Below are 57671 nucleotides of genomic sequence, written 5' to 3' on the forward strand. Positions count from 1 at the left end.
CAGAAGGATCCCAAGACCCGTCTGCAAGAGATCCTGCAGGGCAGCCGCAAATCCCTGCCGACCTACACGGTGACCAACGTCAAGGGCGAGGCCCACAACCAGGAGTTCACCGTCCAGTGCGAAGTGGATGGCCTGGATGGCCCCCTGGTCGGGATCGGCTCCAGCCGCCGCAAGGCCGAACAGGCCGCGGCGCAGCAAGCACTGGAACGGCTGTCATGAGCACCATGACGGATCCGGCACTGTGCGCTCTTTTCACTCCATCAGCATTGGGAACGCGGTCATGACAGATACCACCTATTGCGGCTTTGTCGCCATCGTGGGCCGCCCCAACGTGGGCAAGTCCACCCTGCTCAACAAGTTGCTCGGCCAGAAGGTCAGCATCACCTCGAAGAAGCCCCAGACTACCCGTCACCGGATCCTGGGGATCGACACCGAGGAGAACCATCAGACCATCTATGTGGATACCCCGGGTCTGCACATCGAGGAGAAGCGGGCCATCAACCGCCTGATGAACCGCGCCGCCACCAGTTCCCTGGGGGACGTGGCCATGGTGGTGTTCGTGGTGGACGGCACCCACTGGACCAAGGATGACGAGATGGTGCTGGGCAAGCTGCGCCACCTCAAGTGCCCCGTGGTGCTGGCGGTCAACAAGATCGACAACGTCAAGGAAAAAGAGGATCTGCTGCCGCACCTCGAGTGGCTAGGTCAGCAGATGAACTTTGCCCACATCCTGCCCATCAGCGCCGAGAAGGGCACCAACGTGGAGAAGATCCGCGAGTGGGCCAAGGATCTGCTGCCGGAGAACGTCCACTTCTTCCCGGAAGATTACGTGACCGACCGCTCTTCCCGCTTCATGGCCTCCGAGATCATCCGCGAGAAGCTGATGCGCTTCACCGGTGAGGAGCTGCCCTATTCGGTGACGGTGGAGATCGAGCGCTTCAAGGTGGAGGAGACAGGTCTTTACCACATCCACGGGCTCATCCTGGTGGAGCGCGAAGGCCAGAAGAAGATGGTCATCGGCAACAAGGGCGAGAAGATCAAGACCATCGGCACAGAGGCGCGCATCGACATGGAACGGCTGTTCCAGAACAAGGTGCATCTGGAGCTGTGGGTCAAGGTCAAGTCCGGCTGGGCCGACGACGAGCGGGCCCTGCGCAGCCTCGGGTATGGCGACGACTGATTGCTGACCCCGGCTTTCGTCATCCACAGTCGGCCCTATCGGGAGACCAGCCAGCTGGTCGAGGTCTTCACCCAGGATAGCGGTCGATTCACCCTGGTGGCTCGCGGTTCCCGCGGGCCACGCTCCTCTCTGAAGGGGCTGCTTCAGCCCTTCACCCTGCTCACCATTGCCTGGCGCGGCAAGGGGGATCTCAAGAACCTCACCCAGGTGGAGTGCCCGGATCACTCGTTGCGCCTCGGCGGGGATCGTCTCTTCTACGGCCTCTATCTCAACGAGCTGGTCTACTACCTGCTGGAAGCGCACACCCCCTTCCCCGAGGTGTTCGACGCCTATGCCCGTGCCATCATGGCCCTGGCGGACGGAGAGACCCCGGAGCTGCCCCTGCGCCGCTTCGAGTTCCTGCTGCTGCAGGCCCTGGGCTACGCGGTGGACTTCGAATATGCCGCGGACGACGACTCCCCCATCGACCCCACCCTGCTTTATGGCTTCGAGCGGGAGCTCGGCTTTGTCGCTTGCGAGCGGGCGCCGGATCCCCGTACCCTGTTCCTCGGCGCCCACCTGCTGGCCTTCGCCGAGGGGCGTTTCGACACGCCTCCCTTGCTGCAGGCGGCCAAGCGTTTCAGCCGGCTGGCGCTGCAGCCCTATCTCGGCAAGCGTCAACTGAAGAGCAGGGAGCTCTTTTTGAAGCGAAAAGACAGTGTTTCAAGCTGATTTTTATTATCTAGTGATGTTTTGTGTTTATGACATCGCTTTTGATGAACAATAATGCTGTCGCCGCGACCAGAACCGGCCTGCGGCGGCACATGGACAGAGGGGCGGGCACCACCCGTCCCGGCATTCACAGATGACCTGTATCAAGGAGTAAGCAATGAGCGAGATCTACCTGGGTGTGAACATCGACCATATCGCCACCCTGCGCAACGCCCGCGGCACCCAGTATCCGGATCCGGTACAGGCTGCCTTCGTGGCCGAGCAGGCCGGTGCCGATGGCATCACGGTCCACCTGCGGGAAGATCGCCGCCACATCACCGACCGGGACGTGGAGATCCTGCGCCAGACGATCCAGACCAGGATGAACCTGGAGATGGCGGTGACCGAGGAGATGATCGGCATCGCCTGCCGCATCAAGCCCCACTTCGTCTGTCTGGTGCCGGAGAAGCGCACCGAGGTGACCACCGAGGGTGGTCTGGACGTGGCGGGCCAGCTGGACAAGGTGACCGATGCGGTGACCCGTCTTGCGGCCGTCGGTGCTCAGGTATCCCTCTTCATCGATGCGGATCCGTTGCAGATCGATGCGGCCGCCGCGAGCGGTGCTCCCTTCATCGAGATCCACACCGGCCGCTACGCCGATGCCACCACGGACGCCGAGCGCAACGCCGAGTTCAAGCGCATCGCCGCCGGTGCTTCCTACGCCGCTGGCAAGGGCTTGAAGGTCAATGCGGGCCACGGTCTGCACTACCACAACGTCAAGGCCATCGCCGCCATCCCCGAGCTCTATGAGCTCAACATCGGTCACGCCATCATCGGTCGCGCCGCCTTCGACGGTCTGGCCAAGGCGGTCAGCGACATGCGTGCGCTGATGCAGGAAGCCCGTCAGGGGATCTGATGCCGCTTCGCAGGTATGAAAACCACAAGGGACGCTTCGGCGTCCCTTGTGGTTTTCAGGAGTGGAAGGCGGGGTGAACCCCGTGTTCATCTGGCATGGGGCCGGGCATCCGTGTGCAGAGGGCGAAAGGGAAGGGGCGTCTCAGCCTGGTTCCGGGAAGTAGCGCTCCAGCAGGGCGGTGAGGATGGCCTGGCACTCGGCATCCGGCTCGCCGGTGACCAGGGCGGGGCGAAAGTGAAGCTGGAAGGCGCGCAGGACGGCGCGGCTCTGCTCATCCCAGGCGCCGTGCTGGGGTAGGCCGTAGCCGTAACGGGCAAGCTGCTGCTGCCATTGCAGCGCATCCCAGGGGATGAGCTGCGTCTGGCGCAGCTCGGCCACCCGGGCCTCGTCGGGCCAGGCGCCGACACCGTAGCGCAGGGCGAGCTCGCGCCAGGGGAACCGGGGGCCGGGATCCTGCTTGCGCTCGGGGGCGACATCGCTGTGGGCCAGCACCTGGGTGGGGGGGATCTGGTAGCGTTCGACCAGATCCCGGGCGAGGGCGCCGAGGGCGTCGATCTGAGCAGGGGGATAGGGTTGCCAGTGTCTCAGATGGGCGGGCAGGGCCGCGTCTTTCTCGTCATACCCGAGATTCACTATCTCGATGCCGAGCGAACTGGCGTTGAGCCCGGCGTAGTGATGCCAGCGACTGCGTCCGGCGTGCCAGGCCCGCTGGCTGTCGGGCACCAGCTGGTAGACCGGGAACGGTTGCTCGTCGGTGTCGCGGGGGATCAGGTAGTGGGCGCTCACCTTGTGCTCCGGCTCGGTCAGCAGGCGCAGGGAGCGGGCATCCTCTTCATCCGTGTAGTGCAGGATGAGAAAGGCGATGCGCTCGTTCTGGCTGGCGCTCTGATGATCCTGATTGAGCCGATAGGGTGCAGGCTGGCAGGCGCCGAGCAGCAGGATGAGGGGCAGTGACCAGCGCCAGCGCGCCGCGAACCGACACGCACCGCCGCTCGCCGACGGGCGTGGAGTCAGCAGGCGGCGCCAGCCCATGGTCTAGCCTCGCACCTGGCCGAAGGCGGTCATCAGGGCCCGGGCCTGTATTTGGCGGTGAGGCCAATCAGGAAGTTGCGCAGGATCTGATCCCCGCAATCCTGATAGTGCTTGTGATCCCTGGCGCGGAACAGGGCGCTCAGCTCGGACTTGGAGAGGTTGAAGTTCGCGAGCTTGAGGGTGCCCAGCATCTCCTCTTCCTTGTAGTTGAGGCCGATGCGCAGCTTGCGCAGGATCAGGTTGTTGTTGATCCGGTTCGGGATCACCTGGGGCGGGGCATCTTCCCGCACACCGCGGCGCAGGGCGATGAAGCCGTCGAGGAACTGGCTCAGTGCCGAGTCCGGGCAGGCGGCGAAGCCCGCTTCCTGTGCCTCGCCCTCTTCGGCCTCTTTCATCAGCCAGCCGTGCAACTGGGCATGGGTGATGGCCAGATTGCCCTTGGCAAAGATCTCGACCATCTGGTCGTTGCTGATGCTGAGGGCATAGCGCAGGCGGCGCAGAATATCGTTGTTGGTCATGTTGACTCCTGTGGAAACGGCGCAGATGTTACCACCTGCCGCCTGTCCAGTCAGAAAAAGCGCCTCAGTCGGTCAGGGCCAGGTAGCGGGGGGCCTCCTGCCTCACCTGCTCCAGGGCATCCTGCAGCTCCAGCAATTCGGGTTCCAGATCGCTCACGGCGACCCCGTCGCGCAGCTGCTGCTCGAGCTGGGAGAGCAGGCGTTGCAGACCCGGCACCCCGGAGTAGGCGCAGCCACCGTTGAGGCGGTGGAGCTGGGCCAGCACGTCTGCATCGTCGGCACTCCCTTCCAGCGCCGCCGCCAGGATGGGCTCCACCTCGTCGAAGCTGGCCAGCAGCATGGTCAGCATCTCCCGGGCGAGGGCCGGCTTGCCGGCGGCCTGACGCACGGCGAGGGGCCAGTCTATCTGCTGATCCCCGTGATTCTGGTGCCGCCGGTGGGCGAAGTCGGTGATGAGCTGCGCCAGCATCCCCTCGTCGATGGGTTTGGCCAGGTAGTCGTCCATGCCCTGGCGAATGAGGCGCTCCCGCTCACCGGGAATGGCATGGGCGGTGACCGCGACGATGGGGGTCTCGGTGTTGAGGGAGTGGTGGCGGATCGCCTGGGTGGCGCTGATGCCGTCCATGACGGGCATCTGGATATCCATGAAGATGATGTCGAACGGCTGGCTCTGGGCCAGGTTGACCGCTTCCTTGCCGTTCTTGCACACCACCACCTCGGTCACCATCTCCTTGAGCATGGCGGCGATGAGCTTGAGGTTGGCGGCGTTGTCATCCACCGCCAGCACCTTGACCGCCTGCACGCTGCGCGGCGTCGGCGCGGGCAGGGGGGCGCGGCGTACCGCCTCGGGGGAGAGCAGGGCGTGCAGCAATTTGCGATGGTTGATGGGCTTGGAGAGGCAGTGGACGGCGCCGTGGGCCAGCATGGCGTCGTAGAGGGCCGGCTCGTGGCTGCTGAGCAGCACTATGGTGTTCTGCTGGCCGTCCAGTCCGTCGAGACGGGCAATCACCTGCTGTGGGCTGTGCAGGGTGCTGCTGCCGATGAGCACCATGTCCTGGCTGCTCATCGGGGGCCACTCCTCGTCCACCGTCAGGGAGTGCACATCCAGGTGCCACTCTCCCAACAGGGCGAGCAGGGAGGCGTGAGTAAAGGGATCCGGCTCCAGCAGCCAGACCCGCTTGCCCTGGATGCGATCCAGCGGAAGCCGCTCGCTCTGGGGCAGGGGCGAGACATCCAGATCCAGGTGGAACGAGAAGACCGACCCCTTGCCGAGTTCGGATTCGAAGCGGATCTGGCCCCCCATCTGCTGCACCAGCTTCTGGGTGATGACGAGCCCGAGCCCGGTGCCCCCATAGCGGCGGGAGATGGAGGAGTCTGCCTGGTTGAAGGCCTGGAACAACTGGCGCTGCTGCTCTTCCGAGATGCCGATGCCGGTATCGCGAATCAGTACCCGCAGGCGCACCTTGTTGCCGTTCGATTCCCCGGTCTGCTCGACACGCACGTCCACGTTGCCTCGCTCGGTGAACTTGATGGCGTTGCCGGTGAGGTTGGTGAGCACCTGCTGCAGGCGCATGGGGTCGCCGGTGAGGTAGTCCGGCACGGCGGCATCCACCTGGAGGGAGAGTTCGAGCTGCTTGTCGTGGGCGCTCGGCCCCAGCAGGTGCATGGTCTCGTTGAGGGTGTCCCGCAGGCTGAAGGGGATGTGCTCGAGCTGTAGCTTGCCCGCCTCCAGCTTGGAGAAGTCGAGGATGTCGTTGATGATCCCAAGGAGGTTGCGCGCCGACTTCTCGATGGTCTGCATGTAGTCGGTCTGGCTCGGGGTCAGGCTGGTCTTGAGCAGCTGGCGGGTGAAGCCGATGACCCCGTTGAGAGGGGTGCGCAGCTCGTGGGACATGTTGGCGAGGAACTCGGACTTGACCCTGGCCGCCTCCTGGGCGCGCTTCTTCGCCATGTCGAGCTCGACGTTCTGGATCTCGATCTGCTCGAGGGTCTCCCGCAGATCCGACGTCGCCTGATCGATGTTCTGCTGCATCTCCTCGTGATATTCGGAGAGCGCCTTGGCCATGGCGTTGATGCCGTTCTTGAGCATGTCGAGCTCGCCGGTGAGCTGGCCGCTGACCCGGGTATCGAGTCGCCCCTCCCTGATCCGGTGCACCGCCTGCACCATGTCGGTGATGGGCTGGGTCACGCTCTTGACCAGACGGAAGCCGAACAGGGCGCTGATGGCCAGCCCGATGAGCACGATGATGACCGCGAAGAAGGCGTCGCGGTACTGCAGGACGATGGCCCTGTCCGTGGCGAGCTGCATGGAGATGTAGCCGATGACCGGCGGCTCCAGATCGCTTGGCAGCGGGAAGCCGTCCAGGCTGGTCTCTGCCTGGATGGGGGTGCGCAGTATGATGTCATCGCCGTTGAAGGAGACGCTGGTCAGGGCCGGGATGACGCTGCCGTCCGGCAGACGAAGCTGGCTGAAGTCCCTGTGGTAGTTGGACGTCACGAACAGCTGGTTCTCCTGGGTGAAGACGGCGATGGACTTGATGAAGGGCGAGTTCTTGCGATGGGTGAGCCCGATCAGCCGCTTGAGGGATTCGCGGCTGTGCTGTGTCATGCCGTATTCGCTGGCGATGGCCAGGGGCTCGATGATGTTGATGCCCTGATCGATGAGGTTGTTTTCCAACTGCTGATAGCGGTGGAAGGTGAAATAGCCGGCGATGAGGCCGCCAATGATGAGGGTCGGCAAGATGGTGAAGGCCAGCACCCGGGCCCTGAGACCGTACTTGGTCATGCCGCCGACCCGCCTTTCGCAAGAGAAGCCATGACCCGGGGCGCATGCAGGCACTGGGGTCGGGCAGGCAATACAGTCATTGTCGCTGTACGGGGTCTCAGGCCGTATCCGGTCATATCAATGGGCCACTTTTGGTCAGAATGGACGATGGGGCGGATGCCGCGGCTGGGGCCCTCAGGCCGTATTTGGTCATACGATTATTCTTGTGGGACAATGGTCTGCCGCAGATTCCACAATCATGACATAGCCACCTATAGGCACCAAGTTTTATGGCCCAGTTTTTCAAGCCCCAAAAGAAATCCACCCAGCCCCAACGTATTGAATTTACGGTAGACAGTCTGGATCACTACTGTGTCGGCGTCGGCCGTCATCAGGGCAAGGCCATCTTCGTCGAAGGGGCGCTGCCCGGCGAGGCCATCAAGGCCCGCATCATCGACGACAAGAAGCACTATGCCCACGCCGCCCTGCAACAGGTGGTGACCCCGGCGGCCAACCGGGTCGCCCCCTTCTGCGACCACTATCGCGAGTGTGGCGGTTGCAGTGCCCAGCACCTGGGAGAGGGAGATCAGCTGGCGGCCAAGGAGGAGGGACTGGTCAGCCTGTTCGAGCGCCTTGGCAACATCCAGGCGCCTACACTGGCACCTGCGCTGACGGGGGAGTCCCGCGCCTACCGCCGGGTCTGCCGTCTGGCCATCAAGTTTGACAAGAACGGTCGCTGCACCCGGGTGGGCTTTCGCCGTCGCCAGTCTAACGATCTGGTAGAGATTGCCGGCTGCCCTGTGCTGGCCGAGCCCCTCTCTGCCCTTATCGCCCCTCTGCGCGAATGCCTCAACCGGCTGAAGAGCCAGCGCGAACTGGGCCATGCGGAACTCATTCAGGGGGAGCAGGGCATTCTGATGCTGCTGCGCCACACCGGTCGCCCCACCGAGGCGGATCGGGCGCACTTGACTGAGTTTGCCACCGCCCAGGGGATAGACCTCTATCTGCAGGCGGCGGACGAGCAGATCGAACCTCTGCGTCAACAGTCTCAGCCAAGTTACACGCTGGATGGCCTGTCTCTTGCATTCGCTCCCGGCGACTTCATCCAGGTCAACGGCCCCGTCAACCAGCGCATGGTGGAGCAGGCATTGAGCTGGCTCGACGCAGGCAAGGATGACAAGGTGCTGGACCTCTTCTGCGGCATCGGCAACTTCACCCTGCCGCTGGCCCGTCAGGCCCGCGAAGTGGTGGGGGTGGAAGGGGAGCTCGCCATGGTGACGCGTGCACAGGAGAATGCCCGCCGCAACGGCATCGACAACGCCCGCTTCTACAAGGCGGACTTGAGCGGTGACATCGTGGGCATGTCCTGGGCCCGGGAAGGGTTCGATCTGGTACTGCTGGATCCGGCCAGACCCGGGGCGCTGGAGGTGATGAGCCACGTGGTAGCACTTTCCCCCAAACGGGTGGTCTATGTTTCCTGTAACCCGGTCACCCTGGCCCGTGACAGTCAGGTGCTGGTGCAGGGGGGCTACAAGCTGACCCGTCTGGGGATGCTGGACATGTTCCCCCACACTGGTCATCTGGAGTCCATGGCGCTGTTCGAACGGGGCTGAGTCGAGGCGACCGCATTATTCTGGATGAATCAAGATGCGGTCGTGATGATTTTTCGATGTGCATGATGCTGCCAGAGTGAGGTAAAACAGGTATTTCTCGCTGCCTTCAATGGGCAGGGCAGCATGCGGTTATCTTGGTTTTCCAGCGGCGGCAGCGCTGTTTGAGCGGGAGTGATTAGGGTAATCTAGGTCGTCGATAGTGGATCGGATGCGGGGAAGAGCCCTGTCACCTTGCGCGGTGACATGCCTTGAAAACTCTTTCATGCATCCCCATTTGAGGCAGTCATCAGTTGATGAGGGGATGAGGAGAGCATCGGCTTTCGACCCCACACTTTTAAGGATTGATACCATGGTTGCGGTGCGCGATATTCATTTGAAAGACAATTTCACTCTGGATGAGTGGGTCAGTTCCCTTACCCTGAGTGAAAGTGACAAGAATCAGCTGCGAACCGTCTACCAGTACTGCCTGACCCTGGGTGACGAAGCGCTCACCAACCGCCTGCTGGTGCGCGGGGTCGAGATGGTGGGCATCCTGCTGATGCTCAGCATGGATCTCGCCACCCTCAAGGCCGCCATTCTCTATCCCTTCGTCGAAGCCGGTCTCATCAGCCAGGAAAAGGTGAACGAGGACTTCGGCCCCAAGATCGCCAAGCTGGTGGAAGGGGTGCTGGAGATGGAGGCCATCCGCTCCCTGCAAACCCTTCACCGCAGCGAAACCTCGCCGGAGCAGGTGGACAACGTGCGCCGCATGCTGCTCGCCATGGTCGAGGACGTGCGCGCCGTGGTCATCAAGCTGGCGGAGCGCATCGCCTGCCTGCGTGAGGCGAAGAAGGCGGATGAGGAGACCCGGGTGCTGATGGCCCAGGAGATCACCAACATCTATGCCCCCCTTGCGAACCGCCTCGGTATCGGTCAGCTCAAGTGGGAGCTCGAGGATCTCGCCTTCCGCTACCTGCACCCGGACACCTACAAGCAGATCGCCAAGCAACTGGACGAGAAACGGCTCGACCGCGAGCGCTACATCCGTGAATTCGTGCAGTCCCTGCGCGATGCCCTGGCCGAGGCCGGCGTCGAGGCCGAGGTTTATGGCCGACCGAAACACATCTACAGCATCTGGCGCAAGATGCAGAAGAAGCACCTCGAATTCAACGAGCTGTTCGATGTGCGCGCGGTGCGGGTGATCACCAAGCGGCTGCAGGATTGCTACGCGGCGCTCGGTATCGTTCACACCCATTTCCACCATATTCCCCGCGAATTTGACGACTATGTCGCCAACCCCAAGCCCAATGGCTACCAGTCCATCCACACTGTGGTGGTGGGGGAGGAGGGCAAGACGGTGGAGATCCAGATCCGTACCGAGCAGATGCATCAGGATGCGGAGCTCGGTGTGGCTGCGCACTGGCGCTACAAGGAAGGGGCACAGGCCGCTGCCAAGACCAGCACCTTCGAAGACAAGATCGAATGGCTGCGCAAACTCCTCGCCTGGCAGGAGGATCTCTCGGAGAGCGGCTCCTTGCTGGACGATCTGCGCAATCAGGTGTTCGAGGACAGGGTTTATGTCTTCACTCCCAAGGGCGATGTCATCGACCTGCCGGCAGGGGCGACGCCGCTCGACTTCGCCTATCACGTGCACAGCATGATCGGTCACCGCTGCATCGGCACCAAGATCGACGGCCGTATCGTGCCCTTCACCTATACGCTGCAGACCGGCGACCAGGTGGAGGTGATCACCCAGAAGGAGCCGAACCCGAGCCGCGACTGGATGAACCCGAACGCCGGCTTCCTGCGCTCCAGCCGGGCGCGGGCCAAGGTGGCCACCTGGTTCAGAAAGCTGGACCGGGACAAGAACATCGCCGCCGGCAAGGAGCTGCTGGAGAAAGAGCTGGACAGACACAACCTCACCCTATCCAAGGTGGACAAGGTGGTGCTGGAGCGCTTCCATGCGGAGGAGCTGGAAGATTTGCTGGCCGGTATCGGCAGCGGCGACATCCGCATCAACCAGCTGCTCAATTATCTGGACACCCGCTACAACAAGCCGACGGCGGAAGAAGAAGATCGCCGTCTGCTGGAGAAGCTGGAGCAGAAGGCCAATGTGCCCTTCCGCCCCAAACCCAAGGATCACATCGTGGTGGAAGGGGTGGGCAACCTGATGACTCACATCGCCCGCTGCTGCCAGCCCATCCCGGGGGACGCCATCCAGGGCTTCATCACCATGGGACGGGGGGTTTCCATCCACCGGGAGGATTGCGAGCAGCTCAAGGAGCTGTCGCGTCGCAACCCGGAGCGCTTGATCGATGCGGTCTGGGGGGAGAACTACTCCGGCGGTTACGGTCTCACCATCCGCATTCTCTCCAACGACAGGTCCGGCCTGCTGCGCGACATCACCACCGTGCTCGCCAACGAGAAGATCAACGTGATGGGAGTGCGTTCGCGCTCCAACGTGCGCGAGCAGACCGCCGAAATAGACATGGAGCTGGAGATTTACAACATCAACGCCTTCAACCGGGCGTTGGCCAAGCTCAGTCAGCTCAACGACGTGATCAGCGCCAAGCGGCTGTAATGCTCAACCGACCGGCCCCAGTGGCCGGTCTGCATTTTCTCCCTCCTTGTAGAGCATTGAAGACGGATATCATGCGCCCCATCTCCGTCCGCCATGGCTCCATATCATCTGGAACAATGGCGTGAGCGGATATTCATGAACCCCATTTACCGAATCGAAAGTGAGTTGCCCATGTCCCAACGCTACGACCTTCCCCAACTGCTCGACATCATGGCCAGATTGCGTGACCCGAACGGGGGCTGCCCCTGGGATCTCAAGCAGAGCTTCCAGACCATAGTGCCGCACACCCTGGAGGAGGCCTACGAGGTGGCGGATGCCATCGAGAGCGAAGATTGGCAAGGGCTGAAGGGGGAACTCGGTGATCTGCTGTTCCAGGTCGTGTTCTATGCCCAGCTCGGCAAGGAGCAGGGGTTGTTCGACTTTGCCGACATCGTCGATACCGTGAGCGAGAAGCTCATTCGCCGCCACCCCCATGTTTTCTCCGATGCCGATCTCGGTGACGAGAAGGCGGTCAAAGCGAACTGGGAGGCGGAAAAGGCGAAAGAGCGTGCGGCGCTCGACAAGGAGAGCGTGCTGGACGATATCCCCCTCTCCCTGCCTGCCCTGACCCGGGCAGCCAAGATCCAGAAGCGCTGCGCCACCGTCGGTTTTGACTGGAAGACCCTGGGGCCCGTGGTGGACAAGATCCACGAGGAGATCGAGGAGGTGATGGAAGAGGCGCTGATGGTAGACGTGGACGAGACTCGGGTGAGCGACGAGCTCGGCGATCTGTTGTTTGCCACTGTCAACCTGGTGCGTCATCTGGGCAAGGATCCCGAGCAGGTGCTGCGGGCTGCCAACACCAAGTTTGAGCGTCGTTTTCGTCAGGTTGAACACTTTATTGCCGCAGAAGGTCTGAAAATGACGGATTGCTCCCTGGAGAAGCTGGACGAGGCCTGGAACAAGGCCAAGGAAACCGAGCAAAGTTGATTTGGCGCAAGACGGGGCGGCGGGGAGCCTGATAGATTTTTGTTCATTGTTTGGGAGTGGGGGTTTTGGTATACTGTTTCCCCGTCCTGCTTCATCCCCGAAGCACCCCTTAAAATTCCCTAAACTTCTTTCAGGTTCAGCATGACGACCAAATATATTTTTGTGACTGGTGGCGTTGTTTCATCCCTCGGCAAAGGCATTGCCGCAGCTTCTCTGGCAGCCATTCTGGAAGCCCGTGGTCTGGATGTAACCATCATGAAACTGGACCCGTACATCAACGTGGATCCGGGCACCATGAGCCCGACCCAGCATGGTGAAGTGTTCGTAACCGAGGACGGGGCCGAAACCGATCTGGATTTGGGCCACTACGAGCGTTTCATCCGTACCAAGATGACCCGCCGCAACAACTTCACCACCGGCCGCATTTATGCGGATGTGCTGCGCAAGGAGCGTCGTGGTGACTATCTGGGCGCCACCATCCAGGTGATCCCGCACATCACCAACGCCATCAAGGAGCGGGTGATTGCTGGTGCCGAAGGCCATCAGGTTGCCATCGTCGAAGTGGGCGGTACCGTGGGCGACATCGAGTCCCTGCCGTTCCTTGAAGCCATTCGTCAGCTGGCGGCCATCGTGGGTCGCAACAATGCCATGTTCATGCACCTGACCCTGGTTCCTTACCTGGCCGCCGCCGGCGAGGTGAAGACCAAGCCGACCCAGCACTCCGTGAAAGAGCTGCTCTCCATCGGTATCCAGCCGGATGTGCTGATCTGCCGCTCCGACCGCGCCATTCCGGCCAACGAGCGTGCCAAGATCGCCCTGTTCTGCAACGTGCCCGAGCGCGCCGTCATCTCCATGAAGGATGTCGACTCCATCTACAAGATCCCGGCGCTGCTGAAATCCCAGGGTCTGGACGGTTACATCACCGAGCGCTTCGGCATCGAGTGCAAAGAAGCCGACCTGGCCGAGTGGGAACAGGTCATCTATGAAGAGGCCAACCCGACTGCCGAAGTCACCATCGGCATGGTGGGCAAGTATGTTTCCCTGCCGGATGCCTACAAGTCCGTCAACGAAGCGCTCAAGCACGGTGGCCTGAAGACCCGTCTCTCCGTCAACATCAAGTACATCGACTCCCAGGACATCGAGACCCGTGGCGCCGAGCTGCTGGAAGGTCTGGATGCGATCCTGGTACCGGGCGGCTTCGGCGAACGCGGCGTGGAAGGCAAGATCCTGGCCGCCAAATATGCCCGCGAGAACAAGATCCCGTACCTCGGTATCTGCCTGGGCATGCAGGTCGCTTTGATCGAATACGCCCGCAACGTGGCGGGCATGGAAGGGGCCCACTCCTCCGAGTTCAAGAAAGACAGCCCGTACCCCGTGGTCGGTCTCATCACCGAGTGGGTGGATGACGAAGGCAACGTCGAGACCCGGACCGAGAAGTCCGATCTGGGCGGTACCATGCGTCTTGGCTCCCAGCTCTGCCACCTGGTGGAAGATTCCAAGGTGCGTCAGATGTACGGCAGCCCGACCATTTACGAGCGCCACCGTCACCGTTATGAAGTGAACAACAAGCTGCTGCCGCAGATTGAAGCGGCAGGTCTGAAGGTGACCGGTCTCTCCGCCGACAAGAAGCTGGTGGAAATCATCGAGATCCCGGATCACCCCTGGTTCGTGGCCGCGCAGTTCCACCCGGAGTTCACCTCGACTCCCCGTGATGGCCACGCCCTGTTCGCCGGTTTTGTGAAGGCGGCGGGCGAGTATCAGAAGCGTAATTTGAAGTAATTGAAAATAAATGCGGTTGGGGCTCTGTGCCACAGCCGCTTTTTTTGGCATATTTTTGTTGTTTTTTTACGAAACCTGAGGAAATACACATGTCCAAGATCGTTAAAGTGATCGGTCGTGAAATCATCGACTCCCGTGGTAACCCGACCGTTGAGGCCGAAGTTCACCTGGAAGGTGGTTTTGTTGGTATGGCAGCCGCTCCGTCTGGCGCGTCCACCGGTTCCCGCGAAGCGCTGGAACTGCGTGACGGCGACAAGAGCCGTTTCCTGGGTAAAGGCGTGCTGAAAGCCATCGAAGCCGTCAACGGCCCGATCGCTCAGGCTCTGCTGGGTAAAGATGCCAAGGACCAGGCCACTGTCGACCAGATCATGATCGACCTCGACGGTACCGAGAACAAATCCAAGTTCGGCGCCAACGCCATCCTGGCTGTTTCCCTGGCCAACGCCAAAGCTGCCGCTGCTGCCAAAGGCATGCCGCTGTACGCCCACATCGCCGAGCTGAATGGCACCCCGGGCGTCTACTCCATGCCGCTGCCTATGATGAACATCATCAACGGTGGTGAGCACGCCGACAACAACGTCGACATCCAGGAGTTCATGATCCAGCCGGTTGGCGCCAAGACCCTGAAAGAAGCCGTTCGCATGGGCGCAGAAGTGTTCCACAACCTGGCCAAAGTGCTGAAGTCCAAGGGCTACAACACTGCCGTCGGTGACGAAGGTGGTTTCGCTCCGAACCTGAAATCCAACGCCGAAGCGCTGGAAGTGATCGCTGAAGCCGTTGCCGCTGCCGGTTACAAACTGGGCACCGACATCACCCTGGCCATGGACTGCGCTGCGTCCGAGTTCTACGACGCAGAGAAGAAAGAGTACAACCTGAAGGGCGAAGGTCGTATCTTCACCTCCAACGGTTTCTCCGACTTCCTGGCTGACCTGACCACCAAGTTCCCGATCGTCTCCATCGAAGATGGCCTGGACGAGTCCGACTGGGAAGGCTTCGCCTACCAGACCGCCGAACTGGGCAAGAAAATCCAGATCGTGGGTGACGACCTGTTCGTAACCAACACCAAGATCCTGAAGCGCGGTATCGACAACGGCATCGCCAACTCCATCCTGATCAAGTTCAACCAGATCGGTTCCCTGACCGAAACTCTGGCTGCCATCAAGATGGCCAAAGACGCTGGCTACACTGCCGTCATCTCCCACCGCTCCGGTGAGACCGAAGACGCGACCATCGCCGACCTGGCTGTGGGTACCGCTGCTGGCCAGATCAAGACCGGTTCCATGAGCCGTTCTGACCGTGTTGCCAAGTACAACCAGCTGATCCGTATCGAAGAAGCCCTGGGTGCCAAGGCTCCGTTCCGTGGTCTGAAAGAAGTGAAGAACCAGGCTTAATTTTCGCCTGCGCTCATGCTTCACAAAGCCCCGCCATCTGGCGGGGCTTTTTCGTTCTGCGCTTATGGGCGTGTGCGAACTGCATTTTTTATTCCGACCAACCCATCCGGCACACAGGCTTTCTTTTGTCTTGCCTGCGAATATGGGAAACTAGGCCGCTTGAAGGAGACTCAGTGCATGCGGCTACTCACTCTTATCCTGCTCCTCCTGTTGGGAGGGCTGCAATATGACCTCTGGCTGGGGAAAAACGGCCTCTCCGACTATCGGGAACTCTCCACCGCCATCGAGCGGCAGCAACAGGACAACCTGGTACTCAAGGATCGCAACAGTCTGATTTACCGGGAAATCGACGATCTTACCTCTGGCCTTGAGGCCATCGAGGAGTTGTCGCGCAACGATCTTGGCTATATCAAGCAGGGCGAGACCTTCTACCGAATCATTCCCAAAGAAAAGGATCAGGTGACGGAGCCTGATGGTGCCCCCTACGATGACTGATAGCCTGAGCGGCCTGACCGCCATCGTCCCGGCTGCCGGTATTGGCAGTCGCATGGGGGCCAGTTGCCCCAAGCAGTACCTGTCCCTGGCAGGGAAATGCATTCTGGAGCACACCCTGGAGCGTCTGCTCTCCCATCCCGCCATCGCCCGTGTGATCGTGGCGCTGGCGCCCCACGACAGCTGGTTTGAGACCTTGACCGTGGCCACTGACCCGCGGGTGCTGCGAGTGGAAGGGGGAAGCGAGCGCGCCTTCTCCGTGCTCAATGCATTGCACGTGGCAGAAGGGGAGTGGGCACTGGTGCATGACGCCGCCCGGCCCTGTCTGACCCACGAGGATCTCGATGCGCTCATTGCTGCGGCCATTGCCTCTGGCGGTGCCATCCTCGGCAGCCGGGTGCGCGATACCATGAAGCGCACCGATGCGGCCGGCAATATCCTCTCCACCGTGGATCGCGAGCAGCTCTGGCATGCCCTGACGCCCCAGATGTTTTTGGTCCGCCCCCTTAAGCGGGCGCTGGAGGAGGGGTTGGCGCTCGGCGCCGCCATCACCGATGAAGCCTCCGCCATGGAACGCGCCGGTTTCCCCGTGCGCATGGTGGAAGGGCGGGCCGATAACATCAAGGTGACCCGGCCGGAAGATCTCTCCCTGGCCGGGCTCTATTTACAGCAACAACGTGCGTGCCGGTCGGCACGACCCGATTCATCCCCAGAGGAGCAGGCATGATCCGCACCGGACATGGTATTGATGAGACAGATTTCCGTGTATTGAGGAGGGCGCAGGCATGATGCGGATCGGACATGGTTTTGATGTTCACAAGTTTGGCGGGGTCGGTCCCTGCATGCTGGGCGGGGTGGCGGTGCCCTATGAACAGGGCCTGCTGGCCCACTCCGATGGTGACGTGGTGCTGCATGCGGTGAGCGATGCCCTGCTGGGGGCCATCGGCGCTGGCGACATCGGCCGCCACTTCCCCGATACCGCCGCCGAATTCAAGGGCATCGACAGCCGCATCCTGCTGCGGGATGTCTTTGCCCGCGTGCAGCTCGCAGGTTATGCCATCGGCAACCTGGATGTGACCATCATCGCCCAGGCCCCCAGGATGGCCCCCCATATCGACGCCATGTGCGCCGTGCTGGCCGCGGATCTGCAATGTGATTTGAACCGGGTGAACGTCAAGGCGACCACCACCGAACAACTCGGATTCACGGGGCGCAAGGAAGGGATCGCCACCGAAGCCGTCGTCTTGCTGGTGAAACAATGATGCTTGAACAACTTGCCTATCTGCACGGGACGCCCACTGCTCGCGGCATCCTCAAGGCCGAGGCCGCCGACTTCGTGGTCAATGAAGATCTCGGGTTCGAACCTTGCGGCGAGGGTGAACACATCTTCGTCCGGGTACGCAAAACCGGCGAGAATACTGCCTGGGTGGCTGGCCTGCTGGCCGATGCGGCCGGGGTTGCCCGCAATGCAGTGACCTGGGCTGGTCTGAAAGATCGCCATGCGGTGACCGAACAGTGGTTCGGCATCCATCTGCCGGGCAAGGGCGAGCCGGATCTCTCGGTCATCGAGAACGACAACATCCGGATCCTTGAGGTGAAGCGCCACAACAAGAAGCTGCGGGTCGGCTATCTCAAGGGCAACCACTTCACCCTGCGTCTCACCGGGCTGGAGCAGGCCGACGGGCTGGAATCCCGTTTGCAGGCGATAGCAACCCAGGGGGTGCCCAACTACTACGGCGAGCAGCGTTTCGGCCGAGGTGGCAACAACCTGGAGGCCGCCAAGGCGATGTTCGCCGGCAAACGGATCAAGGATCGCAACAAGCGCTCCCTCTATCTGTCCGCCGCCCGCAGCATGCTGTTCAATGCCATCGTTAGCGCCCGCATCGAGCAGAGGTTGGCCCATCAGCTGCTGGCCGGTGACTGCGTGATGCTCAAGGGCAGCCACTCCATCTTCAGCGAAGAGAGCGTGACGCCCGAGCTGGAGGCACGCCTTGCCTCCGGAGACGTGCAGCTGACCGCTCCCCAGTGGGGCCGTGGCCGTCTGGCGAGCCAGGGCGCGGCTGCCGAGTTCGAGCAAGAAGTGCTGGCTCCTTATGGTGACTGGTGCGAAGGACTGGAGAAAGCCGGGCTGGATCAGGACAGGCGCCCGCTGCTGCTCAAGCCGGAGCAGATGAGCTGGCAACGGGAGGACGAGGTGCTGACCCTGTCGTTCTTCCTGCCTGCCGGTGCCTTTGCCACCAGCGTGGTACGAGAGTTAATGCTGGCCGAAGAGGCCGATCACGGTTTCAGGAACTCAACCGATGCGAATTCTGGTCAGTAATGACGATGGGGTACACGCCGAGGGCATTCGCGCCCTCAGCGAGGCGTTGCGTGCCTGTGGCGAGGTCGTGGTGGTGGCACCGGATCGCAACCGCAGCGGTGCCAGCCACTCCCTGACGCTGGAAGTGCCGCTGCGGGTCACCCGCCTCGATGCGTCCAGTTTTCACGGCATCAAGAGTTATGCGGTCAAGGGGACGCCGACCGACTGCGTTCATCTGGCGGTCAACGAACTGCTGCGCCCTGAGCCCGACATGGTGGTGGCCGGTATCAATCACGGGGCCAACCTGGGGGATGACGTCATCTACTCGGGGACGGTGGCGGCCGCGACGGAAGGGCGTCATCTTGGTTTCCCCTCCATCGCCGTATCGCTGGTGGGCAAGACTCATTTCGCCAGTGCGGCCCACTACGCCGCCAAGCTGGTGCGGGGGCTGATGGTGCATCCGTTGCCTGCGGATCAGATCCTCAACGTGAATGTGCCGGACCTGCCGCTCGAGCAGATCAAGGGGATCAGGGTGACGCGTCTTGGCAATCGCCACCGGGCGGAGTCGGTGATCCGCACCGAGGATCCCCGTGGTCAGCCCGTCTACTGGATTGGCCCCCCCGGCAACCAGCAGGATGCGGGAGAGGGAACGGACTTTGCCGCCATCGAGCAGGGTTATGTCTCCATCACTCCCCTGACCATCGACATGACGGCCTACGGCAGTCTGTCGACCCTGGGCGCGTGGCTGGATCTGCAGGGATGACGTTGTGATAGTACAGCGCCTGTTGAATCAACTGATTGCCCAGGATGTCCGCGATTTCCGCGTATTGGCGGCGATTGCGAAGGTGCCGCGCCAGCTGTTCGTGGATGAGGCCATGGCCCACAAGGCCTGGGACAATACTGCCCTGCCCATCGGCCATGGGCAGACCATCTCCCAGCCTTACATCGTGGCGCGCATGACCGAGCTGCTGATCCAGAACGATCCGGCCCATGTGCTGGAGATCGGGACGGGATCGGGCTACCAGACGGCGGTACTGGCCCACCTGGTGGAGCATGTCTACACCATGGAGCGGATCAAGTCGCTGCAGTTTCAGGCCCGGCGCAGATTGCGCCAGCTCGATCTGCACAATGTGTCGGCCAAGCACGGCAATGGGTGGCTAGGTTGGCCCAACAAGGGCCCTTTCGACGCCATTCTGGTGACGGCGGCGGCCAGTGAGGTCCCCAAGGCCCTGACCGATCAGCTGGCTGACGGTGGTCGTCTGGTGTTGCCGGTGGGTGATGGCCAGCAGACCCTGCAGCTCATCGAGCGATCGGGCTCCCAGCTCACCAGCCGGATCCTGGAGCCGGTACGTTTCGTTCCCCTGATTGACGGAGATGTCGAGTGAAGTTGTTTTCCCGCCTTTATGTTCTGGTGATGCAGTGGGCACGCCACAAGTATGCCCCCTGGTATCTGGCCATCACCGCCTTTATTGAATCCATCTTCTGGCCCATTCCGGTGGATGTGATGCTGGCGCCCATGGCGCTCGGCAAACCTCATCGCGCCTGGCACTATGCCGCGCTGGCCACCCTCTTTTCGGTGCTGGGCGCCCTGTTTGGTTATCTGCTCGGCTATGCCCTGTGGGAGCCAGTGGTGCAGCCGCTGGTGACCTCGGTTGGCTATGAGGACAAGATTGCCCTGGCCGAGCAGTGGTTCGCGCAGTGGGGCATCTGGGTTATTTTTATTGCCAGCTTCACGCCGATCCCCTACAAGGTGTTTACCGTCACGGCTGGCTTGCTCCACATGGCACTGTTGCCTTTCATCCTGACCTCACTGATCGGTCGTGGCATGCGCTTCTTCCTGGTTGCAGGTCTGATGCGCTGGGGCGGCGAGAAGATGGAGCGCAAGCTGATGCACTATGTGGATGTGCTGGGCTGGCTCTGTATTGGTTTGGCCGTTGCGGCCTATTTCTGGTTTAGTCGTTAAGGATCCACTATGTGTTCGCGTGTTTGGCAAGGTAGCGGTGTCGTCGTGTTGTCATGGCTGCTGCTTGCCTGTTCCTCCAGCAAGACTGCGGCTCCGGTGCACAGCCTGGGCAATGATCAGGTCGCTTCGACCATCCCCGTGCGTCAAGGTATGACCAAGCCCGGCATTGCAGGCAACGGGTACACCGTGGTCAAAGGAGACACTCTCTACTCCATTGCATTTCGTTCTGGCATGGATGTGGCTTCGCTTATCAGCATCAATGGCATCACTCCCCCCTATAACATTTATCCCGGCCAGCAGCTCAGGCTCGATGGCGCTTCCGCCCCCATGGCGGTGGCAACCGTCGGCAGCCCTGTCAGTCGTGGCAGCGTGACGGGGTCTGGCAGTTACGAGGTGCGCCGTGGCGATACATTGAGCAGCATCGGTCGCCAGTTCGGTCTTTCCAACCAGGCCTTGGCCCAGCGCAACAACCTCCAGGCTCCTTATGCATTGCACGTGGGTCAGGTGCTCAATGTGGGGGGCGCGGGTTCCTCGGGTGGTCAGATGGTGGCAGCAACGACACCGGTGGTGACCAGCACGGGGCCCAAACCCCTGGCCACGGCTCCGGCAGGTACGACCACACCATTTATTGCTCAGAAAACGATTGCTCCTGCCTCGTCAACAGCATACGCTCAGGCGAAAGAACAAAAAACCGTCAGTTCCTCGTCAACACTCTCCTGGCATTGGCCGACCAAAGGGCGGATCGTTGAAGGCTTCTCCGTTGCGGAACAAGGCAACAAGGGCATCGACATTTCCGGCCAGAAGGGCCAACCCATTTACGCTGCGAGCAGCGGCAAAGTGGTCTATGCGGGCAGTGCACTGCGAGGGTATGGCAAGCTGATAATTCTCAAGCACAACGATGACTACCTCTCCGCCTACGCTCACAACGATGAGTTGAGGGTCAAGGAGGGAGACACCGTGAAGGGCGGAGCGGTTATCGCCAATATGGGTAGCACGGATGCGCCGGATGTGCGCTTGCACTTTGAAATCCGGTACAAAGGCAAGTCGATCAACCCGATGGGCTATTTGCCAAAGCGTTAACTCAGAGAGCTGAGTCTTACTCTGGTGTAGGTCAGGGAGAGATATCATGAGCCAAGAACAACTGGTAATGCAGGATGCAGAGTTAGAGTTCGACGAGGAGCTGGAGGTTCAGGAGGAAGAAGAGGTTCAGGAAGTGGCGGCCGAAGCCGAAGAGACCATTTCCGATGAACTGATGGCGCCCGAGCTGAACAAGGTAATGGACGCCACCCAGCTCTATCTGGGGGAGATTGGTTTCTCCCCCTTGCTCACGGCCGAAGAGGAAGTCTACTACGCCCGCCGTGCTCTGCGTGGCGACAAAGCGGCGCGCAAGCGCATGATTGAATCCAACCTGCGCCTGGTGGTCAAGATTGCCCGGCGCTACAACAACCGCGGCCTGGTGCTGCTGGATCTCATCGAAGAGGGCAACCTCGGCCTTATTCGCGCAGTTGAGAAGTTTGACCCCGAGCGAGGCTTCCGTTTCTCTACCTATGCCACCTGGTGGATCCGCCAGACCATAGAACGGGCCATCATGAACCAGACCCGTACCATTCGTCTGCCCATCCATGTGGTCAAGGAGCTGAACGTCTATCTGCGCACTGCGCGCGAGCTTTCTCATCGTCTCGACCATGAGCCGACCGCCGAGGATATCGCCTCTGCACTGGATCGCTCTGTGGACGATGTGAATCGCATGCTCAAGCTCAACGAGAAGATCACCTCGGTGGATACTCCCATTGGTGGCGATCGCGACAAGGCGCTGCTGGATGTACTTTCCGACGAACGCGGCATGGGGCCCGAGCTGGAGTCCCAGGAAGATGACATGCGCAGCAGCATAGTGCACTGGCTGGAGGAGCTGAATCCCAAGCAGCGCGAAGTGCTGGCCCGCCGTTTCGGTCTGCTCGGCTATGAACCGGCCACCCTGGAAGACGTGGGCGCCGAGATTGGTTTGACCCGCGAGCGGGTGCGCCAGATCCAGGTGGAAGGGTTGCGCCGTCTGCGGGAGATCCTGCTGGGGCAGGGGCTCTCCATTGAGGCGCTATTCCGCACCAATTAAACGGGTATGAATACCGTCATCAAGATGAAAAAGGGGCCGCAGGCCCCTTTCTTTTTGTCGTGGATCTTCCGGATCATACCGGATCCAGAGTGTCCAGCGGCCAGCGCGGCACGGCCTTGACGACGAGGGGTTCGAAGACTCCCGCCTTCAGGCGTTGCATGCCGGCATAGGCGATCATGGCGCCGTTGTCGGTGCAGTATTCGGTGCGCGGGTAGAAGACTTCACCTTTGAGGCTCTCCATCAGCTCGGCCAGCTGGGCGCGCAGATGACGGTTGGCACTGACGCCGCCTGCCACGACCAGACGATTGAGACCGGTCTCTTTCAGGGCACGGCGGCACTTGATGGCCAGGGTGTCGACCACCGCATCCTCAAACGCCCGGGCGATGTCGGCACGGGTCTGTTCATCATCACCGTTGGCGGCAATGGTGTTGGCGGCGAAGGTCTTGAGACCGGAGAAGCTCATGTCGAGCCCGGGACGGTCGGTCATGGGACGCGGGAAGGTAAAGCGTCCAGTGGTGCCCTTTTCTGCCAGCCGGGAGAGCAGCGGACCACCGGGGTAGTCCAGACCCATCAGCTTGGCGGTCTTGTCGAACGCCTCACCGGCGGCATCGTCGATCGATTCGCCCAGCAGCTGATAGCTGCCGATTCCATCGACCCGAACCAGCATGGAGTGGCCGCCGGAAACCAAGAGCGCTACGAAGGGAAACTCGGGGGCTCGCTCTTCCAGCATGGGGGCCAGCAGGTGCCCTTCCATGTGGTGTACGGCGATGGCCGGCTTGTCCCATGCCATGGCCAACGAGCGGCCTATGGTCGCCCCGACCAGGATGGCACCAACCAGACCTGGCCCCGCGGTATAGGCGATGCCATCGATGTCATCCTTGCCAAGTCCAGCCTCTTTCAAGGCGGCCTGGATCAAGGGGATCGTCTTGCGTACATGGTCCCGGCTGGCGAGCTCGGGAACAACGCCGCCGTAGTCCGCATGCAGCTTGACCTGGCTGTACAACTGGTGGGAAAGGATCCCTTTTTGATCATCGAAGATCGCGATCCCGGTTTCGTCACAGGATGTCTCTATGCCCAATACACGCATTGCTAAAAAATTTCACTGCTAAAATGAGACGGCTATGGTAACCTTCGCGGGTTTTTTAAACCAGAGCGATCTCTGCGGGTTTACTTTCATTCCCTGTCCAGAGTATAATTTCGCACCATTTTAAGACATGCTGATCGATTGAAGGTCAGCTAACAATTTATCACTGAGGTGAAAGGCACATGCCAGTAATCAAAGTCCGTGAAAATGAGCCGTTTGACGTTGCTCTGCGTCGCTTCAAGCGTTCTTGCGAAAAGGCCGGTATCCTGTCCGAAGTTCGTAGCCGTGAGTTCTACGAGAAGCCGACTACCATTCGCAAGCGCGCCAAAGCGTCCGCTGTCAAGCGTCACGCCAAGAAGCTGTCCCGCGAAAACGCACGTCGTATCCGCCTGTACTAATCAAGGGATCATGCCGTGTCTCTGAAGGATCAACTCAAGGATCAGCAAAAGCTCGCCATGCTTGCCAAAGACAAGCCTCGGTTGGGTGCTATCCGCTTGTTGATGGCAGAAATCAAGCAGCGTGAAGTCGATACCCGTGTCGAGCTCAACGATGAAGAGATCATCGCTGTCGTGACCAAAATGGTCAAACAGCGTCGCGATTCCATCAGCCAGTTTGAAGCTGCCGGTCGCCAGGATCTCGCCGACAAAGAGTCCGCCGAGATCGTTGTGCTGCAGGAGTTCCTGCCACAACAGCTGACCGCAGACGAAATTGCCGCCCTGATCGAGCAAGCCATCACTGAAAGTGGTGCTGCCGTCATGGCTGACATGGGTAAAGTCATGGCTGTCTTGAAGCCAAAAATTCAGGGGCGTGCCGATGTCGGCGCCGTCAGTGCTCAGGTGAAAACCCGCTTGGCGTAACAGGCAACTCTCTTGTTTGGTTGAAGAAGCCGTGCTTCCCATTGGAATGCGCGGCTTTTTTATTTCCTATGCAATGAAACAGGACGGTTATGGCTGGCAGGATCCCGCAATCCTTTATCGATGATCTGCTTGTACGCACGGACATAGTCGAGTTGATCGACTCCCGTGTGCGGTTGAAGAAAGCCGGTAAGAACTACCAGGCTTGCTGCCCTTTTCATAACGAAAAAAGTCCCTCCTTTACCGTCAGCCAGGAGAAGCAGTTCTATCACTGTTTCGGTTGTGGTGCCCACGGCAATGCTATCGGCTTTGTCATGGAGTACGACGGCCTGGAATTCCCCGATGCCATCGAAGAGCTGGCAAGCCTGCACGGCATGCAGGTCCCCCGTGAGCAAACGGCGGGTGGATCAAGCCATAGCCAACCAGCCGTCAGCAAGGATCTGTTCGAGCTGATGAACCAGATTGCGCGCTTCTACGAGAGCAATCTCAAGAACGCGCCTCAGGCGGTGGAGTATCTGAAAGGCCGGGGCCTGACTGGCGAGGTGGTCAAGCGCTTCAACATCGGTTATGCCCCTGGGGACTGGGATCAGGTGCGTCGCCGCTTTGGCGCCAGTAGGGATCACGAACAACTGCTGATTTCGGGCGGTATGCTGATCCCCCGTGACAGCGGCCCGGGCAGCTACGATCGTTTCCGCGATCGCATCATGTTTCCGATCCGGGACAAACGCGGCCGGGTCATCGGCTTCGGTGGCCGAGTGCTGGGGGATGGCACGCCCAAGTACCTGAACTCCCCCGAAACCCCCATCTTCCACAAGGGGCGAGAGCTGTTCGGCCTTTATGAGGTCAAGCAGGCACACAAGGATCCGCGCCGGATCCTTGTGGTGGAAGGCTACATGGATGTGGTGGCGCTCGGCCAGTACGACATCGACTATGCGGTGGCGGCACTGGGGACTGCGACCACCAGCGATCACATCCACACCCTGTTCCGTACCACGGCAGAGGTGGTCTGTTGCTACGACGGCGACAACGCCGGTCGGGAAGCGGCCTGGCGGGCGCTGGATAACGCGCTCTCCCACCTGCAGGACGGCCGTGAACTCAAGTTCGTCTTTTTGCCGGATGGCGAGGATCCCGACTCGCTGGTACGCCAGATCGGCAAGGAGGGGTTCGAAGCGCTGCTCGACAAGGCCCAGTCGTTTGCGGATTTCATGTTCGAACGCCTCGGGCGCGATGCGGCTCTTTCCGGTGAGGCAGGCAAGTTTGAAGTAGCCAACAAGGCCGCCGAGCTGATTCGTCGGGTACCGGAAGGTTTCACTCGCGAGGGGTTGATTACCCGACTCTCCAGCATGATGCGCTGGGGAGAAAACAAGCAGCGGATTGCCGAGCTGTTTGCCCGCAACAGCCAGCCCAAGGCGGAAGTTAACAAACCCAAGGCGACCAAACTGACGCCGATCCGCAGGGCTCTGGCCCTGATGGTGCAGTATCCGGCGATCACCGCCGAGCTGCCGGCCATGCCCGAGTTGGCCGGGCTGCGCCTGCAGGGGATCCCTTTCCTGCTGCAACTGCACCAGCAGATCCTGATCCAGCCGGGAGTGACAACGGGTATCCTGCTGGAGCATTGGCGCGGCACAAAAGAGGGAGAAATACTTGCCCAGCTGGCGATGCATGACCTGTTTGAAGAGGTAAAGCTCGACCAGGAGCCCGATATTTTGGGAGAATTACAGGATACCTTTGTCGGTTTCATCAACCTTTTCCTGAAGCAACGGATCGAAGAATTGCAGGCCAAGGTGGCGCAGGAAGGGCTAAGCTCTGAGGAAACTCAGGAGCTGATGATGCTGATCAGAGAGGTGCAGATTGAGAAAAGAAATGAGAGTGGGGCTTGATATTTGAGTGAGCAGTCCCAATATGAATAGCGTTGCCCGAATCGACGGGATTGAAAGCAAACACTTTATAACCACCTGGCCCCGACAACACTGCGGGCAGGGGTTTCTCATGACCGACGCCGCAACCAGACATAGCATGTCTGGCGGTTTTCTATTAGAATTGGCTATTTGCGCAGCAGCGCACTGTACGCGCAACCTAGCAACACCAACCGGATGAGTTCTATGGAGCAAACCCCGCAGTCTCAGCTTAAACTCCTCGTTGCCAAAGGTAAAGAACAGGGCTACCTGACCTATGCCGAGGTGAACGATCACCTCCCGCAAGACATTGTCGATTCAGACCAGATCGAAGACATCATCCAGATGATCAACGATATGGGCATTCAAGTGGTTGAAAACGCTCCGGATGCCGATGACCTTATCATGGCTGAAGGTGGTACCGCCGATGAGGACGCTGCCGAAGCAGCGGCCCAGGCTCTGGCATCTGTTGAATCTGAGATTGGTCGCACGACCGATCCCGTCCGCATGTACATGCGGGAAATGGGTACCGTCGAACTGCTGACCCGCGAAGGCGAGATCGACATCGCCAAGCGGATCGAAGACGGTATCAACCAGGTACAAAGCTCCGTCGCCGAGTACCCTGAAGCCATCACCTATCTGCTCGAACAGTACGACAAGTACGAAGCCGAGCAGCTTCGCCTGTCCGACATCATCTCCGGCTTCATCGATCCGAACGAAGTGGATGACGTGGCGCCGACCGCCACTCATATCGGCTCCGAGCTCAGCGAGGACGACCTCGCCGACGAAGACGAAGACGAAGATGAGGACGAAGACGAAGACGGTGACAACTCCGACGATGACGGCGACGGTGGCCCGGATCCGGAAGTCGCTCGCGAGAAATTCGGCGAACTGCGTGCCCAGTACGAGGTGACTCGTCTCTCCATTCAGCAGAATGGCCGTGCCCACGACGACACCCAGAATGCCATCGCCCAGCTGGCCGATGTCTTCCGTCAATTCCGCCTGATGCCCAAGCAGTTCGATCGCCTGGTCAACAACATGCGGGAGATGATGGAGCGTGTCCGCGTGCAGGAACGCATCATCATGAAGCTCTGCGTTGAGCAGGCCAAGATGCCGAAGAAGACCTTCGTCGCGGCCTTCACCAACAACGAGTGCGAAACTGCCTGGTTCGAATACCAGAAGCAGGCCGGCAAGGCGTGGTCTCCCCGTCTGCTCGAGATGGACGAAGAAGTACTGCGTTCCATCGGCAAGCTGCAGCAGATCGAAGAAGAGACCGGTCTGTCCATCGCCCAGATCAAGGACATCAACCGCCGCATGAGCATTGGTGAGGCCAAAGCCCGCCGTGCGAAGAAAGAGATGGTCGAGGCCAACTTGCGTCTGGTTATCTCCATCGCCAAGAAGTACACCAACCGCGGTCTGCAGTTCCTGGATCTGATCCAGGAGGGCAACATCGGTCTGATGAAGGCGGTCGACAAGTTCGAATATCGTCGCGGCTACAAGTTCTCGACCTATGCCACCTGGTGGATCCGTCAGGCCATTACCCGCTCCATCGCGGATCAGGCCCGTACCATCCGTATCCCGGTGCACATGATCGAGACCATCAACAAGCTCAACCGTATCTCCCGCCAGATGCTGCAGGAGATGGGTCGTGAACCGAACCCGGAAGAGCTGGCCATGCGCATGGGCATGCCGGAAGACAAGATCCGCAAGGTACTGAAAATCGCCAAGGAGCCCATCTCCATGGAGACGCCCATCGGTGATGACGAAGACTCCCACTTGGGCGACTTCATCGAAGATACCACCCTGGCTCTGCCAGCGGATGCGGCCACCAGCGAGAGCCTGCGCAACGCGACCCGCGAAGTGCTGGCCGGGCTGACCGCACGGGAAGCCAAGGTACTGCGCATGCGCTTCGGTATCGACATGAACACCGACCACACCCTCGAGGAAGTGGGCAAGCAGTTCGACGTCACCCGTGAGCGTATCCGTCAGATCGAAGCCAAGGCCCTGCGCAAACTGCGCCATCCGAGCCGCTCGGAAGTGCTGCGCAGCTTCCTGGACGAGTAGTCCCGGGTTCTGTCAGCCTGACATTGCAACAAAAAGCCCCGCCATGCGGGGCTTTGTTTTATCCGTGCTGGCATGGGCGTGAAGAGGGGTCATGGAACCGCTTGAATATGGATGAAATCTCGCCAAGTGGTTGATCTGACTATGGACGGGGTATCCGCCATCCCCTATAATCCACGCCGCTAACCAGCATCAATGGCCCCTTAGCTCAGTTGGTCAGAGCAGTCGACTCATAATCGATTGGTCGTGGGTTCAAGTCCCCCAGGGGCCACCATTTTCAGACAAAGCCGCTCTTTTGAGCGGCTTTTTCGTTTCTGGCGTTCACCAGCGTCTGTCCAGATCCTCGGCATAGAGTGCCATGGCGCGCCGGTAGGGAAGCAGGGCGGGATCCGTGGTGGTGGTCGCGAGGATCCCCAGCAGCGTCTCCATCCCCTCCTTGTTGCGCCCCAGGTTGTAGCAGGTCATGGCACGAAACACCTTGAACTCCATGGCATCGGGGAAGCGGGCCAGGGCCTCGTCAAAGGTGGCCAGCGCCTCGGCATGACGGCCCGTGGTGCGATAGGAGCTGCCAAGTCCAAGCAGGGCTCCGCGCAGCGACGACTCGCCAAGCCCCAGCGACACGGCCTTCTGATAGAGGGGAATGGCCTGGGCCTCTCGCCCCAGCATGTCGTGCAGTCCGGCCACTTCGTAATGCCGCTCGGCGTGGGTTGGGTGCTCGATGAGTTGCAGCAGACCGTGCTGACGGGCTTCCTCGATCCATCCCTCCCTCGGCCTTGAGGGTGTTCAACTGTTTCATATGTGCTCCTGCATGGGGATGAAGGATCAGTATGCCTGCCGACAGGCTGGCGGGGAACGGGTCATGGGGCCATGTAAAAGGCCTCCCGCCGATGGCGGGAGGCCTGGTTCGGCGCCGGGGCGAAATGGCCCTGGCGTGTGTCCAGCCTTACTGGGCGCTCAGGCTGTAGGCCAGGGTCTGGTCGTTGAAGCGCACCACATAGGCACCGACCACTGCCGTGGTGATGTCTGCCCCGGCCAGCTCGGCCACGCCATCCTTGTTGGTGTCGCCGTAGTTCTGGGTCCAGTCCCCCTTGACGTCGAACTTGAAGCGCTGGCTGCCGTTGCCATCACCGCTGCCGGTGAAGGTGACGCTGGCCTGCCAGAGGTGATCCCCGACCAGGGACATGGGGGTGGTGCCCCAGTTGTTGGTGGTGCCGCGAATGTTGAGGCTGGCGACATTCTTGGCATAGGTGACGCTCACCGGAGTCAGGCTGTATTGCAGGGTCTGATCGTTGAAACGTACCCGGTACTGGCCGATGACCGGGGTGAGGATGTCACTGCCGGTCAGTTCTGCCACGCCGTCCTTGTTGGTGTCGCCGTAGTTCTGGGTCCAGTCCCCCTTGACGTCGAACTTGAAGCGCTGGTTGGTCTGACCGTCGAAGGTGACCAGGGCTTCCCACTGATTGTCGGCGACCAGCGTCATGGCAAGGGAGCCCCAGGCATTGGGGGTGCCGCGGAAGTTCAGGGTGGGCAGTACGCTGGCGTAGGTGCCGTTGTCGTCGGTGACGGTCACGGCGGCGCTGGCACTGGCGGTCAACCCTTCTGCATCGGTTACGGTGACCGTCACGGTATGGGTACCCGGGGTATCGAACCGGACGGTCTCGGTGGCGGCGGTGCCCCCGCTGGACCAGCTGTAGCTCACCACGCCGCCGTCATCGCTGGAAGCGGAGGCGTCGAACACCACGCTCTCCCCCGCCTTGACGCTGAGGGTTTTGGGGGAGAGGGCTGCGACCGGTGCCTGGTTGCTGGTGAGGGGGGTGACCGTGTAGCGCAGATCACTCTCGCTCAGGGTGATGCGGTAGGTGCCCGCCCCGCTGACCAGGATATCCTTGCTGCTGCCCTTGTCGGCGATGCCATCCCCTTCGTTGTCGCCGTAGTTCTCGGCCCAGTTGCCGAAGACGTCGAACTTGAAGCGCTGGGCACCGGTGGCGTCACCGTTGCCGGTCAGGGTGAGGGTGGCGGACCAGACACGGTTGGCATCGACGGTCATGGGGGTGTTGCCCCAGGCGTTGTGGGTGCCGCGCAGGTTCATGCTGCTGAACTTGTTGCCCGGCAGGACGGAACCGCCGCAGGGGCTGGCCTTGGTGCAACCGGCGATGATGGCGGCCGCCTTCATGCCGGGGACGTTCAGGCTGGCCTTGCCGCTGCCATCGACGGTGACATAACCGCCGCTGCAGTAGTCATTGCCCCCCAGCAGGTTGCAGTACTCTCCGGCCGGCAGGCCGGTCTGCACCGAGGCCACCAGGCTGCCGCTCTCGTTGTTGATGGCGACGAAGCCCTTGTCACCGCGGCTGAAGGCTATCTGGTTGTTGCCGTTGTCCCACCAGTTGCTGACGGGCTGGCCTTCGGTCCGGTTGTGGAACAGGGCCATGTTCATGATGGTCGGTCGGCGCTGTTCGCAGTTCCACTGGCTGTCCGTGCAGGGCGTGCTGCCCGGCGCCCCCTTGTCGGTTTCATAGGTACCCATGTTTTCAAAGCGATAGCCCGACATCACCTGCTTCCAGCCATAGGGCCAGGCCATCATGAAGGTGTTGGCCAGCTCGTAGCGGGCACCGCTCATGAAGGTGAGCATGCCGCCACCGCCGTGGCCGCGTTCACGGTCGTGGTTGACCACGAAGACGAAGGCCTTGTTGGAGGGGAGCAGGCCCCAGCTCTCGCCCAGGGTCTTGAGGTTCTTGATCTGGCCGTTGAAGTTGGCGGCGAGATCGGTGCCGTATTTGAAGTCGGTGACGGTGTCGATATAGGTGTAGCGGCCCGGCTGAATGTCGGGGGACTCCCCGCCTGCGCCGATCACCTCCAGGTAGGCCCTGGGGCTGCCCGCCTTGTCGAGGATGGCCTTCACATCGGCCGGTGCCATGTGCTTGGCCGCATCGATGCGAAAGCCCGACACGCCCCAGCCGAGCAGGGTCTTCATGTAGGTGGCGATCTGATCCTGGACGTAGGATGAGCCGGTATTGAGGTCCGGCATGCCGTAGAGGGCGCCGTTCCAGACGTTGTTGCTGTCACCGTAGTTGGTGATGTCGCCGCTGTGATGGAAGTCGTTGTAGCCGAACTGGGGATATTGGTATTGCCCCGAGTTGTAGCTGCCGCCGCCGGTGGCGGTGCCCGAACCCGATGCCAGCTGGTTGAAGACGGCGTCGGCATAGACCTTGACCCCGGCCGCGTTGCAGCGGGCGATCATGCTCCTGAGCTCTGCCTCGCTACCGCCGAAGCTGTTGAAATTCTTGAAGCTGACCGGTTGATAGACGGTCCACCAGACCTGGCTGCCCTGTTTGTGCTCGGCGGGTGGGGTGATCTGGACGCCACCGAACCCCTTGGGCCCGGCACGGTCTCGCACTCGTTGGCGATGTCGTTGAACTTCCATTGGAACAGGTGAACCATGACTCCTTCGGCGCTGGCAGTGTGGCTGAAAGAGCCGAGTGCCGCCGCCAGCAGGGCGGTTCGAAACAGTGTGTTGTGCATGACGATTTTCCCTTCGATCTTGTTATTGACGTATCACTGTCGTGTAGTCGAACGGACAACAAACAACCTCGTTCAGCTCCGTAGCATTCATGAAATCGACGTGGTTGAAAATCGAACAAGCTGAATTAATTAAGAAATGTGAATGAAAATGCTTTCATGCCATTCGGTGGCAGCAGGAGGATGCAGAGGGGAGCAGATCGGTGCGAGATCCGTCAAGCGGGTAGCGAAGGGGATGAACAGGGGCCCCGCAGGGCCCCGTGAACGTTCAGACGTTGGGTTCCTGCTGCCCGGCACTGGCCCGGGCACGACGCCCTGGCAGCATGCGGGTGACCAGGTTGCTGCGCTGGCGCCAGGAGGTGTAGGCGATGGCGCACAGGTGCAGGGCGATCATGCCCTGCAGTGCCCAGGTGCACCACTCGTGCCAGTCGTCCGCCCCCAGATCGAAGCCGGTCTCGGTGTTCTGGAACCAGCCGGTCCCTGCGGTGGCGAGTACCAGCAGCCAGAGTGCCCAGACCGCCAGCTTGCCGCTGCCGTGATGGCCAGGGGTGGGCGGGGTCCGTTCGCGCAGGGCGTCGGCCTGATGGCGAAAATCCTCCCGGCTCGGGATGAGGGCGCGCAGGCGGGCGTGGCCGCGAGCGAAGGTGAGCCCCCACAGCAGGCGTATGCCGATGAGCACCATGACGGCGTATCCCATCCGCTCGTGCCACTCCTCGCCCGCCTCGTTGAGCCAGAGGTTGCCGATACAGATGGCCGCCACACCCCAGTGGGTGAGGCGCACCAGAGCATCCCAGTGGAAGGGGTCAGCCTTTCTGCTTGGCATATTTGTGGTACTCCTTCTTCAGGTCGTTGACCTTGGCCAGGTGCTCGCGCGCCTTGGCTTCGTCACCGGCCTGGAGGGCTGCCAGGCTGGCATCCAGCTCGCTCTGCACTTCGGTCATGCCTTCCAGGAACTTCTCCTTCTTGGCGGCGGGCATGTTCTTGCCCTTGGCGACGTCCAGCTGGGCCTTCATCTCCTTGATGTATTTCTCCATGGTGGCCGCGTCGTCAGCCTTGACGGCCTGCTTGTAGTTGAAGCCGATCTTCTTCATCGGCTGCTCCAGATCGCCGGCCATGGCAGGCAGGGCCATCAGGCCGAACATCAGGGGCAGCAGCAGGGGACGCACAGTTTTCAGCATGGGATTTCCTTATGAGACGACGAGATTGCAGGTAGTTATAGCACTCATTTGAGTGCGGTTTCACGCATCATGATGCCATGAAAGGGCGATCATTGTATGAAGAAAGTGCGACCAATTGTGACGAATTGTGCAGGGGATTGCTGTGGGAATGTAGCCGAAAGAGAACGGCCACCGGATCTCGCCTCCGGCAGGGGATACAAGGGCGCGCATCTGGTCCGGGAAGGGGCTCGCAGGCAGTGAATCATGCTGCCATTATTTATCACACATCGGTTTTTTAAAGTCAGGTGAGTTTTTCTGGTGTTTTTGTTTTTGAAAGCCACCACCCATGGACGATTTCACTGCCCGTACAGACGCCGTGCAACAAAAAAAGGGCCCGCAGGCCCTTTGAGTGATCGGGATCCGGCCCTTACTCGGCCTGCTCGCGCTCGATGGCACGCCAGCCGATGTCCTTGCGATAGAAGATGCCGTCCCACTGGATGCGGCCAGCCAGGGCATAGGCCCGCTGCTGGGCTTCCTGCACCGTGTGGCCGAGGGCGGTGGCGCACAGCACGCGGCCACCCTGGGTCAGGCTGGTGTGTCCTTCCAGGCGGGTGCCTGCATGGAACACCTTCTCCCCTGCCACTTCGTCCACCGGCAGACCGCTGATGGGGTGGTTGCTGGTGTAGTCGCCGGGATAGCCACCCGCCGCCAGCACCACGCCGATGGCGGCACGGGGGTCATAGACGGCTTCCTTCTGATCCAGCTGGCCGGCGCAGGCGGCGAGGCAGAGATCCACCAGATCGGACTGCATCCGCAGCATGATGGGCTGGGTTTCGGGGTCGCCGAAGCGGCAGTTGAACTCGATCACCTTGGGGTTGCCCTCGGCATCGATCATCAGGCCGGCGTAGAGGAAGCCGGTGTAGACGTTGCCCTCGGCCGCCATGCCGCGCACGGTCGGCATGATCACCCGTTCCATCACGCGCTGGTGCACTTCGTCGGTCACCACGGGGGCCGGGGAGTAAGCCCCCATGCCGCCGGTGTTGGGGCCGGTGTCGCCGTCGAAGGCGCGCTTGTGATCCTGGCTGGTGGCCATGGGCAGCACGTGCTCGCCGTCCACCATGACGATGAAGCTCGCCTCTTCCCCGTCCAGGAACTCTTCGATCACCACCCGGGCGCCAGCATCGCCGAAGGCATTGCCGGAGAGCATGTCACGCACCGCCGCTTCCGCCTCGTCGAGGGTCATGGCGACGATCACCCCTTTGCCGGCGGCCAGACCGTCGGCCTTGATGACGATGGGGGCGCCCTTCTCGCGCAGATAGGCCAGCGCCGGCTCCACCTCGGTGAAGTTCTGGTAATCGGCGGTGGGAATGGCGTGGCGGGCCAGGAAGTCCTTGGTGAAGGCCTTGGAGCCTTCCAGCTGGGCAGCGGCGGCGGTCGGGCCGAAGATGGTCTGATCGGCGGCGCGGAAGGCATCGACCACCCCTTTCACCAGGGGGGCTTCCGGTCCGACGATGGTGAGGCCGATCTGGTTCGCCTTGGCGAAGGCCAGCAGGCCCTCGATGTCGGTGGCCTGGATGGCGACGTTCTCGATGCCCGGCTCAAGCTGGGTGCCCGCATTGCCCGGTGCCACGAAGACCTGGGTCACCAGGGGGGAGTGTTTGGCCTTCCAGGCCAGGGCGTGTTCACGGCCGCCGTTGCCAATGATCAGTACTTTCATCGTCTCGCTCGCTTCTGTCTGAGTTCACTGGCGCTGCGGTGGCACTGCCAGTGGAAAGGATCCGGTGCTAAAGAGGCAGGGCCGCCATCGGCGGCCCTGGGCTGTCAGTGACGGAAATGACGCATGTTGGTGAACACCATGCACATGCCGTGTTCGTTGGCGGCGTCGATCACCTCCTGGTCGCGCATCGAGCCACCTGGCTGGATGACGCAGGAGATGCCCGCGGCAGCGGCGGCATCGATGCCGTCGCGGAACGGGAAGAAGGCGTCGGAGGCCATGACGGAGCCCGCCACGGTCAGCCCTTCATCCTCGGCCTTGATGCCGGCGATCTTGGCAGAGTAGACGCGGCTCATCTGGCCGGCGCCGACGCCGATGGTCTGGCCGTTCTTGGCGTAGACGATGGCGTTGGATTTGACGAACTTGGCGACCTTCCAGCAGAACAGCAGATCCTGCAGCTCGGCCTCGGTGGGCTGACGCTGGCTGACCACGGTCAGATCCCCGAGCGTCACCATGCCCAGATCGCGCTCCTGCACCAGCAGGCCGCCGTTGACGCGCTTGAAGTCAAAGCCTTGCGCCGGGGCAGTCCACTGGCCGCACTCCAGCAGGCGCACGTTCTGCTTGGCGGCGACCGCCTCGCGGGCTGCCTGGCTGATGCTGGGGGCGATGATCACTTCCACGAACTGGCGGGCGACGATGGCCGCGGCGGTCTCGCCGTCCAGTTCGCGGTTGAAGGCGATGATGCCGCCAAAGGCCGAGGTGGGGTCGGTCTGGTAGGCGCGATCGTAGGCTGCCAGCAGGTCGTCACCGATGGCGACGCCGCAGGGGTTGGCATGCTTGACGATGACGCAGGCCGGTTCGCTGAACTCCTTCACGCACTCCAGCGCCGCATCGGTGTCGGCAATGTTGTTGTAGGAGAGGGCCTTGCCCTGCAGCTGGATGGCGCTTGCCACCGAGCCCGGCGCGGCCTGCTCTTCGGCGTAGAAGGCGGCAGCCTGGTGGCTGTTCTCGCCATAGCGCATGTCCTGCTTCTTGATGAACTGGCTGTTGAAGGTGCGGGGGAAGCGGGACTCTTCGTCGCCTTCCTTGTTTTCGCCGTAGGAGGGCACCAGGGTGCCGAAGTAGTTGGCGATCATGCCGTCGTAGGCGGCGGTGTGCTCGAAGGCGGCGATGGCCAGATCGAAGCGGGTGGAGAGGGTCAGGCTGTTGCCGTTGCCATCCATCTCGGCGATGACGCGGTCATAGTCGGAGGCCTTGACGACGATGGTGACGTCCTTGTGGTTCTTGGCAGCGGAGCGGACCATGGTCGGGCCGCCGATGTCGATGTTCTCGACGGCGTCTTCCAGAGTGCAGCCGGGCTTGGCCACGGTGGCGGCGAAGGGATAGAGGTTGACGACGACCATGTCGATGGGGGAGATAGCGTGCTCGGCCATGATGGCGTCATCCCGGTCGCGACGGCCGAGAATGCCGCCGTGTACCTTGGGATGCAGGGTCTTGACCCGGCCGTCCATCATCTCGGGGAATCCGGTGTAGTCGGACACCTCGGTCACCGGCAGGCCCGCATCGGCCAGCAGCTTGGCGGTACCACCGGTGGAGAGCAGGGCCACACCACGCGCGTCGAGTGCCTTGGCAAATTCCAGGATGCCAGTCTTGTCAGACACACTCAGCAGTGCACGGCGAATGGGTCGAGCTTGTTCCATCACACTATCGTCCTCAGCATAACGGGGACCGTTCCATGGGAGGCGAGGCTCAACACACAGAGAGTCCCCAAATAAATGGAAGTGGGGGATTTCGCAAACCACTCTCGCCCGGGGCGGCCGTTGGCAAAAGCGTTTTAGGAAATGCCCGCTTGACGCGACGCTCTCTTGTGGGCGCGTATTCTACACAAAAAATGTGACCTGTGGTGGATTTTTTAAAGAGACAAACCCTTGTGGGATGCGGCGTTAAACGTTTTCTGGTGAATTTTTGTGAAACGTTTGTCTTTTCAGTGTTTTGGGGATAAATGGCCGGCAAGTGAGGGCTTAGCTGCTGCTTTCCTGCCTTTGACTGGCAATCGCCGGGCAAAGAGGTGATAGTGGAGGCCGGTTTATATTGAGTACCATGTCGGGAATGTCATGCGGGGGAGAGGACCATGTATCGGATCGGTGAACTGGCCAAGGCGTGCGGGGTGAAGGCCGACACCCTGCGCTTTTACGAGAAGAACGGCCTCATCTCGCCGGGCATTCGCAACGAATCCGGTTATCGCCTCTACGGGGAGCAGGACAGGCGGCGGCTGGAGTTCATCATCCGCGCCAAGTCGGTGGGCTTTTCCCTCGCGGACATCGGCGAGCTGCTCACCCTGGACACCAACAAGGCCAAGGTCACCTGCCAGGAGGTGAAGGCGGTGGCCGACACCAAGCTCGAACAGGTGGAGCAGAAGCTCCTGGAGCTGACCCGTTTTCGCGAGAACCTGAAGGCTCTCTCCGACATCTGCTGCGGCGGCCCGCGCTCGGCGGAGCATTGCGCCATCCTCGAGACCCTGGAGTCCGGCGCCCCTTCCCGCCACGAGCACCACGACCATGAGCACTGAGCTGCGCCGGCCCCGGGTCTCCGCCTTTCTCGCCCTCTCCCTCGACGGTTTCATCGCCGGGGAGGGGGGCGATCTGGCATGGCTGGCCCCCTATGGTGGCGACGGGCCGGAGGAGACCGGCTACAGTGCCCTGATGGCGAGCGCGGACACCCTGCTGATGGGGCGCAACACCTACGATATCGTGAGCGCCTTTCCCGAGTGGCCCTACGGGGACAAGCCGCTGGTGGTACTGACCCACAGGCCCGCCGACCCCCGTCCTCGGGTCTCCTTTCGGCAGGGGGCGCTGGCGCAGGTGCTGGACGAGTTGTGGCAGGGGGGAAGCCGTCACCTCTATCTGGATGGCGGGGAGCTGGTGAGGCAGGGTCTGCAGGGGGCCCTGGTGGACGAGCTGACCCTGTTCTGGGTGCCGGTCACTTTGGGACGCGGGGTGCCGCTCTTTGCAGGATCCCTGCCCGGCGCGCTGAGACCGGTGTCGAGCGCCGTGCTGCCAAGCGGCCTGGTGCGGGTTATCTATCACCCCGCCTGACAGCTTGCACGGGGGAGGCAAGAGGTGCACAATCGGCGCGTTTTTCGCCATCTGCCCTTCCAGACAGGGACGACAGGCAAACACGACAACCCCATCAAGGAGCCCATATGGCCAAGAAGAAGGTGACCTGTGTCACCGCCGAACCCGCCTGCGAACATCAGCGCGGCATCATTCAGGACAACCACCTCAAGGCACTGGTGACCTCCCCCCTGTTCCAGGCCCGGGTCGAGCCGAGCAAGAAGGGCAAGGGCAGCTATCAGCGCAAGGCCAAGCACGGCAAGCGGTGGGAGCCCGGCCAACAGCAGATGGTAAGCGTCTGCTGCTGAGCGGGTTTCTGCCGCAAGGCATCAGTTAACACAATCAGGGCGCCAATGGCGCCCTGATTGTTTTTCTATTCGCTGGTGCTGACTTGCGGTCTTGACGCAAGAGAGTGAACCCGTGCTCACTCGTCCATAAAGAGTTCGAGCAGCACGTTGAGGTAGCGATGCCCGAGGGACGTGAGCTGCCAGCTGTCGCCAAGATCCTCGATCAGCTCCTTGGTCCGGGCGATGGCGAGCATGGTCTCTACCCGCTCCAGCGGTAGCCCCGTGAAGGCCTCGAACTCCGCCTTGGGGGCGGGTTCAAACAACCTGAACCGGTTCATGAAGTACTCGAGCGGCAGATCGTCCGCACTCACCTGCCATTGGTTGTCCAGATAGGGGCGGCTCGGATCCAGATAACCTTTCGGATGCTTCACCTTGGCGGTGCGCAGGATCTGCTGGCTCGCGAGATCCGTCACCTTGCCGTGGGCGCCGCAGCCGATCCCCAGATAGTCGCCAAAGCGCCAGTAGTTGAGGTTGTGGCGGCACTGATACCCCTCTTTGGCATAGGCCGAGATCTCGTACTGCTGATAGCCCTGGGCGGTCAGCATGGCGTGGCCCTGCTCGTAGATGTCCCACAGGGTGTCATCTTCCGGCAATGTGGGGGGCTTGGAGGCGAATGCCGTGTTCGGCTCTATGGTGAGCTGATACCAGGAGAGGTGCGGCGGCGCGCAGTCGATGGCCTGCTGCAGGTCGTAGAGCGCATCGTCCAGGCTCTGATCCGGCAGGCCGTGCATCAGATCCAGGTTGAAAGTGGGAAGCGCGATGGCGTGGGCCAGTTCGGCGGCCTTGCGCGCCTCCTCGGGGCCGTGGATGCGGCCGAGCCGGGTCAATTTCTCCTGCTGGAAGCTCTGTACCCCGATGGAGATGCGGTTGATACCGGCCCGCTGGAAGCCGGCGAACTTGTCCGCCTCCACCGTGCCCGGGTTGGCCTCCATGGTGATCTCGCAGTCCGGGGTCAGTGCGATGCGTGCGCGCACCCCGTCCAGCAGCGCCTGCATGGCGTCGACGGAGAGCAGGCTCGGCGTGCCGCCACCGATAAAGATGGAGGAGAGGGGGCGCCCCTGGGCCCAGTGCAGATCCTGCTCCAGATCCTCCAGCAGGGCCGCCACGTACTCGAGGTGGGGCAGCTCCCCCTTCTGGGCGTGGGAGTTGAAGTCGCAGTAGGGGCACTTCTGGACGCACCAGGGCACGTGGATATAGAGGGAGAGGGGCGGCAGTTGCAGCATGGGATTTCCAGTATTCAACAATCAAAAGGGGTCGGGTGGCCCTGGTTGCCGGTGACAACGGGCGGGGCGCCGCGAACGAAACGGGGGCCGACGGCCCCCATTGTAGATGACAACGCGGCGGGAGACAGCGCTTTAGTTGACTGCCGCCAGGGCCGCTTTGAGCTTGGCCAGGGCCTGGCCACGGTGGCTGAGCTGGTTCTTGAGTTCCGCCGGCATCTGGGCCGAGGTGCAGTCGTGGTCGGAGACGAAGAACACGGGGTCGTAGCCGAAGCCGTGCTGGCCGCGGGGTTCGTCGATGATCATCCCCTCCCAGCTGGCCTGGCAGATAATGGGGGTGGGATCGTCGGCGTGGCGCATGTAGACCAGCACGCACCAGAAGCGGGCGCTTTTCAGGTAATCCGGCGCGCCCTTGAGCTCGGCCAGCAGCTTGTCGATGTTCTCCTTGTCGCTGGCACCGGCACCGGCAAAACGGGCGGAGTAGACGCCGGGGCGGCCGTGCAGCAGATCCACTTCCAGACCGGAGTCGTCGGCCACGGCGGGCAGGCCGGTGACGCGGGCGGCGTGGCGGGCCTTGATGATGGCATTCTCGACGAAGGTGGTGCCGGTCTCGTCGGCATCGGAGACTGCAAACTCGCTCTGCGGGATCACCTGGATCTTCATATCGGCCAGCATGGCGGCCAATTCCTTCACCTTTTTCTGGTTCCCTGTTGCCAGGACAAGCTTGTTCATCACACACCTCCGCAAAAATAATCTGCGCATTCTATGCGGGGGAGGGGTTTAGTAAAAGCGCCAATTGCCCGGGATCCGGTGCCAACGGGGGATCCTGGTTCCACCCCCTGAGAAGTAGAAGAGATACATGTTTCCAGTGGGGAATAACCGAAGTGATTAAATACCATTTCAATTCATTACTCTGAGTCAGTAGACTCGCGGCCCAATCGATATTCCTAGGGCTTGAGGTGACTGATGCCATTGATTCTTTTGCTTGTACTCCTGGTGTTGTTCAGCCCGCTGGCCATCGACATCTATCTGCCTGCCATTCCCCAGATGGCCGAGCAGCTGGGGGCCGAAGTGACCCTGATGCAGGGCACCATTACCTGGTTCCTGTTCAGCATGGGGCTGGGGCAACTGCTGGTGGGGCCGCTCGCCGATCGCTACGGGCGTAAACCCATCGCCCTGGGGGGCGTGCTGCTCTATGGCCTGAGCGCCCTGGCAGCCGGCTTTGCTGCCAGCCTGGGCGAGCTGATGCTGGCGCGGGTGCTGCAAGGCTTCGGGGCCTGCGCCACCTCGGTGGCCGCCTTCTCGGTGGTCCGTGACAGCTATGGCCCCAAGAAGAGCGGTCAGATGATCTCCTATCTGAACGGTGCCATCTGCTTCATCCCCGCACTGGCGCCCCTGCTGGGTGGCTGGCTCACCGCCAAGGCGGGCTGGTCGGCGAACTTCTGGTTTATGGCGGGTTACGCCGTGGTGGTCGGTAGCTGGCTGCTGTGGCGGATGCCGGAAACCCGCCCTGAGGAGACCAGCAGTGCTGGCCCGCTCATCAGCTGGTCCCGCTACAGCCCGGTGCTGCGCTCCCCGAGCTTCCTGTTCAACGCCTCCCTCTGCATGCTCGCGATGGCGGTGATCCTCGCCTACGTGACGGCGGCGCCGGTACAACTGATGGTGACCCTGGGGCTGGACATGAGTGGCTTCAGTCACTGGTTCACCGCCAATGCGGCCCTCAACATCCTGGCCTGCTTCCTGGCCCCGCGCTTCATCGCTCGGGTAGGGCCAAGACGGACTCTGCGCATCGGCCTGCTGGTGGTGCTGCTCTCCGCCATCACCCTGACCCTGGCCATGCACATCCCGCACCCGCTGGCCATGATGGGCCCGGTGTTCCTCTCCAGCATCGGCTTTGCGATGATCCTGGGCGCCGCCGCCGGTATGGCGCTGGCCCCCTTCGGCCACTGCGCCGGCACTGCGGCCGCGCTGCTCGGCCTGTTCCAGATGAGCGGCTCCGGCGCCCTGGTGGGGATCACCGGTTGGCTGATGCCGGATCCCCTGAGCCAGCTGGCCCTGCACATGTGGCTGCTGCTGCCCCCGCTGGTGATGCTGATGACCCGCCAGGGCCGGCGCTTGTGTTTGCAATAAATCCTGTGCTCTGATGAGCACACTCAGGGGGCCTTGAGCCCCCTTCTCTTTTTCAGGCGACCCGCCTGCCTCGCATGATCACAGACCCGTGGAGAAAACCGGATGAGCCACACAATCAACGCCGCCCTGGTGGGATACGGCTTCGCAGGACAGACCTTTCACGCCCCCTTCCTGGCCACGACCCCGGGCCTGACCCTGCGCTGGGTGGTGAGCCGGGATGCCGCCAAGGTACAGGCCGCGTTGCCCGGCACCCGGGTCGGCACCCTGGAGCAGGTGCTGGCCGATGACAGCCTCGATCTGGTGGTGATCGCCACCCCCAACGACACCCACGCCCCCATCGCTCGCGAGGCCCTGCTGGCGGGCAAGCACGTGGTGATCGACAAGCCGTTCGCCCTGGATCTGGCCGAAGCGAAGGCGCTGGTCGAGTTGGCGGAGAAGCAGCAACGGCTGCTCAGCATCTTCCACAACCGGCGCTGGGACGGGGACTTCCTCACGGTGCGCCGTCTGCTGGCGGAGGGGGCGTTGGGGCAAGTCGCCCAGTTCGAATCCCACTTCGACCGTTATCGCCCCGAGGTGCGCCAGCGCTGGCGCGAGGCGGGCGGCCCGGGCTCCGGTCTCTGGTTCGATCTCGGCCCCCATATCCTGGATCAGTCGCTCCAGCTGTTCGGCCAGCCGGACTGGTTGCAGGCAGATCTGGGCAAGCAGCGCCCCGGGGCCCTGGCGGACGACTACTTCCATGTGGTGCTGGGTTACGGCGAGATGCGGGTCATTCTGCACGGCAGTTGTCTGGTGTCGGCCGTGATGCCCCGCTTCGTGGTGCACGGCAGTCAGGGCTCCTTCATCAAGTTCGGCATGGACGTGCAGGAAGAGCAGCTCAAGGAGGGCAAGCGGCCTCCGGCGGCGGACTGGGGCGTGGATCCCGCCCCCGGCCAGCTCAGCCAGATCCGGGACGGTCAGCTCCTGCAGCAGACCGTGGCTGGCGAAGCGGGGGACTACGGCGCCTACTATCGCGGTGTCTGCGCCGCCATCCGGGGAGAAGGGGAGAACCCGGTGCCGGCCGACGAGGCCCTGGCGGTGATGGCCTTGCTGGACCTGGCCCGGGAGAGCGACCAGCAGGGGCGGCGCCTGCCTTGTCAGAAGCTGTCTGACTGACGGCGTAATCCGGCAGCGCCGAGAGCCTGACAGAAAGACAATGGCTGACTGGCAATCGCCAGGTAATTGGCGATTTGTTGTGCGAATTTGGTGGTGAATGGGTGTTTTATATTAATATTTGTCGTTGCAGCAGTGTTTCTTATCATGCCAACGAGAAAATATCATTGTGATACGCGTTTTCATCGGCCGCATATGGGGATATATTTCGCGCGCCTTCGGGCTCCAGCGGCCGGTGTGCCGACAGGAGCCGGGGCGTACAGTGATGGTCCCTGCACCATCTCTCCATCTTTTTTTGAGGGTATGCACATGAACAAAGTACTGGTAGCCGGTATCCTGGGTCTGATGTTGACCGCCTGTGGTCAGAAAGAAGAAGCTGCCGCTCCGGCTGCGACCCCGGCCGCAGACGTTGCTGCCACTGTCGAGAAAGCCGCTAGCGAAGCGTCTGCTACCGTCGAGAAGGCTGCTTCCGAAGCTTCCGCTACTGTCGAGAAGGCTGCCGCTGACGTGGCCACCAAGGCTGAAGCTGCCGTGAGCGATGCCAAGGCCAACTAAGCCAGCACCTCATTGAAAAACGGGCCCGGCGCACTCGCGCCGGGCCCGTTTTTTTATGGCCATGACGGGGCGTTGCCCGGTCAGCCGAGGGGTTCCACCAGCAGGATGTGGGAGTCGGCCCCCACCACCTTGACCCGGCTGCCGGCCGGCAGCGGCGCGTTGCAGCGCACCGTCCAGACGGTGTCGTCCAGATGCACCCGGCTCATTCCCTGGCTGACCTCGTCCAGCAGGGTCAGCTCGCGGCCCATGTAGCTTTGCATCCGCTCGTTGATGGGAGCGGCGGCATCCAGCCCGGAGCGATCCCGGCGATGCTGCCAGCGCCACCAGGCCCAGGTGGTGAGCAGGGATTGCAGGGCGAAGAGCAGCAACTGCGCCTGCCAGCCGAAGGGCCAGACCAGCAGCAAGAGTCCCACCTCCAGGGCGGCGATGCCGGTCCAGAGCAGAAAGCCCACCGACCCCATCACCTCGATGGCCAGCAGCACGAAGCCGAGCCCCAGCCAGTGCCAGTGGGTCAGCCCCTCGAACAGGGCTGTCATGATTTGCCCGCCTTGCCGTCTTTGTTGAACAGCTCGGCCATGCCCGCCACCGAGCCTATCAGGCTGCCCGCTTCCAGGGGCATCATGATGATCTTGCTGTTGGGGCCTTCACCGATGCGGGCCAGGGCCTCGGTGTATTTCTGGGCCACAAAGTAGTTGATGGCCTGCATGTCGCCCTCGGCGATCGCCTGGGAGACCATGTGGGTCGCTTTGGCTTCCGCCTCGGCGGCCCGCTCCCGCGCTTCAGCGGCGAGGAAGGCGGCCTGACGCTCACCCTCGGCTTTCAGGATCTGGGACTGCTTCTCCCCCTCGGCCTTCAAGATCTTGGACTGGCGCACCCCTTCGGCCTCCAGTACCTCGGCCCGCTTCTGGCGCTCGGCCTTCATCTGGGCGTTCATGGCTTCCACCAGGGCGAGGGGCGGGCGCACATCCTTGATCTCGATCCGGGTCACCTTGATGCCCCAGGGGGCGGTGGCGGCATCCATGGTGCGCAGCAGCTTCTCGTTGATGGTGTCGCGCTGGGAGAGCATCTCGTCCAGCTCCATGGCGCCGAGCACGGTCCGCATGTTGGTCATGGTGAGATTGCGGATGGCACTGGTGAGATCATTGACCTCGTAGCCCGCCTTGCGGGCATCCACCACCTGCACGAAGCTGATGGCGTCGATGGTGACGTTGGCGTTGTCCCGGGAGATCACCTCCTGGGCCGGGATGTCCAGCACCTGCTCCATCATGATGATCTTGTGGCCGATGCGGTCGATGTAGGGGATCAGCAGGTTGAGGCCAGGGGAGAGGGTGCGGGTGTAGCGGCCGAAGCGCTCCACGGTCCAGTTGTAACCCTGGGGCACTATCTTGATGCCGGCACTCAGGGTGGCGAGTACCAGGAATATGAAGATCCCCAATACAATCAATGACTCATTCATGATTAAGCTCCTTATGAAACACTTTCACTAGCCTAGGGTCTGGTGCCATCCACCACAAGCAGATTCGCTTCTTTATTGCCGCCACACGGCTTTACTAATTACCAAAACGCATTAAAGAGCATTTTTTATTATTTTGAGGGATAAGCGCTCCTGCCTATAGTCGCCCCAGATGTCGCGATGCCGAGGAGCGGGCCCTGATGGATTATTTACCTATGTTTGCCAGGTTGGAAGGCCGCCCGGTACTGCTGGTGGGCGGGGGCGAGGTTGCCCTGCGCAAGGCGCGCCTGCTGCTGGCGGCAGGTGCCCGGATCACCCTGGTCTCTCCCGCGATCGAGCCCGAGTTCCATGAATTTGCCGGTCGCTTCACCCATGTGGCGGCGCGTTTCGACCCGGCCCACCTGGCAGGGCAGATCCTGGTGGTGGCCGCGACCGACGATCTCGAGGTCAATGCCCTGGTCTACCAGAGCGCCACCGAGCGCGGTCTGTTCGTCAACCTGGTGGATGACCCCGAGCGCTCCAGCTTTATCTTCCCCTCCATCATCGATCGCAGCCCCATCGTGGTGGCCGTCTCCAGCGGCGGCAAGGCCCCCGTGCTGGTGCGTCTGTTGCGCGAGCGGCTCGAGAGCCTGCTGCCCCGCCACCTCGGCGGTCTGGCGGAGCTCTCCGGCCGGGTGCGCCGCCGGGCCAAGCAGGTGCTGGCCTCCCTCTCCGATCGCCGCCGCTTCTGGGAGCGCGCCTTTGCCTCCAACACCCTGGCCGGTCTGATTGAGAAAGCCGATTGGCAAGGGGCCGAGCAGTGGCTCAATGAGGGGCTGGACAAGGCCCAGACCGAAGTGGGGGAAGTGGTGCTGGTGGGGGCGGGCCCGGGAGATCCTGGCCTGCTGACCCTCAAGGCGCTGCAACAGATCCAGCAGGCCGAAGTGGTGCTCTATGACCAGCTGGTCTCCCCCGAGATCCTGGACCTGGTGCGCCGCGATGCCACCCTGGTGTCGGTCGGCAAGAAGGCGGGTGCCCACAGCGTGCCCCAGGAAGAGACCAACCGCCTGCTGGTGGAATACGCCAAAGCGGGCAACCGGGTGGTGCGCCTCAAGGGGGGCGATCCCTTCATGTTCGGCCGTGGCGGCGAGGAGCTGGAAGTGCTGGCCGAGGAGGGCATTCCCTTCTCCGTGGTGCCCGGCATCACCGCCGCCGCCGGTGCCACCGCCTATGCGGGCATTCCGCTCACCCACCGCGACCATGCCCAGAGCGCCGTCTTCATCACCGGCCACTGCCAGAAGGAGGGCAAGGAGCCCGACTGGCAGCAGCTTGCGGCCACCAACCAGACCCTGGTCATCTACATGGGGCTGATGCGCTCCGAGCATATCCAGCAGCAACTGGTGAGCCATGGCCGACGCGCCGCCACCCCCATCGCCATCATCGAGCGGGGCACCACGGCCCGTCAGCGGGTGCTGACCGGCACCCTGGCGGATCTGGCCGAGCTGGCCCAGCAGGCGGTGAGCCCGTCGCTTATCGTCATCGGTGAAGTGGTGGCCCTGCGCCAGCAACTCGCCTGGTTTGGCGAACAGGGGCAAGGGCAGGAGGCAGAAAGCGGCCACGAGCTCAAGCTGGTGAGCCTGACCTGAGAGGCGAGACCCGAATCGATTTGACGGTGCGGCCAAGGCGGCACCGAACTGAACCAACACCGCGCCCCGAGCAGGTGCGATAGCAATGAACCGAGGACCCAGACATGGACCGTGAAAGACTGACCCAACTGCAGCCATCCGATGCACAGAGCATCCGTGCAGGTGTCACCCGCGAGCGACTGACTCACCTGCAGCAACTGGAAGCCGAGAGCATCCATATCATCCGCGAGGTGGCCGCCGAATTTGAAAACCCGGTGATGATGTACTCCATCGGCAAGGACTCCTCCGTCATGCTGCACCTGGCCCGCAAGGCCTTCTACCCGGGCAAGATCCCCTTCCCCCTGCTCCACGTGGACACCAACTGGAAGTTCAAGGAGATGATCAAGTTCCGGGACGAGACCGCCAAGAAGTACGGGCTGGATCTCATCGTCCACAAGAACCCGGATGGTCTGGCCATGGACATCAACCCCTTCGTGCACGGCAGCAGCAAGCACACCGACATCATGAAGACCGAGGGGCTCAAGCAGGCGCTCAACAAATACGGCTTCGATGCCGCCTTCGGTGGTGCCCGTCGCGACGAGGAGAAATCCCGCGCCAAGGAGCGTGTCTACTCCTTCCGCGACAAGTCCCACCGCTGGGATCCGAAGAACCAGCGCCCGGAGCTGTGGCGCGTCTACAACAGCCAGGTCAACAAGGGGGAGAGCATCCGTGTCTTCCCGCTCTCCAACTGGACCGAGCTGGACATCTGGCAATACATCTATCTCGAGAACATCGACATAGTCCCGCTCTACTTCGCGGCCATACGCCCCGTGGTGGATCGCGGCGGCATCAAGATCATGGTGGATGACGAGCGCATGCCCATCGGCCCGGAAGACGAAGTGAAGCAGGAGCTGGTGCGCTTCCGTACCCTCGGCTGCTACCCGCTGACCGGGGCCATCGAATCCAATGCCACCACCCTGCCGGAGATCATCGAAGAGATGCTGATCACCACCTCGAGCGAGCGGCAAGGGCGGCTCATCGACCACGATCAGGCCGGCTCCATGGAGCAGAAGAAGCGTCAGGGCTATTTCTAAAAAAATGTTCTAAGGAATCGCATCATGAACAACCACATTCAGACCGCCATCAGCGAACAGGGCATTGAAGCCTACCTGCACGCCCAGCAGCACAAGAGCCTGCTGCGTTTTCTCACCTGCGGCAGCGTGGACGACGGCAAGAGCACCCTCATCGGCCGCCTGCTGCACGACTCCCAGCAGATCTATGAAGATCAGCTCAAAGCGCTGGAGTCCGACAGCCAGAAGCTCGGCACCACCGGCGAGAAGCTGGACCTGGCCCTGCTGGTGGACGGCCTGCAGGCGGAGCGCGAGCAGGGCATCACCATCGACGTGGCCTACCGCTATTTCTCCACCGCCAAGCGCAAATTCATCATCTCGGACACCCCGGGCCATGAGCAGTACACCCGCAACATGGCCACCGGCGCCTCCACCTGCGATCTGGCCATCATATTGATCGACGCCCGCAAAGGGGTGCTGGATCAGACCCGCCGCCACAGCTTTATCGCGAGCCTGCTCGGCATCAAGCAGTTCGTGGTGGCAGTGAACAAGATGGACCTGGTGGAGTTCAGCCAGGAGGTGTTCGATCGCATCAGCCTGGAGTACCGCGAATTCGCCAAGAAGCTCAGCGTCGACACCATCCACATCGTGCCGGTCTCGGCCCTGGACGGTGACAACGTGGTGAACCCGAGCGACAAGCTGGCCTGGTATCAGGGCGAGACCCTGCTCTCCTTGCTGGAGTCTGCCGAAGTGGAGCGCGAGCTGGAACGCCATCCGGTGCGCCTGCCGGTGCAGTACGTGAACCGCCCCAACCTCGATTTTCGCGGCTTCGCTGGCACGCTCGCCTCCGGCATCCTGCGGGTGGGCGACAAGCTTGCCGTGCTGCCGTCCGGCAAAGAGAGCACGGTGACCCGCATCGTCACCTTCGACGGGGATCTGGAGTACGCCCTGCCGGGTCAGGCCATCACGGTCACCTTCGCGGACGAGATCGACATCAGCCGGGGCGACCTGCTGGTGGACGCGGCGAACAAGCCCCAGGTGACCCAGAACGTGCTGGCTCACATCGTCTGGATGGGGGAAGAGTCCCTGCAACCGGGCCGGGTCTATGACGTCAAGCTGGCCACCAAGAAGAGCCGTGGCCAGGTGGAGGCCATCCGCCACCGCATCGAGATCAACAAGCTGGACGAGCTGCCCGCCTCCGAGCTCAAGCTCAACGAGATCGGCCTGTGCGAATTCAGCCTGACCGACCCGGTGGCGTTCGACCCCTACAAGGAGATCCGCGACACCGGCAGCTTCATCCTCATCGACCGGCTGACCAACGTCACCGTCGGTGCCGGCATGATAGTGGAAGGGCTGGCGGCCAAGGTGATGGCAGGGCAATACAGCGAGTTCGAAGTGGAGCTCAACGCCCTGGTGCGCAAGCACTTCCCCCACTGGCAGGCGCTGACCATCAGCAACGATTCCGGCAAGGAGTAAGCCCATGACCTGGCAACAATCCCTGGTGCTGGGTCTGCTGGCTGCCCTCGTCGCCCTGCTGATCCAGGGCAAACTCCGGCCGGCGCTGCTCTTCTCGGGCGCCGTGCTCATCACCTACCTGAGTGGCCTGGCGGACATCAACGCCGTGGTGGCGGGCTACACCAACAGCGCCCTGCTGACCCTGGTGTTGTTGCTGCTGGTGTCGCTCGCGGTGGAGAAGACCCGGGTCATGAGCTGGTTTGCCAACCTGGTGGGCACCGGCTCCTTCAACAAGGTGCTGGTGAAGGTGTGGTTTTCCACCGCCTTCCTGTCGGCGTTCGTCAACAACACCGCCGTGGTGGCGTCCATGCTGGGGGCGGTCAAGCGCAACCCCAACCATGCGCCCTCACGGCTGCTGTTGCCCATGTGCTTCGCGGCGACCTTTGGCGGTGTGCTGACCCTGATCGGCACCTCCACCAACCTCATCGTCAACAGCTTCCTCATCAAAATGGGGGCCAAGCCGCTCGGCATGTTCGACTTCTTTATGGTGGGGGCAGGGACCCTGCTGACCGGCCTCATCGCCGTGCTGCTGTTTGCCCGCCACCTGCCGGAGCAGGACACCGAGATGAGCCGGGAATCCGGCTATTTTCTCGAGGCCAAGGTGGGCCCCGGCTCGCCGATGGCCGGGCGCAGCGTCAAGGAGAACGGCCTGCGCAGCCTGAAAAGCCTTTATCTCGCCGAGATCATCCGGGGCAACCAGGTGATCTGCCCGGTGCAGCCGGAACACGAGCTGCACGAGGGGGACATGCTGCTGTTCTGTGGCGACGTGGAGAGCGTCGGCGTGTTGCAGGAGCTCAAAGGGCTGGATCTCTACGGCCAGCACCGCCTCAACGGCCAGCACCTGGTGGAGGTGATCGTCAGCCACAGCTCGCGCCTGGTGGGTCAGACCATCAAGGATGCGGAGTTTCGCACCCACTTCGATGCGGTGGTGCTGGCGGTGCGCCGGGGCGAGACCCAGCTCACCGGCGGCCTCGGCCAGATTGAATTGCATGCGGGGGACACCCTGCTGCTGGCCCCCGGCCCCAAGTTTGCCAGCAACAAGTCCCTCTCCCGCGAGTTCGTGGTGGTGAGCGGGCTGGAGGCCTCCACCCGGCTTGATGCCACACGCAGCGCCGCCGTGGTGGCGGGGTTCCTCGGGGTGCTGACCCTGTCGGTGCTCGATCTGGTGCCGCTCTTCAAGGGGCTGCTGGTGATGTTGGTGGTGCTGCTCTTCTCCCGCATCCTGACCCTGGACGAGATCCGCCGCCGCTTTCCGCTGGATATCTGGCTGGTGGTGGGCGGGGCCCTCGCCATCGCCGATCAGCTGGAGAAGAGCGGTCTGGCCAAGCTCATCGCCGACTGGCTGATGGGGGAGTTCAACGGGGCCAGTCCCTTTATCGCCTTCGTGGGGATCTATCTGTTTACCCTGGTGCTGACGGAGCTGATGAGCAACAACGCGGCGGCGGCCCTGGCCTTCCCCATGGGATTCCAGCTGGCGCTCAGCATGGACGTCTCCACCATGCCGTTCATTCTGGCGGTGCTGTTCGGGGCGAGTTCCAGCTTTATCCTGCCCTACGGCTACCAGACCAACCTGATGGTCTATGCGGCGGGCAACTACAAGATGCCGGATTATCTCAAGCTGGCCCTGCCGGTCTCCCTGGCCTACAGCATCGGGGTGATCGTCATGGTACCCCTGCTGTTTCCGTTTTAAGGTCTGATACCGGGGGATGTGTTAAGGGCTGCTTATGTTAACGCAGCTTTTATCAAGGCTGCTTATGATGCAGGGGAGTGCCAGGGCACTGGCATCCAGGCGTGAGCGCCAATCAAGGAGTGTTGGATGAGCAATGCCATGGCATCAGCACGTTGTCGGCTGATAGTCCGAGGCGGCTCCCCGTGGTGCCGGACAGTTTAAGTTTTGAGGCGTGAGCGCCAATCAAGGAGTGTTGGATGAGCAATATCGTGTGGCATGCCCATGCCGTCGACAAACAGAGCCGGGCCGAGCAGAAGGGGCAAAAGCCGCTGGTGATCTGGTTTACCGGGCTCTCCGGGGCGGGCAAGTCCACCCTGGCGGGGGCGCTGGAGCAGGCGCTGGCCGCCTCGGGCAAGCACACCTATCTGCTGGATGGGGACAATGTGCGCCACGGCCTCTGTGGCGATCTCGGCTTCGATGACGCCGCCCGCCAGGAGAATATCCGCCGGGTCGGCGAAGTGGCAAAACTGATGGTGGATGCGGGCCTTATCGTGCTCACTGCCTTTATCTCGCCGTTCCGTGCCGAGCGGCAACTGGTGCGCAATCTTGTGGGTGAAGGGGAGTTTGTCGAGGTGTTTGTGGATGCGCCGCTCGCCGTCTGTGAAGAGCGCGACCCCAAGGGGCTCTACAAGAAGGCGCGAGCGGGGGAAATTCGCAACTTTACCGGTATCGATTCGGCCTACGAGGCACCGGAGCAGCCGGAAATCCATCTGCTGAATGCCGGTAAACCGGTGGATGCGCTGGTGGAGGAGTTGCTGACTGCGCTAAGGTTGCGGGTGTTGATTGACTAAGGTCGGTTGTTCATACAGAGCAGTGATATAAGGGAGGGGGGGGCATTTCCCCCCTCCTACTTATTGCGTTCTAACTATGTTTATTCACCTAATAGTGCGAGAGTTGCATCTCGGCCAATAAGTTTTGGAAGATCAAAATCTCCATCGGGAAGATTAGAAATGTCAAGAGAGCCGATGGACTGACCAACAACAACCTCCCACGGTTTTCCGCTTCCGCAAATAGCACAGATTAACTGTCGGATTGTTTTTATCTTAGTATTTACAAGCCGAGTTGGTGAGTCTATTAATTCCTGAATCTTCTCGCTATCTTTGTGTTTTTCATTTTCTTTTAGCCAAGATGTAGCAGTGTATTTAAACTCTTCCCAAGTTTTACCTAATACAGAAAGGCATTGGTCTGAAAGTAATAAGTTCTCGATCGCATAACATTGAAGTCGATATCTAATCACCGATTTGATATTGGTCAGTGGTCCTGAAACTCCATCGCCATCACGAAGAGAAAATGCTTTTGGTTCATCATAAAGACTATCAATTAGATCTGCTGTAAATTTCTCTAGTTCCGTTTGCTGGTTCACCGAGCTAGCAATGACAGGAAAGATTTTTAATCTTCCTTGTGAACTTCGAGATGCTTGCTGCCATACCCTTTCATCATCTTCCCCCTCAAGAATTAGCATGACGTCTTGACTTAGACTTAATGACAGAGGATGTCCGAAAAATGGTGCGATTTTCTTTAGTTGATTACTTATTTCAACAAATGAAACATTATTTGAATTGAATTCTTTAGTGCCAATTGATGTGTATTCTGACTGAGAAAGAGAACATATTAGGGGAGTGCTATGAGTTGCGAGAATAACTGCCACATTTTTTCTTCTTACTTCATTTAGCCCTTCTACTAAATTTATTAAAAACGTTGCTAGCCTGGCTTGGAGATCTGGGTGCAAGTGAACATCAGGCTCATCCAATAATAGTAGATTGAACTTCTCTTCTTTAAGATTATCAAAGAAATACATCATTTCGACTGCGAGAGAAACCGATTCAGACTCTCCGCTACTGATTTGATCTGGCTGAACTTCTTCACCATTAATATTTCTAAATACAAAGTTCGAGCCCTCCTGGCAAATTTCCAGATTTGAAAGTAATCTGTTAATAGAGTCTAATCGCTCTGTGCGAAAGTTCTTAGTTTGATTAAGCCTTATTTCAGGGTTGTCCTGCAGTTTTCTTAAATATGCTGTTTCAACCTCCCTAAGTAGGTTTGCAGAAGCTGCCTTAAAGTTAGCAGCTTGATTCATTCTTCGCGCATAGCCAATCCAGTTTGGATCACTTTCCATGTTGGTCATAATGTTTCCATCTCGCTTGAAAACACCTGCGCGCTCTGGGCTTATATACCTCACGTTAAACTCACTGTTTCCCATAAAGTATTGGTCTATTGCTCGAAGAAACCTACTTTTACCGGCACCATTTCTCCCTAGTAGTATATTTATACTTTTTAGGTTATTAGCTCTTACTTCACCGATGTCTAAAGTATCTCGTATCATATATAACTCTTGGTTTGTATGTGAATATACTGGTAATTAGATGGAAAGCGGTACGGATTTGACAATCTAGCCTTCCATGAAACTCTGCTCAATAAATAGAAGTATTAATTTAAATTATAATCTTATTCGACTATCTCTGATATAGTGACTTACTCGCTTGGATTATTCTTTTCGCTATACCTTTCCGCAGAGAAAAACATAGATAATAAAATAAGGACTATCACCATTTTGAGTAATACCTAGCGTGTAGCCACTCGTGTGCCGGTTTCATCAGGCAACGCTACCGCCCCTGAATTCCAGCCTCTAGCTTGCTGCGCTTTCCCTGCGATATGGCTCCGGTCTGGCTCATGGATAACTCCGACGAGAGGTAAATTAATTAACTGCTTGTCGTTAGTCTAAAGCGGAGATTGACCCGCCAGCTCCATCCTACCTCAATCAGCTGACGCTGGGTTATTGGTTGGGTTACCTAGCTTCGACTTTAACCACATATTCATATCGCTAACGACCTCTTTACGCAGGTTTTTCCCGTCACTGTCCTTCAATCCATGATCGAGTTTTTCGTAACGCCGATATTCAATATTGTTTTTCCCTAGGTCTTTAAGGCGCTGCCACAATTCATCTGTTTTTTGCGGTGATACCGACGTGTCTCTCCCTCCCTGAACGATCAGCAAAGGAGATTTTACGTTTTGCAGGGTATCAAGCTGATCGAGGGAGAGCATCTGCTGCCACCAATGATAACCATGTCCGCTCACCTCAAGCTCAAAGGGTTTGCTGTGAAGAACATGCTCGGCAAACTCTTTAAAGTCATCGACCTCTTTTCTCGCCGCTTCGGGGTTTTTATGCTTTACCTCGATGCTGTGTGAAACGTCATCGATAAACCAGCGGCCACCGCCATTAAAGGCGATGGTGGCATCGATAGAGTCAATATCTGCGCTCACCAGGTTGGCGATAACGGCACCTTCACTGCCGCCCAATTGGATGAGCTTTTTGTATTGCCCGTCTTTTCGAACGATATCGAGCACAGTGTTGATATCCGCGACTCGCTGCGCAGGATTGTCCTTTTCAAGGTATTGAGCAGGGCAGTCCTTGCGTGCCGGGTCGGTACTGTATTTTAACTTGCGATTGATGCCGTACTTTTCGATTAGCAACACATCAGCTTCTGGCCAGACATTTTTATACTCGGTGAGTATGGAGTCTATGTTAAGCACGCTATTGCAATCAGAGCCTTGCAGGATCAACAGCAGTGTATCTGTGTCATGGGCATGTTGGACAAGATAATAGGAAATAAACGAACCATCATCTCTGCTAACTGTGCGAGTCATGATCGCTGTTGCGCTTACCGAGCAGGAAAAAATGAGCAAGAGTAAAGATATTGCGCGGACTTGCATATTATTCCCTGAGAGTCATGATAGAGGCAGTACGTTAATAAGTGCTGAAACCTTCATTCCTCTTGAATGGAAAAAGGGCTGAGGAAGCGTAGTGAAAACCGCCCCAGCCCGGCTTTTATTGGTTCTCGCACCCTGTTATCAGTGATTAACCACCAAATTCACGGCTAATAATTTGTGTGGGGACAACATTCTCTGGCAAGTCACTCGACATTTTTTGAGCAAGTTCACCAGCCAAACCAAACGCGTTGTCAATGGGGTCGACCTTTATTCCGCTTTCGACAGCCAACTCCAAAAACTTCTTGCCAATCTGATTGCACGTATCAACCCATTTTTTGGGCAGCTCCCCCATGGTGAGCTTGGGTTGACAGACCAGTTGAAATGTATTTTTTCCTTCTTGTATTTGAAATGCCACATCAACAAATTCACTTTTATATGGGTTGGCTAGCGCACTTGAACTAAGTAAAAAAACAGCACCAATAGAGGATTTTTTCATGACACGTCCTTGTGAATAGTAATGCCCATCAAGGGGCTGATAACATATAACCGCTAAACTCTGCGGCAACAAAAATAACCATTTAGGTCAATGGGGCTGAAAACACCGAGCGATGAAAGTTTCTTTTTACCCATCGATTGTGCATCCGTTTCGTGACCAGGTTCCCTCTGGCTTTTGACCTCATTGCCAATCAATATACTCTTGAGGTGGTCGTTCAATATCGATCATGTGTGCAGCAGAAAATAGAATTTCAACGCCAAAACCGAGAGGGACATCAACCTCATCAGGAACAATACAACGTGGCTGGAAGTCCAGTCTGACTTTGGTTGCATCACCTATTTTTAGTTACCGTTCGACCCCATCCCTCTTTATCCCACTCTGGTTCATGTGACCATGCTCGTTTGTTGGGCGCCGCTGCGCTCTGCACCAACCGGCAAAAAACACGCTACCGCCCCTGAATTTCAGCCTCCAGCCTGCTGCACTTTTCCTGTGGCTCCGGTCTGGTTCATGGCTGACTCCGACAAGAGGTGATCCCGATTGCCATGTTACCGAACGGAGCTGGTTAGGGAAGGGGGATCGGGTGATTTCTCGGGCAAGATCAATAAATTGGGGGGACAGCGGGGCCTGCGTCAGGTTGGATAAGAAGGCTCTCAAGGCGCAACGCGTTCCCGCTTTCCCGCTCAAGGCCCACGATTCACGGTGTATGGATGGGAGAGTGAGCGAGGTCATTGCCCTGCCGAGTGCCATGCGGTGCAGCCGAGAGGGGTGGCCTGGCACGGGCGAGCAGGTGGTTGGGAGGGGGCGAAAGAGCCGCGGGTTCAGTCGAGGACTCGAATTTGAAACCCGCTCAGACGCCCATGCTCCACTCAAAAGAGGGGCCCGCTGCCGGTGACGGCAGGGGCCCGTTTTTATTGTTAGCGCACGGTCTTTGGGTCTGGTTTCCTCCGTGAAGGCTTAGCGGGCGAGCAGGGGTTGGCCGCTGGTCAGGGCGGCACTGGTTGGCCGGGTGGCGGGATGCTGCTGGAACTGGCGCACCAGCCGCTCCAGATCCCCGAGCTGCTTCACGAGGGCAATGATGCCCTGCACGGCGTGGCGGCTGCCCTGGCTGGAGTCGTCGGCCAGACGCTTGATGTCCAGCACGCTGTGGTGGATGTCCTGGGTGACCAGGGATTGCTCCTGCACCGCCTGGGCTATCTGGTTGCTGCCTGCGGTCACCTGCAACAGGCGTTCGCTTATCTGTTGCAGGATATCGCCAGTGGCGGCGGCCTTGAGGCGGCAACTGGCGGAGAGCTGCTCCCCTTGCTCCATGGCCTGCTGGGCATCGTCGGCGCTGGCCTGCAAGAGGCTTATCATCTGCTGGATCTCGCCGGTGGAGGATTGGGTCTTGATGGCCAGGGTGCGGATTTCGTCCGCCACCACCGAGAAGCCGCGACCGGACTCGCCTGCCCGGGCCGCTTCGATGGCCGCATTGAGGGCCAGCAGGTTGGTCTGGTTGGCGATGTTGTTGATGACGTCCAGGATGCCGTCGATGGCGCGGCACTGGCTGGCCAGCGCCTCTATCACGGCGCGGGAGGTGAGCAGCTCGCCGTGAACCCCTTCCACCGCCGCCACGGTATCGAGCACGCTGCGATTGCCCTCCCGAAACAGCACGGCGGTGTTGTCCAGGCTGTCCGAGGAGGCGCTCGAGCTGTGGGAGACCTCGCGAATGGACGCCGTCATCTCGGTGATGGCGGTCGCGACCTGGTTGGTCTGGGCCTGCTGTTGTTGCAGGTTGCCGGTGATGGACTCGGCATTGTTCAGATCCGTCTGCGCCGCCTGCACGAGCTGCTGGCAGGTCTGCTGGGTGCGGGCCAGCACCGCATTGAACTCGGCCTGGTTCATCTTCATGGCGAGCTCGACGGCAGCCAGACGATCGACCCGGCCGGTATACAGCAGTTGCATCAAGGGGTTGTCGAAACGGTGGCGGGCCAGGGTCTCCAGCCGGGCGAGGCGCCGGGAGAGGGTCTGGCAGATGACGAGCGCAACCACCAGGGGCAGGGCGCCGATGAGCAGAGGCCAGCCCGGGCCGTGCTGATAGCCGAGGGTGACCAGACTGGCCAGCAGCGCCATCAGGCAGAGGTGGATCCCCAGGGTGTGGCAGCAGGGGGGGCAGGCGCAGGGCCCGGGGGGTCTTGCCGCGGCGCATCTCGTCATAGACCCGCTCCGCACGCTGCTTGACCGCGTCGTCCGGCGCCGTGCGCACCGGCTGGTACTCCACCACCTTGCCGCTTGCGTCCTGAATGGGGGTGACGAAGGCGTTGACCCAGTAGTGATCCCCGTTCTTGCAGCGGTTCTTGAGCGGGCCCATCCAGCTTTTGCCTTCCCGCAGATGGCGCCACATGTCGGCAAACGCCTGGGGCGGCATGTCGGGGTGGCGGACCAGGTTGTGAGGGGCCCCTTGCAGCTCCTCCAGGGTGAAGCCGGCTATCTGGCAGAACTCGTCGTTGGCATAGGTGATGCGGCTCTCCAGATCCGTGGTGGAAATCAGGTTCTGGTGCGACGGGTAGAGGCGCTCACGCTGGGTAACGGGTTGATTGACTCTCATGGTACTTCCTGCCTGACAGAGGAAAGAGAGTCTGGTTGCAATTCGTACACCAGAGTGCCCAAAAACGCTTAAATTGCGTTCTATATGTCTCTTTTGTGCTCAAAGCCCGTAGATGGGGGAACAGGGCCCGGGCTCGCGTCCGCCCCTGCCGTCAGGATTCGCTTTTTGGGAGCCGTTTTGGCAATGGCGGGGCGGGTTTCGCAATTTGGCAAGGCGGGGCCGGGGCCTCCGCCAGCCTCAGGCGGGCAGATCCGGCTCGCTGACCGGGGTCGGTATCTGGGTCTCTATCAGCAGGTGGGTGGAGAGCAGGGTCTTCAGATCCTGCAGGTACTCCTCCAAAGGGGGCTCGTCCAGCAGCAGGGCAAGCTCGTTGCCGATGGGGGTGAGCCGGTAATAGAGCAGGGTGAGGTTGCTCTGGCGTTGGCGCAGACGCCAGCGCTG

At 60.7% G+C, this 57671-nt stretch carries 51 protein-coding genes, 1 tRNA gene and 1 pseudogene (2 of these 53 running past the window's edge); 34 read left to right on the plus strand and 19 right to left on the minus strand.

Annotated features, from left to right (window positions below; all coding sequences use genetic code 11):
• From rnc to pdxJ, 4 genes are all read left to right on the plus strand, one after another.
• Nucleotides 1-219: the final stretch of a ribonuclease III gene (gene rnc, locus PG892_RS01650; RefSeq protein WP_042864945.1), read on the plus strand. It extends 453 nt beyond the left edge of the window; only the last 219 of its 672 coding nucleotides appear in the window; its start codon lies beyond the left edge, outside the window; it ends in the stop codon at nt 217-219.
• Between the two features lie 61 nt (nt 220-280).
• Nucleotides 281-1180 (plus strand): GTPase Era, encoded by a 900-nt coding sequence (gene era, locus PG892_RS01655; RefSeq protein WP_041211854.1) that lies wholly within the window; start codon nt 281-283, stop codon nt 1178-1180.
• A complete protein-coding gene (gene recO, locus PG892_RS01660) occupies nt 1181-1891 on the plus strand; it encodes a DNA repair protein RecO (protein ID WP_223933051.1) in 711 nt (236 codons plus the stop codon).
• Between the two features lie 157 nt (nt 1892-2048).
• Nucleotides 2049-2786 (plus strand): pyridoxine 5'-phosphate synthase, encoded by a 738-nt coding sequence (pdxJ, locus tag PG892_RS01665; RefSeq protein WP_010675636.1) that lies wholly within the window; start codon nt 2049-2051, stop codon nt 2784-2786.
• 141 nt (nt 2787-2927) lie between these two features.
• Here pdxJ and PG892_RS01670 read toward each other — a convergent pair whose 3' ends face one another.
• From PG892_RS01670 to barA, 3 genes are all read right to left on the minus strand, one after another.
• Entirely contained in the window at nt 2928-3818 is an 891-nt protein-coding gene (locus PG892_RS01670) for an N-acetylmuramoyl-L-alanine amidase (protein ID WP_171865321.1), read from the minus strand.
• A gap of 32 nt (nt 3819-3850) precedes the next feature.
• Nucleotides 3851-4336, minus strand: coding sequence for a DUF1456 family protein (locus PG892_RS01675; protein ID WP_010675634.1), 486 nt, complete (start codon nt 4334-4336; stop codon nt 3851-3853).
• 64 nt (nt 4337-4400) lie between these two features.
• Entirely contained in the window at nt 4401-7121 is a 2721-nt protein-coding gene (barA, locus tag PG892_RS01680; RefSeq protein WP_042016226.1) for a two-component sensor histidine kinase BarA, read from the minus strand.
• Between the two features lie 269 nt (nt 7122-7390).
• Here barA and rlmD point away from each other — a divergent pair, with 269 nt between their 5' ends.
• From rlmD to rpoS, 14 genes are all read left to right on the plus strand, one after another.
• Nucleotides 7391-8713 (plus strand): 23S rRNA (uracil(1939)-C(5))-methyltransferase RlmD, encoded by a 1323-nt coding sequence (gene rlmD / locus PG892_RS01685; protein ID WP_270825093.1) that lies wholly within the window; start codon nt 7391-7393, stop codon nt 8711-8713.
• A gap of 349 nt (nt 8714-9062) precedes the next feature.
• Nucleotides 9063-11273, plus strand: coding sequence for a GTP diphosphokinase (gene relA, locus PG892_RS01690; RefSeq protein WP_270825094.1), 2211 nt, complete (start codon nt 9063-9065; stop codon nt 11271-11273).
• Nucleotides 11274-11444: 171 nt separating this feature from the next.
• Nucleotides 11445-12242 (plus strand): nucleoside triphosphate pyrophosphohydrolase, encoded by a 798-nt coding sequence (gene mazG, locus PG892_RS01695; protein ID WP_043154806.1) that lies wholly within the window; start codon nt 11445-11447, stop codon nt 12240-12242.
• Between the two features lie 141 nt (nt 12243-12383).
• Nucleotides 12384-14021: a glutamine hydrolyzing CTP synthase gene (gene pyrG / locus PG892_RS01700; protein WP_039041042.1), complete on the plus strand. Its 1638-nt coding sequence runs from the start codon at nt 12384-12386 to the stop codon at nt 14019-14021.
• An 89-nt stretch (nt 14022-14110) separates the two neighbouring features.
• Nucleotides 14111-15412 carry a phosphopyruvate hydratase gene (eno, locus tag PG892_RS01705; RefSeq protein WP_043154803.1) on the plus strand — a complete coding sequence of 434 codons (1302 nt, stop codon included), beginning with the start codon at nt 14111-14113 and terminating at the stop codon, nt 15410-15412.
• Nucleotides 15413-15589: 177 nt separating this feature from the next.
• Complete coding sequence (gene ftsB, locus PG892_RS01710; RefSeq protein ID WP_010675628.1) at nt 15590-15907, plus strand: cell division protein FtsB; 318 nt, start codon at nt 15590-15592, stop codon at nt 15905-15907.
• Nucleotides 15900-16631, plus strand: a complete 732-nt coding sequence (ispD, locus tag PG892_RS01715; RefSeq protein WP_223933049.1) for a 2-C-methyl-D-erythritol 4-phosphate cytidylyltransferase — start codon at nt 15900-15902, stop codon at nt 16629-16631. Before ftsB ends, ispD begins: the two co-directional genes overlap by 8 nt.
• Nucleotides 16632-16689: 58 nt before the next feature.
• Nucleotides 16690-17166, plus strand: a complete 477-nt coding sequence (ispF, locus tag PG892_RS01720) for a 2-C-methyl-D-erythritol 2,4-cyclodiphosphate synthase (RefSeq protein ID WP_268915891.1) — start codon at nt 16690-16692, stop codon at nt 17164-17166.
• Nucleotides 17166-18224, plus strand: a complete 1059-nt coding sequence (gene truD, locus PG892_RS01725) for a tRNA pseudouridine(13) synthase TruD (protein WP_223933047.1) — start codon at nt 17166-17168, stop codon at nt 18222-18224. The genes ispF and truD overlap by 1 nt, the downstream gene beginning before the upstream one ends.
• Complete coding sequence (surE, locus tag PG892_RS01730; protein WP_104454747.1) at nt 18205-18966, plus strand: 5'/3'-nucleotidase SurE; 762 nt, start codon at nt 18205-18207, stop codon at nt 18964-18966. Before truD ends, surE begins: the two co-directional genes overlap by 20 nt.
• A gap of 4 nt (nt 18967-18970) precedes the next feature.
• The gene (locus tag PG892_RS01735) at nt 18971-19588 is read left to right on the plus strand and encodes a protein-L-isoaspartate(D-aspartate) O-methyltransferase (protein WP_010675623.1); all 618 of its coding nucleotides are present in this window, start codon (nt 18971-18973) and stop codon (nt 19586-19588) included.
• Nucleotides 19585-20166: a YqaA family protein gene (locus tag PG892_RS01740; RefSeq protein ID WP_010675622.1), complete on the plus strand. Its 582-nt coding sequence runs from the start codon at nt 19585-19587 to the stop codon at nt 20164-20166. Before PG892_RS01735 ends, PG892_RS01740 begins: the two co-directional genes overlap by 4 nt.
• A 9-nt stretch (nt 20167-20175) precedes the next feature.
• Nucleotides 20176-21246, plus strand: coding sequence for a LysM peptidoglycan-binding domain-containing protein (locus PG892_RS01745; RefSeq protein ID WP_010675621.1), 1071 nt, complete (start codon nt 20176-20178; stop codon nt 21244-21246).
• Nucleotides 21247-21292: 46 nt separating this feature from the next.
• Nucleotides 21293-22276, plus strand: a complete 984-nt coding sequence (gene rpoS / locus PG892_RS01750) for an RNA polymerase sigma factor RpoS (protein WP_010675620.1) — start codon at nt 21293-21295, stop codon at nt 22274-22276.
• Between the two features lie 73 nt (nt 22277-22349).
• Here rpoS and tsaD read toward each other — a convergent pair whose 3' ends face one another.
• Nucleotides 22350-23363 (minus strand): tRNA (adenosine(37)-N6)-threonylcarbamoyltransferase complex transferase subunit TsaD, encoded by a 1014-nt coding sequence (gene tsaD / locus PG892_RS01755; RefSeq protein WP_010675619.1) that lies wholly within the window; start codon nt 23361-23363, stop codon nt 22350-22352.
• 179 nt (nt 23364-23542) lie between these two features.
• On the opposite strand from tsaD, the gene rpsU reads away from it, so the two are divergent.
• The 5 genes from rpsU (at nt 23543) to PG892_RS01780 (ending at nt 28444) form a co-directional block, all read left to right on the plus strand.
• Nucleotides 23543-23758 (plus strand): 30S ribosomal protein S21, encoded by a 216-nt coding sequence (gene rpsU / locus PG892_RS01760; protein WP_005309452.1) that lies wholly within the window; start codon nt 23543-23545, stop codon nt 23756-23758.
• Nucleotides 23759-23773: 15 nt separating this feature from the next.
• The gene (locus PG892_RS01765; protein ID WP_210599743.1) at nt 23774-24217 is read left to right on the plus strand and encodes a GatB/YqeY domain-containing protein; all 444 of its coding nucleotides are present in this window, start codon (nt 23774-23776) and stop codon (nt 24215-24217) included.
• 89 nt (nt 24218-24306) lie between these two features.
• Nucleotides 24307-26094 (plus strand): DNA primase, encoded by a 1788-nt coding sequence (gene dnaG / locus PG892_RS01770; RefSeq protein ID WP_010675617.1) that lies wholly within the window; start codon nt 24307-24309, stop codon nt 26092-26094.
• Nucleotides 26095-26277: 183 nt separating this feature from the next.
• On the plus strand, nt 26278-28173 hold the full coding sequence (gene rpoD / locus PG892_RS01775; protein WP_263639565.1) for an RNA polymerase sigma factor RpoD: 1896 nt from the start codon (nt 26278-26280) through the stop codon (nt 28171-28173).
• Between the two features lie 194 nt (nt 28174-28367).
• Nucleotides 28368-28444: transfer RNA gene (locus PG892_RS01780), tRNA-Ile, on the plus strand.
• A gap of 47 nt (nt 28445-28491) precedes the next feature.
• Here the strand turns inward: PG892_RS01780 and PG892_RS01785 are convergent.
• The 6 genes from PG892_RS01785 to purH all read right to left on the minus strand — a co-directional run bounded on the left by PG892_RS01785 (nt 28492) and on the right by purH (nt 36257).
• Nucleotides 28492-28836: a tetratricopeptide repeat protein gene (locus PG892_RS01785; protein WP_270825095.1), complete on the minus strand. Its 345-nt coding sequence runs from the start codon at nt 28834-28836 to the stop codon at nt 28492-28494.
• Nucleotides 28837-29113: 277 nt separating this feature from the next.
• Nucleotides 29114-31591, minus strand: a complete 2478-nt coding sequence (locus PG892_RS01790; protein ID WP_223933042.1) for an alpha amylase C-terminal domain-containing protein — start codon at nt 31589-31591, stop codon at nt 29114-29116.
• Between the two features lie 363 nt (nt 31592-31954).
• Nucleotides 31955-32509: a cytochrome b/b6 domain-containing protein gene (locus PG892_RS01795; RefSeq protein ID WP_103243703.1), complete on the minus strand. Its 555-nt coding sequence runs from the start codon at nt 32507-32509 to the stop codon at nt 31955-31957.
• Nucleotides 32490-32864, minus strand: a complete 375-nt coding sequence (locus tag PG892_RS01800) for a cytochrome b562 (protein WP_104454743.1) — start codon at nt 32862-32864, stop codon at nt 32490-32492. The genes PG892_RS01795 and PG892_RS01800 overlap by 20 nt, the downstream gene beginning before the upstream one ends.
• Nucleotides 32865-33270: 406 nt before the next feature.
• Nucleotides 33271-34560 (minus strand): phosphoribosylamine--glycine ligase, encoded by a 1290-nt coding sequence (purD, locus tag PG892_RS01805; RefSeq protein ID WP_041211074.1) that lies wholly within the window; start codon nt 34558-34560, stop codon nt 33271-33273.
• Nucleotides 34561-34664: 104 nt separating this feature from the next.
• Nucleotides 34665-36257: a bifunctional phosphoribosylaminoimidazolecarboxamide formyltransferase/IMP cyclohydrolase gene (gene purH, locus PG892_RS01810; protein WP_042016335.1), complete on the minus strand. Its 1593-nt coding sequence runs from the start codon at nt 36255-36257 to the stop codon at nt 34665-34667.
• A 431-nt stretch (nt 36258-36688) separates the two neighbouring features.
• On the opposite strand from purH, the gene zntR reads away from it, so the two are divergent.
• From zntR to PG892_RS01825, 3 genes are all read left to right on the plus strand, one after another.
• Nucleotides 36689-37126 carry a Zn(2+)-responsive transcriptional regulator gene (zntR, locus tag PG892_RS01815; RefSeq protein ID WP_041213891.1) on the plus strand — a complete coding sequence of 146 codons (438 nt, stop codon included), beginning with the start codon at nt 36689-36691 and terminating at the stop codon, nt 37124-37126.
• Nucleotides 37116-37652, plus strand: coding sequence for a dihydrofolate reductase family protein (locus PG892_RS01820; RefSeq protein WP_113068956.1), 537 nt, complete (start codon nt 37116-37118; stop codon nt 37650-37652). Before zntR ends, PG892_RS01820 begins: the two co-directional genes overlap by 11 nt.
• Nucleotides 37653-37759: 107 nt before the next feature.
• Nucleotides 37760-37978: an alternative ribosome-rescue factor A gene (locus PG892_RS01825; RefSeq protein WP_042016330.1), complete on the plus strand. Its 219-nt coding sequence runs from the start codon at nt 37760-37762 to the stop codon at nt 37976-37978.
• A gap of 116 nt (nt 37979-38094) precedes the next feature.
• Here PG892_RS01825 and hemW read toward each other — a convergent pair whose 3' ends face one another.
• Together hemW and rdgB are read right to left on the minus strand one after the other, a co-directional pair.
• On the minus strand, nt 38095-39240 hold the full coding sequence (gene hemW, locus PG892_RS01830) for a radical SAM family heme chaperone HemW (protein ID WP_210599740.1): 1146 nt from the start codon (nt 39238-39240) through the stop codon (nt 38095-38097).
• A gap of 132 nt (nt 39241-39372) precedes the next feature.
• Nucleotides 39373-39969, minus strand: a complete 597-nt coding sequence (gene rdgB, locus PG892_RS01835; RefSeq protein ID WP_210599739.1) for an RdgB/HAM1 family non-canonical purine NTP pyrophosphatase — start codon at nt 39967-39969, stop codon at nt 39373-39375.
• A 234-nt stretch (nt 39970-40203) separates the two neighbouring features.
• Between rdgB and PG892_RS01840 the strand changes: the two genes are divergently transcribed.
• The 3 genes from PG892_RS01840 (at nt 40204) to PG892_RS01850 (ending at nt 43071) form a co-directional block, all read left to right on the plus strand.
• Entirely contained in the window at nt 40204-41367 is a 1164-nt protein-coding gene (locus PG892_RS01840) for a multidrug effflux MFS transporter (RefSeq protein ID WP_210599738.1), read from the plus strand.
• Nucleotides 41368-41469: 102 nt separating this feature from the next.
• On the plus strand, nt 41470-42519 hold the full coding sequence (locus tag PG892_RS01845) for an oxidoreductase (protein WP_010675603.1): 1050 nt from the start codon (nt 41470-41472) through the stop codon (nt 42517-42519).
• Nucleotides 42520-42825: 306 nt separating this feature from the next.
• A complete protein-coding gene (locus PG892_RS01850; RefSeq protein WP_010675602.1) occupies nt 42826-43071 on the plus strand; it encodes a hypothetical protein in 246 nt (81 codons plus the stop codon).
• 80 nt (nt 43072-43151) lie between these two features.
• Here PG892_RS01850 and PG892_RS01855 read toward each other — a convergent pair whose 3' ends face one another.
• Nucleotides 43152-43607 carry an NfeD family protein gene (locus PG892_RS01855; protein WP_010675601.1) on the minus strand — a complete coding sequence of 152 codons (456 nt, stop codon included), beginning with the start codon at nt 43605-43607 and terminating at the stop codon, nt 43152-43154.
• On the minus strand, nt 43604-44527 hold the full coding sequence (locus PG892_RS01860; protein WP_029314806.1) for an SPFH domain-containing protein: 924 nt from the start codon (nt 44525-44527) through the stop codon (nt 43604-43606). The genes PG892_RS01855 and PG892_RS01860 overlap by 4 nt, the downstream gene beginning before the upstream one ends.
• Before the next feature lie 197 nt (nt 44528-44724).
• On the opposite strand from PG892_RS01860, the gene cysG reads away from it, so the two are divergent.
• From cysG to cysC, 5 genes are all read left to right on the plus strand, one after another.
• Nucleotides 44725-46149: a siroheme synthase CysG gene (gene cysG, locus PG892_RS01865; protein ID WP_182956862.1), complete on the plus strand. Its 1425-nt coding sequence runs from the start codon at nt 44725-44727 to the stop codon at nt 46147-46149.
• A 104-nt stretch (nt 46150-46253) separates the two neighbouring features.
• Complete coding sequence (gene cysD, locus PG892_RS01870; protein ID WP_210599737.1) at nt 46254-47222, plus strand: sulfate adenylyltransferase subunit CysD; 969 nt, start codon at nt 46254-46256, stop codon at nt 47220-47222.
• Nucleotides 47223-47246: 24 nt separating this feature from the next.
• Complete coding sequence (gene cysN / locus PG892_RS01875; protein ID WP_113977598.1) at nt 47247-48674, plus strand: sulfate adenylyltransferase subunit CysN; 1428 nt, start codon at nt 47247-47249, stop codon at nt 48672-48674.
• Between the two features lie 4 nt (nt 48675-48678).
• A complete protein-coding gene (locus PG892_RS01880; protein ID WP_128296049.1) occupies nt 48679-50403 on the plus strand; it encodes an SLC13 family permease in 1725 nt (574 codons plus the stop codon).
• A gap of 236 nt (nt 50404-50639) precedes the next feature.
• The gene (cysC, locus tag PG892_RS01885; RefSeq protein WP_210599736.1) at nt 50640-51233 is read left to right on the plus strand and encodes an adenylyl-sulfate kinase; all 594 of its coding nucleotides are present in this window, start codon (nt 50640-50642) and stop codon (nt 51231-51233) included.
• An 80-nt stretch (nt 51234-51313) separates the two neighbouring features.
• On the opposite strand, the gene PG892_RS01890 is transcribed toward cysC, so the two are convergent.
• The 5 genes and pseudogenes from PG892_RS01890 to PG892_RS01910 form a co-directional block, all read right to left on the minus strand.
• The gene (locus PG892_RS01890) at nt 51314-52765 is read right to left on the minus strand and encodes an AAA family ATPase (RefSeq protein ID WP_210600805.1); all 1452 of its coding nucleotides are present in this window, start codon (nt 52763-52765) and stop codon (nt 51314-51316) included.
• Nucleotides 52766-53196: 431 nt separating this feature from the next.
• Nucleotides 53197-54153, minus strand: a complete 957-nt coding sequence (locus tag PG892_RS01895; RefSeq protein ID WP_216945060.1) for an alpha/beta hydrolase family protein — start codon at nt 54151-54153, stop codon at nt 53197-53199.
• 145 nt (nt 54154-54298) lie between these two features.
• Nucleotides 54299-54646: a hypothetical protein gene (locus PG892_RS01900; RefSeq protein WP_210600807.1), complete on the minus strand. Its 348-nt coding sequence runs from the start codon at nt 54644-54646 to the stop codon at nt 54299-54301.
• A gap of 954 nt (nt 54647-55600) precedes the next feature.
• Nucleotides 55601-57230 (minus strand): annotated as a pseudogene (locus PG892_RS01905) (methyl-accepting chemotaxis protein).
• Nucleotides 57231-57467: 237 nt separating this feature from the next.
• On the minus strand, nt 57468-57671 hold the 3' portion of the coding sequence (locus PG892_RS01910; RefSeq protein WP_210600808.1) for a TIGR03899 family protein. 645 nt of this gene lie beyond the right edge of the window; only the last 204 of its 849 coding nucleotides appear in the window; its start codon lies beyond the right edge, outside the window; its stop codon occupies nt 57468-57470.

Source organism: Aeromonas sp. QDB68, assembly GCF_027707405.1.
Lineage (GTDB): Bacteria > Pseudomonadota > Gammaproteobacteria > Enterobacterales > Aeromonadaceae > Aeromonas > Aeromonas caviae.

Excerpts from the sequence above, each read along its gene's own strand:
- PG892_RS01675 (WP_010675634.1), bottom strand. The coding sequence starts at position 4,336 with ATGACCAACAACGATATTCTGCGCCGCCTGCGCTATGCCCTCAGCATC.
- eno (WP_043154803.1), top strand. The coding sequence starts at position 14,111 with ATGTCCAAGATCGTTAAAGTGATCGGTCGTGAAATCATCGACTCCCGT.
- PG892_RS01880 (WP_128296049.1), top strand. The coding sequence starts at position 48,679 with ATGACCTGGCAACAATCCCTGGTGCTGGGTCTGCTGGCTGCCCTCGTC.
- ftsB (WP_010675628.1), top strand. The coding sequence starts at position 15,590 with ATGCGGCTACTCACTCTTATCCTGCTCCTCCTGTTGGGAGGGCTGCAA.
- purD (WP_041211074.1), bottom strand. The coding sequence starts at position 34,560 with ATGAAAGTACTGATCATTGGCAACGGCGGCCGTGAACACGCCCTGGCC.
- rdgB (WP_210599739.1), bottom strand. The coding sequence starts at position 39,969 with ATGAACAAGCTTGTCCTGGCAACAGGGAACCAGAAAAAGGTGAAGGAA.
- barA (WP_042016226.1), bottom strand. The coding sequence starts at position 7,121 with ATGACCAAGTACGGTCTCAGGGCCCGGGTGCTGGCCTTCACCATCTTG.
- surE (WP_104454747.1), top strand. The coding sequence starts at position 18,205 with ATGCGAATTCTGGTCAGTAATGACGATGGGGTACACGCCGAGGGCATT.
- hemW (WP_210599740.1), bottom strand. The coding sequence starts at position 39,240 with ATGCTGCAACTGCCGCCCCTCTCCCTCTATATCCACGTGCCCTGGTGC.
- PG892_RS01895 (WP_216945060.1), bottom strand. The coding sequence starts at position 54,153 with ATGCAAGTCCGCGCAATATCTTTACTCTTGCTCATTTTTTCCTGCTCG.
- PG892_RS01900 (WP_210600807.1), bottom strand. The coding sequence starts at position 54,646 with ATGAAAAAATCCTCTATTGGTGCTGTTTTTTTACTTAGTTCAAGTGCG.
- rpsU (WP_005309452.1), top strand. The coding sequence starts at position 23,543 with ATGCCAGTAATCAAAGTCCGTGAAAATGAGCCGTTTGACGTTGCTCTG.
- relA (WP_270825094.1), top strand. The coding sequence starts at position 9,063 with ATGGTTGCGGTGCGCGATATTCATTTGAAAGACAATTTCACTCTGGAT.
- PG892_RS01785 (WP_270825095.1), bottom strand. The coding sequence starts at position 28,836 with ATGCTGGGGCGAGAGGCCCAGGCCATTCCCCTCTATCAGAAGGCCGTG.
- ispF (WP_268915891.1), top strand. The coding sequence starts at position 16,690 with ATGATGCGGATCGGACATGGTTTTGATGTTCACAAGTTTGGCGGGGTC.
- pdxJ (WP_010675636.1), top strand. The coding sequence starts at position 2,049 with ATGAGCGAGATCTACCTGGGTGTGAACATCGACCATATCGCCACCCTG.
- PG892_RS01670 (WP_171865321.1), bottom strand. The coding sequence starts at position 3,818 with ATGGGCTGGCGCCGCCTGCTGACTCCACGCCCGTCGGCGAGCGGCGGT.
- era (WP_041211854.1), top strand. The coding sequence starts at position 281 with ATGACAGATACCACCTATTGCGGCTTTGTCGCCATCGTGGGCCGCCCC.
- dnaG (WP_010675617.1), top strand. The coding sequence starts at position 24,307 with ATGGCTGGCAGGATCCCGCAATCCTTTATCGATGATCTGCTTGTACGC.
- cysG (WP_182956862.1), top strand. The coding sequence starts at position 44,725 with ATGGATTATTTACCTATGTTTGCCAGGTTGGAAGGCCGCCCGGTACTG.
- PG892_RS01855 (WP_010675601.1), bottom strand. The coding sequence starts at position 43,607 with ATGACAGCCCTGTTCGAGGGGCTGACCCACTGGCACTGGCTGGGGCTC.
- PG892_RS01795 (WP_103243703.1), bottom strand. The coding sequence starts at position 32,509 with ATGCCAAGCAGAAAGGCTGACCCCTTCCACTGGGATGCTCTGGTGCGC.
- PG892_RS01840 (WP_210599738.1), top strand. The coding sequence starts at position 40,204 with ATGCCATTGATTCTTTTGCTTGTACTCCTGGTGTTGTTCAGCCCGCTG.
- PG892_RS01800 (WP_104454743.1), bottom strand. The coding sequence starts at position 32,864 with ATGCTGAAAACTGTGCGTCCCCTGCTGCTGCCCCTGATGTTCGGCCTG.
- mazG (WP_043154806.1), top strand. The coding sequence starts at position 11,445 with ATGTCCCAACGCTACGACCTTCCCCAACTGCTCGACATCATGGCCAGA.
- truD (WP_223933047.1), top strand. The coding sequence starts at position 17,166 with ATGCTTGAACAACTTGCCTATCTGCACGGGACGCCCACTGCTCGCGGC.
- PG892_RS01850 (WP_010675602.1), top strand. The coding sequence starts at position 42,826 with ATGAACAAAGTACTGGTAGCCGGTATCCTGGGTCTGATGTTGACCGCC.
- cysD (WP_210599737.1), top strand. The coding sequence starts at position 46,254 with ATGGACCGTGAAAGACTGACCCAACTGCAGCCATCCGATGCACAGAGC.
- PG892_RS01745 (WP_010675621.1), top strand. The coding sequence starts at position 20,176 with ATGTGTTCGCGTGTTTGGCAAGGTAGCGGTGTCGTCGTGTTGTCATGG.
- tsaD (WP_010675619.1), bottom strand. The coding sequence starts at position 23,363 with ATGCGTGTATTGGGCATAGAGACATCCTGTGACGAAACCGGGATCGCG.
- ispD (WP_223933049.1), top strand. The coding sequence starts at position 15,900 with ATGACTGATAGCCTGAGCGGCCTGACCGCCATCGTCCCGGCTGCCGGT.
- cysN (WP_113977598.1), top strand. The coding sequence starts at position 47,247 with ATGAACAACCACATTCAGACCGCCATCAGCGAACAGGGCATTGAAGCC.
- PG892_RS01890 (WP_210600805.1), bottom strand. The coding sequence starts at position 52,765 with ATGATACGAGATACTTTAGACATCGGTGAAGTAAGAGCTAATAACCTA.
- rlmD (WP_270825093.1), top strand. The coding sequence starts at position 7,391 with ATGGCCCAGTTTTTCAAGCCCCAAAAGAAATCCACCCAGCCCCAACGT.
- rpoS (WP_010675620.1), top strand. The coding sequence starts at position 21,293 with ATGAGCCAAGAACAACTGGTAATGCAGGATGCAGAGTTAGAGTTCGAC.
- pyrG (WP_039041042.1), top strand. The coding sequence starts at position 12,384 with ATGACGACCAAATATATTTTTGTGACTGGTGGCGTTGTTTCATCCCTC.
- PG892_RS01860 (WP_029314806.1), bottom strand. The coding sequence starts at position 44,527 with ATGAATGAGTCATTGATTGTATTGGGGATCTTCATATTCCTGGTACTC.
- zntR (WP_041213891.1), top strand. The coding sequence starts at position 36,689 with ATGTATCGGATCGGTGAACTGGCCAAGGCGTGCGGGGTGAAGGCCGAC.
- purH (WP_042016335.1), bottom strand. The coding sequence starts at position 36,257 with ATGGAACAAGCTCGACCCATTCGCCGTGCACTGCTGAGTGTGTCTGAC.
- PG892_RS01845 (WP_010675603.1), top strand. The coding sequence starts at position 41,470 with ATGAGCCACACAATCAACGCCGCCCTGGTGGGATACGGCTTCGCAGGA.
- PG892_RS01790 (WP_223933042.1), bottom strand. The coding sequence starts at position 31,591 with ATGGAAGTTCAACGACATCGCCAACGAGTGCGAGACCGTGCCGGGCCC.
- PG892_RS01820 (WP_113068956.1), top strand. The coding sequence starts at position 37,116 with ATGAGCACTGAGCTGCGCCGGCCCCGGGTCTCCGCCTTTCTCGCCCTC.
- cysC (WP_210599736.1), top strand. The coding sequence starts at position 50,640 with ATGAGCAATATCGTGTGGCATGCCCATGCCGTCGACAAACAGAGCCGG.
- PG892_RS01825 (WP_042016330.1), top strand. The coding sequence starts at position 37,760 with ATGGCCAAGAAGAAGGTGACCTGTGTCACCGCCGAACCCGCCTGCGAA.